This is a genomic window from Chryseobacterium sp. CG10_8 (genome assembly GCF_058117085.1).
The window spans coordinates 1-41,468 of record NZ_JBYVEB010000017.1 but is presented as its reverse complement, the minus strand read 5'-3'; the positions used below and the strand labels follow the sequence as shown (position 1 = coordinate 41,468).

The 41,468-nt window shown below is 34.7% G+C and carries 40 protein-coding genes and 1 tRNA gene; 31 read left to right on the top strand and 10 right to left on the bottom strand.

From position 1 onward, the window contains the following. Positions 1-127: 127 nt before the first annotated feature. Entirely contained in the window at positions 128-814 is a 687-nt protein-coding gene (locus tag AC4AGG_RS05025) for an NUDIX hydrolase (RefSeq protein WP_489770894.1), read from the bottom strand. 169 nt (positions 815-983) lie between these two features. Between AC4AGG_RS05025 and AC4AGG_RS05020 the strand changes: the two genes are divergently transcribed. The 13 genes from AC4AGG_RS05020 to AC4AGG_RS04960 all read left to right on the top strand — a co-directional run bounded on the left by AC4AGG_RS05020 (position 984) and on the right by AC4AGG_RS04960 (position 9,521). Continuing rightward, entirely contained in the window at positions 984-1,601 is a 618-nt protein-coding gene (locus AC4AGG_RS05020) for a hypothetical protein (RefSeq protein WP_489770893.1), read from the top strand. A 29-nt stretch (positions 1,602-1,630) separates the two neighbouring features. Then, positions 1,631-2,173: a hypothetical protein gene (locus tag AC4AGG_RS05015; RefSeq protein WP_489770892.1), complete on the top strand. Its 543-nt coding sequence runs from the start codon at positions 1,631-1,633 to the stop codon at positions 2,171-2,173. 5 nt (positions 2,174-2,178) lie between these two features. Continuing rightward, entirely contained in the window at positions 2,179-2,460 is a 282-nt protein-coding gene (locus tag AC4AGG_RS05010; protein ID WP_489770891.1) for a hypothetical protein, read from the top strand. Positions 2,461-2,505: 45 nt separating this feature from the next. Further along, on the top strand, positions 2,506-2,796 hold the full coding sequence (locus tag AC4AGG_RS05005) for a winged helix-turn-helix domain-containing protein (protein ID WP_489770890.1): 291 nt from the start codon (positions 2,506-2,508) through the stop codon (positions 2,794-2,796). Between the two features lie 206 nt (positions 2,797-3,002). Next, entirely contained in the window at positions 3,003-3,290 is a 288-nt protein-coding gene (locus tag AC4AGG_RS05000; protein ID WP_489770889.1) for a hypothetical protein, read from the top strand. A gap of 16 nt (positions 3,291-3,306) precedes the next feature. Further along, complete coding sequence (locus AC4AGG_RS04995; RefSeq protein ID WP_489770888.1) at positions 3,307-4,149, top strand: metallophosphoesterase; 843 nt, start codon at positions 3,307-3,309, stop codon at positions 4,147-4,149. A gap of 3 nt (positions 4,150-4,152) precedes the next feature. Further along, entirely contained in the window at positions 4,153-4,806 is a 654-nt protein-coding gene (locus AC4AGG_RS04990) for a DUF1361 domain-containing protein (RefSeq protein WP_489770887.1), read from the top strand. A 19-nt stretch (positions 4,807-4,825) separates the two neighbouring features. Further along, entirely contained in the window at positions 4,826-5,119 is a 294-nt protein-coding gene (locus tag AC4AGG_RS04985; RefSeq protein WP_489770886.1) for a hypothetical protein, read from the top strand. Positions 5,120-5,122: 3 nt separating this feature from the next. Then, positions 5,123-5,491, top strand: a complete 369-nt coding sequence (locus tag AC4AGG_RS04980) for a hypothetical protein (RefSeq protein WP_489770885.1) — start codon at positions 5,123-5,125, stop codon at positions 5,489-5,491. 25 nt (positions 5,492-5,516) lie between these two features. Next, positions 5,517-6,923 (top strand): B12-binding domain-containing radical SAM protein, encoded by a 1,407-nt coding sequence (locus tag AC4AGG_RS04975; RefSeq protein ID WP_489770884.1) that lies wholly within the window; start codon positions 5,517-5,519, stop codon positions 6,921-6,923. Positions 6,924-7,008: 85 nt separating this feature from the next. Next, positions 7,009-7,506, top strand: coding sequence for a Coq4 family protein (locus AC4AGG_RS04970; protein ID WP_489770883.1), 498 nt, complete (start codon positions 7,009-7,011; stop codon positions 7,504-7,506). A 45-nt stretch (positions 7,507-7,551) separates the two neighbouring features. Beyond that, a complete protein-coding gene (locus AC4AGG_RS04965) occupies positions 7,552-8,922 on the top strand; it encodes a DUF4153 domain-containing protein (protein WP_489770882.1) in 1,371 nt (456 codons plus the stop codon). A gap of 92 nt (positions 8,923-9,014) precedes the next feature. Next, a complete protein-coding gene (locus AC4AGG_RS04960) occupies positions 9,015-9,521 on the top strand; it encodes a hypothetical protein (RefSeq protein WP_489770881.1) in 507 nt (168 codons plus the stop codon). 64 nt (positions 9,522-9,585) lie between these two features. Here the strand turns inward: AC4AGG_RS04960 and AC4AGG_RS04955 are convergent, their stop codons facing one another. The 4 genes from AC4AGG_RS04955 to AC4AGG_RS04940 form a co-directional block, all read right to left on the bottom strand. Next, positions 9,586-10,455 carry a hypothetical protein gene (locus AC4AGG_RS04955; protein ID WP_489770880.1) on the bottom strand — a complete coding sequence of 290 codons (870 nt, stop codon included), beginning with the start codon at positions 10,453-10,455 and terminating at the stop codon, positions 9,586-9,588. Positions 10,456-10,699: 244 nt separating this feature from the next. Then, positions 10,700-11,464: a BamJ family beta-barrel-assembly machinery protein gene (gene bamJ / locus AC4AGG_RS04950; RefSeq protein ID WP_489770879.1), complete on the bottom strand. Its 765-nt coding sequence runs from the start codon at positions 11,462-11,464 to the stop codon at positions 10,700-10,702. A gap of 114 nt (positions 11,465-11,578) precedes the next feature. Beyond that, complete coding sequence (gene dtd / locus AC4AGG_RS04945) at positions 11,579-12,028, bottom strand: D-aminoacyl-tRNA deacylase (RefSeq protein ID WP_489770878.1); 450 nt, start codon at positions 12,026-12,028, stop codon at positions 11,579-11,581. A gap of 6 nt (positions 12,029-12,034) precedes the next feature. Continuing rightward, entirely contained in the window at positions 12,035-12,484 is a 450-nt protein-coding gene (locus AC4AGG_RS04940) for a hypothetical protein (protein WP_489770877.1), read from the bottom strand. A 99-nt stretch (positions 12,485-12,583) separates the two neighbouring features. On the opposite strand from AC4AGG_RS04940, the gene greA reads away from it, so the two are divergent. The 7 genes from greA to AC4AGG_RS04905 all read left to right on the top strand — a co-directional run bounded on the left by greA (position 12,584) and on the right by AC4AGG_RS04905 (position 18,441). Then, a complete protein-coding gene (gene greA, locus AC4AGG_RS04935; protein WP_489770876.1) occupies positions 12,584-13,054 on the top strand; it encodes a transcription elongation factor GreA in 471 nt (156 codons plus the stop codon). Positions 13,055-13,089: 35 nt separating this feature from the next. Beyond that, on the top strand, positions 13,090-13,479 hold the full coding sequence (locus AC4AGG_RS04930; protein ID WP_489770875.1) for an HIT family protein: 390 nt from the start codon (positions 13,090-13,092) through the stop codon (positions 13,477-13,479). A gap of 57 nt (positions 13,480-13,536) precedes the next feature. Beyond that, complete coding sequence (gene clpX, locus AC4AGG_RS04925; protein ID WP_489770874.1) at positions 13,537-14,721, top strand: ATP-dependent Clp protease ATP-binding subunit ClpX; 1,185 nt, start codon at positions 13,537-13,539, stop codon at positions 14,719-14,721. 88 nt (positions 14,722-14,809) lie between these two features. Further along, positions 14,810-16,720 (top strand): T9SS type A sorting domain-containing protein, encoded by a 1,911-nt coding sequence (locus AC4AGG_RS04920; protein ID WP_489770873.1) that lies wholly within the window; start codon positions 14,810-14,812, stop codon positions 16,718-16,720. A gap of 16 nt (positions 16,721-16,736) precedes the next feature. Beyond that, positions 16,737-16,967 carry a signal peptidase gene (locus tag AC4AGG_RS04915; protein ID WP_489770872.1) on the top strand — a complete coding sequence of 77 codons (231 nt, stop codon included), beginning with the start codon at positions 16,737-16,739 and terminating at the stop codon, positions 16,965-16,967. A gap of 62 nt (positions 16,968-17,029) precedes the next feature. Further along, positions 17,030-18,319 carry a TlpA family protein disulfide reductase gene (locus tag AC4AGG_RS04910; RefSeq protein WP_489770871.1) on the top strand — a complete coding sequence of 430 codons (1,290 nt, stop codon included), beginning with the start codon at positions 17,030-17,032 and terminating at the stop codon, positions 18,317-18,319. Between the two features lie 48 nt (positions 18,320-18,367). Beyond that, positions 18,368-18,441: transfer RNA gene (locus AC4AGG_RS04905), tRNA-Met, on the top strand. Between the two features lie 205 nt (positions 18,442-18,646). Here AC4AGG_RS04905 and AC4AGG_RS04900 read toward each other — a convergent pair. From AC4AGG_RS04900 to AC4AGG_RS04880, 5 genes are all read right to left on the bottom strand, one after another. Continuing rightward, positions 18,647-19,699, bottom strand: coding sequence for a DUF3810 domain-containing protein (locus AC4AGG_RS04900; protein WP_489770870.1), 1,053 nt, complete (start codon positions 19,697-19,699; stop codon positions 18,647-18,649). After that, positions 19,693-20,646, bottom strand: coding sequence for an ROK family protein (locus AC4AGG_RS04895; RefSeq protein ID WP_489770869.1), 954 nt, complete (start codon positions 20,644-20,646; stop codon positions 19,693-19,695). Before AC4AGG_RS04895 ends, AC4AGG_RS04900 begins: the two co-directional genes overlap by 7 nt. 4 nt (positions 20,647-20,650) lie before the next feature. Further along, on the bottom strand, positions 20,651-21,919 hold the full coding sequence (locus tag AC4AGG_RS04890; RefSeq protein WP_489770868.1) for an MFS transporter: 1,269 nt from the start codon (positions 21,917-21,919) through the stop codon (positions 20,651-20,653). Between the two features lie 200 nt (positions 21,920-22,119). Next, positions 22,120-22,845, bottom strand: coding sequence for a lysophospholipid acyltransferase family protein (locus AC4AGG_RS04885; RefSeq protein WP_489770867.1), 726 nt, complete (start codon positions 22,843-22,845; stop codon positions 22,120-22,122). A 75-nt stretch (positions 22,846-22,920) separates the two neighbouring features. Then, positions 22,921-23,379, bottom strand: a complete 459-nt coding sequence (locus AC4AGG_RS04880) for a GtrA family protein (protein ID WP_489770866.1) — start codon at positions 23,377-23,379, stop codon at positions 22,921-22,923. 245 nt (positions 23,380-23,624) lie between these two features. Between AC4AGG_RS04880 and AC4AGG_RS04875 the strand changes: the two genes are divergently transcribed. The 11 genes from AC4AGG_RS04875 (at position 23,625) to rlmD (ending at position 41,426) form a co-directional block, all read left to right on the top strand. Further along, positions 23,625-23,870: a hypothetical protein gene (locus tag AC4AGG_RS04875; protein ID WP_489770865.1), complete on the top strand. Its 246-nt coding sequence runs from the start codon at positions 23,625-23,627 to the stop codon at positions 23,868-23,870. 111 nt (positions 23,871-23,981) lie between these two features. Then, positions 23,982-24,836, top strand: coding sequence for a BadF/BadG/BcrA/BcrD ATPase family protein (locus AC4AGG_RS04870; protein ID WP_489770864.1), 855 nt, complete (start codon positions 23,982-23,984; stop codon positions 24,834-24,836). A 100-nt stretch (positions 24,837-24,936) separates the two neighbouring features. Then, positions 24,937-27,225, top strand: coding sequence for an NADP-dependent malic enzyme (locus tag AC4AGG_RS04865; protein WP_489770863.1), 2,289 nt, complete (start codon positions 24,937-24,939; stop codon positions 27,223-27,225). A gap of 216 nt (positions 27,226-27,441) precedes the next feature. Beyond that, on the top strand, positions 27,442-27,780 hold the full coding sequence (locus tag AC4AGG_RS04860; protein WP_489770862.1) for a helix-turn-helix domain-containing protein: 339 nt from the start codon (positions 27,442-27,444) through the stop codon (positions 27,778-27,780). A 331-nt stretch (positions 27,781-28,111) separates the two neighbouring features. Beyond that, a complete protein-coding gene (locus AC4AGG_RS04855) occupies positions 28,112-28,618 on the top strand; it encodes a hypothetical protein (protein ID WP_489770861.1) in 507 nt (168 codons plus the stop codon). Positions 28,619-28,679: 61 nt separating this feature from the next. Continuing rightward, entirely contained in the window at positions 28,680-29,459 is a 780-nt protein-coding gene (locus tag AC4AGG_RS04850) for a GLPGLI family protein (protein ID WP_489770860.1), read from the top strand. Between the two features lie 309 nt (positions 29,460-29,768). Further along, the gene (locus AC4AGG_RS04845) at positions 29,769-30,248 is read left to right on the top strand and encodes a hypothetical protein (RefSeq protein WP_489770859.1); all 480 of its coding nucleotides are present in this window, start codon (positions 29,769-29,771) and stop codon (positions 30,246-30,248) included. A 344-nt stretch (positions 30,249-30,592) separates the two neighbouring features. Continuing rightward, entirely contained in the window at positions 30,593-31,177 is a 585-nt protein-coding gene (ruvA, locus tag AC4AGG_RS04840) for a Holliday junction branch migration protein RuvA (protein WP_489770858.1), read from the top strand. A gap of 71 nt (positions 31,178-31,248) precedes the next feature. Continuing rightward, the gene (gene sov / locus AC4AGG_RS04835) at positions 31,249-38,220 is read left to right on the top strand and encodes a T9SS outer membrane translocon Sov/SprA (protein ID WP_489770857.1); all 6,972 of its coding nucleotides are present in this window, start codon (positions 31,249-31,251) and stop codon (positions 38,218-38,220) included. A gap of 104 nt (positions 38,221-38,324) precedes the next feature. Then, entirely contained in the window at positions 38,325-39,866 is a 1,542-nt protein-coding gene (locus AC4AGG_RS04830) for a TlpA family protein disulfide reductase (protein ID WP_489770856.1), read from the top strand. Between the two features lie 147 nt (positions 39,867-40,013). Then, entirely contained in the window at positions 40,014-41,426 is a 1,413-nt protein-coding gene (gene rlmD / locus AC4AGG_RS04825) for a 23S rRNA (uracil(1939)-C(5))-methyltransferase RlmD (RefSeq protein WP_489770855.1), read from the top strand. The last annotated feature ends 42 nt before the right edge of the window (positions 41,427-41,468 follow it).

Sequence of the window (41,468 nt, the reverse complement as noted above, 5' to 3'; positions counted from 1 at the left end):
CAGACATCTTATGAAAGAAGGAATTTTTGAAAACCCCATCCAAAGAATGGTTATATCAAAACCAATCTCTTACAAACAAATTATTGCTTAAATGCCTAATTCAATAATTTAAAGTAATAATGCGATTTTAGCCTAATTTAATTTCAAAATAGAAGCCTTCTTTTTCGAGTTCTTGATATTTTTTAGGATTGATTTTGAAAAGTTTCCCTGGTCTTCCGCTACCTTCTTGATGGACTTTGTCGGTTTCCTCTAAAAATCCGAAACTCATAATTTTTTTTCTAAAATTTCTTCGGTCGATTTCTTGTCCGATAATGGTTTTGTATAAATCTTCTAAGTCAGAAAACGGAAATTCTTTCTTCAGTAAATTGAATCCAATGGGTTGATATTGGATTTTGGTTCTTAAACGTTCTATAGCTTTATCCAAAATTTCTTGGTGGTCGAAAGAGAGTTTGGGAAGATTATTGATATTAAACCATTTCGCATCATCTGCATCAGTAGAAGCTTGGAGACGATGATAAGTCGGATTAACCAAACCAAAGTATGCTACAGAAACGACGCGATTTCGAGGGTCACGCTCTGGATTTCCGAAAGAATAAAGTTGCTCCAAAAAGTCAGGCTTGATTCCTGCCTCTTCCATCAGTTCTCGTTTTACGGCATCATCCAGACTTTCATTATTCAAAACCAATCCACCCGGTAACGCCCAATCGCCTTTAAAAGGTTCAATATTTCGTTGAATCAACAAAACGTTGAGTTCTTTCTTCGCAAAATAACCGAAAACAACAGCATCTACAGCAACTCTAATATCTTGTAACATATTTAAGCGTTTATTTTACACAAAAATACAAATTGTTAAATAAGTTTTTGTCATTTTATGAAAGTAAATGCGCTTTAAAAATTAAAGCAACTTTTTATTGATAGAAATTTTAAAAAAAGATTTTGCAGTTTTAAAATAAATTTTAACTTTGCAATTCAAAGTGCTTTATATGGAGTCAAAAAATTTTCACGAAGACCTATCTCATATCCGTCAAATGATGGAGAGAAGCTCTCGATTCATCTCTCTTTCTGGACTTTCAGGAGTTTTCGCCGGAATCACAGCTTTAGCCGGAGCCATCTATGTTTATTTTCTTTTTGAAAAAAATGGGATTAGCTATTTTGACGGAGAGCGTAATGTTTTCGGTAAAGATTTAGTAACGCATTTATTTTTGGCGGGCTTAGTCATTTTAACAGTTGCAATTTCAGTGGGATATTTTTTCACAGCAAGAAAAAGCAAGAAGAAAGGCGTTAAGATTTGGGATGCAACAACCAAACGTTTGGTTTTTAATTTTGCAATTCCTTTGGTTACGGGTGGTGTTTTTTGTTTAGCACTTTTATACCATCATTTATTTGTATTTATCGCTCCGGCAACACTTATTTTTTATGGATTAGCTTTAGTTAACGCCTCAAAATATACTTTAACGGATGTTCAATATTTAGGATATTTTGAAATTATTTTAGGATTAATATCTCTTTTCTTTTTAGGATGGGGATTGGTATTTTGGACGATTGGATTTGGATTGCTCCATGTCATTTATGGATTGGTGATGTATAAAAAGTATGAATAATTTATTGTCAAGGATGTAATCAAGCTAAGATGTTAAAATTTTTAAAAAGATTCTTCTTTATAATATTAGTAATCACGATTGTCGCGATAGTATTTAGGGGTTTTCTTTTTAGAGTAGCTGTAAAATATAAAGGCGTTGACGAAAGGGAGATAGTAAATTTTGATAGTGTTGTTAACATCGAAAATTATGAAAGTGAAAATGTTGAAGATTTGATTGATTTTACTTTAGATAAAACTTCTCAACAGCTGATTTTTTGTTTTAATAAATGCTCATCAAACCCAAATGAATTATTGATTAATGGAGAGGCAAATTGCATAGGTTACGCTAATTTTTTCGCTTCATTACTTAATAAACAAGTGAAATTTAATGGATTGGACAATGAATGGCAAGTAAAGCATAGAGTTGGGAAAATTGAAATTTTTGGAGTAGATGTCCATCAGTATTTCAAAAATCCATTTTTTAAAGACCACGATTTTGTGACTATTGAAAATATAAAAAATGGACAAATCATCGCAATAGACCCTACAGTCTATGATTATTTGAAAATTAGAAATGTAAGTTTAACAAAATAAGAAACATGAAAACTAAGACACTAAATATCGTCACATTAATTTCGTTGATTTTTGCAATAATGGCGATAGTAGTAACAATTACTGCGACTTACTTTAATGGAGTGTTTCCTGGATTTTTTATTTCAATTGTAGTTCTTTTGATAACGATAGCTTCTCGGAAATACAGACATATTGTGAGTTACAAAATGAAGACTTTTCTAATTATTTTGAATTGTATCATTATTTTGTTGGCACCTTGGGCAATGTTTGTCATATTAGTTGATGGCGTTTTTGGTCATATTTTGTGATCAGAAACAGTTAAATTTGAATTTTGAAAAACTTGAAAAGATATAATGCTTAATATTAATCATCTCAACAAAAACTTTGAAAGTCGTGTTCGACTCGGGATTATGTCCGTGTTGATGGTTAATGATTGGGTGGATTTTAACGAAATGAAAAATTTGCTGGACGTAACCGATGGTAATTTGGCAAGCCACAGTACTGCTTTAGAGAAAGTAGAATATATTGAAATTAAAAAAGAATTTGTCGGAAAAAAACCGAAAACATCCTATAGAGTAACCCAAAGCGGAAGAAAAGCCTTCAATGAACACTTGACTGCTTTGGAAAAACTTTTAGGGAAATAGAGACGCGTTTCGAGTTACGAGAAACGAGTTGGAAAGTGAAAATTAAGAATTAAAATATAAGACTCGTTACCCGAAACCCGAGACATAAATATGATTATTGTTAAAAAGGTGTAAGCCTTTAATTTTTTAGAATTTCACTTTGCAGTTCAAAGTACTTTAAATAAATTAATTTAAAATCAAAAATTTAACATTTATAATTAAATAAGATGACACAGAAACAACAAAGCACAGTTATCTATTCCATCGCAGGAATATTGTTATCACTACCGTTTTTCGCAATGCAATTTACCAAAGAAGTCAATTGGTCAATTTTTGATTTCTTAATCGGTGGAGTTTTACTTTTCAGTTTAGCTTTCGGGATTGATTTCACACTTCGAAAAGTAAAGTCAATTCGAAACCGAATTCTAATTGCTATAGGAATTTTTATCGTCTTTGCTCTCATTTGGGCTGAATTGGCGGTAGGGATTTTCGGAAGTCCATTGGCGAGAAGTTAAAATTCGATTCAAAAAAATGACGAGAAAGATATTCTTAAAGCGCATGTTTCAACTGGCTGTTGTCGGTGCTTTTCCTGCATTGTATTCTTGGCAAGTCGAACCATATTGGTTGGAATTTGTCGAAATAAAAATGCCCATCAAAAATCTTCCAGAGCATTTGGTTGGGAAGAAACTGATGCAGATTTCAGATTTGCATGTGAGTAATCGGTTCGATTGGCAATTTCTAATTGACTCTTTTGAAAAAGCAAAGAAATTCAATCCTGATTTCGTGGTTTATACAGGTGATTTTGTACAGCATGGAAATGTAGAAGAAAACGAAGCATTACACAAAGTGATGAAACATGCAGTTCTTGGAAATATCGGAACAGTTGGAGTTCTTGGTAATCACGATTACGGGAAAAGTTGGAAAGATTTGGACTCCGCAGGAAATATTTGCAACATTTTAAGAGGTTACGGAATTCCGATTCTTAATAATGAACAAATGGAGATTTCGGGACTTAATATTATTGGATTTGAAGATTTGTGGTCTCCCAATTTCAATCCGATGAAAGTCATGGAGTTCTATGATAATACCAAAGCCAATCTGATTCTTTGTCATAATCCTGATGCTTGTGATCTTGATGTTTGGAATGGTTATGATGGTTGGATTCTCAGTGGACATACTCACGGTGGACAATGCAAAGTTCCGATTGCCGATTACGCACCAATTGTTCCCATAAAAAATAAAAAGTATGTCAAAGGAAAAATTGATTTGGAGGCCGGAAGAACACTTTATGTTAATCGTGCTTTAGGAAATTCTTACCCGATTCGCTTCGGAGTCCGTCCAGGAATTACAGTATTTACACTTCAAAAAGCATAAAATATGAATACACAAAATTTGAAACTCATACGTAAAGAAGAAATTGTTTTACTCGGTTTTCTAAGCATTTTTAGTCTTGGATTGTTTGTCCTGAGATATATTGTTAGTGATACTAAAATTTATCTATTTCTCAATTGGAATTTATTTTTGGCGCTTGTTCCGTTGCTGATAAGTTCATTCATCGTTCATACGCAAATTAAGAATAAGTTGGTGTTAGGACTTCTGTTTATCGTCTGGATTTTATTTTTCCCCAATGCACCCTATATTCTAACGGACTTATTTCACCTTAAAGAACGCAACTCAATTCCGGTTTGGTTCGATTTGTTGGTTATTCTTTCATATGCGTGGACTGGGCTGATTTTCGGATTTGTAAGCCTGTTGCAAATTGAAAAATATGTTGAACAATTCTGCAGTAAAAAGTGGGTAAATCTGATGTTGATTCTGTTTCTGTTCATCAGTAGTTTTGGAGTTTATCTCGGAAGATTTCAAAGATGGAACAGTTGGGATGTCGTCAGTAATCCACTGAATTTATTACAAGATATTTTATACAGATTTATTTATCCATTTGAGAATCCAGGAACTTGGGGAGTTACCATTCTTATGGGAATCTTACTCAATCTGATGTATTTTTCCCTCAAAACGGCTCGTAGAATTTAATCCACAAAAAAACACAGTTATGAAAAATTTAAAAATCATCAACATCGGAAAGTTCTTCTTTTGGATTTCCTTTATTCTCAGTAACATCTTTATGTTCGGATATATTTTTACTCATGATATTGACTTTGCATACTATGGATTTGGTTCACTTCTTTATGTTGGTTTAGCCAATTTGCTTGTAATTTCTGGGCTTTTATTGTACAGTTTTTATTTTCAAACTCAATACAAGGATTGTGTGAAAGCGTGTTTAATCATGTTTATTAATGTTCCAATTGCACTTTTATATGCTTGGATCGGACTTTCAATTCTTTAGCCAATGAATAAGAATTTAGATAAAATAAAAGATTGGTGGTGGAAGCGAAGATTGAAATACAATATTGGTCTTATCCTTTCAGGAGCTGTATCATTTATTCTTTACAGTGCCATCGGTATTTGGTTGATTTATCCAATTGATGAGGATTTTGAGATTACACTATTTACGATACTATTTCAAGGAATTGGATTTTTATTCGCATTGCTTTTTGCTAATGCCTGTTACACTTTGGGAAGTATATATGATATGTATTACAACGAGAAGGGCTCTGATATATTTAGACAAAACCTTTTCAACTTAGGGTATTATTTTTCTATTTCACTTCCTCCGATAATTCCGGTTTCACTTTTTATTCAATATCTATTTTCTTAATTTTTAAATCCAAAACCACAAAACAATGAAAGTAAAAATGATTCTACCATCCCTTACGGAAGCTGAGAATCCGTATTGGAGACCAATAAAATATTCACTTTTTCCACCTTTGGGATTGGCTACTTTAGCAAGTTATCTTTCTGACGATGACGAAGTAGAATTAATAGACCAACATGTTGAAAAATTAAAACTGGACGATGAGCCAGACTTGGTTATTATTCAAGTATATATCACCAATGCTTATCGTTCCTACGAAATTGCAGATTATTACCGGGCAAAAGGTTGTTATGTTTGTCTCGGCGGTTTGCACGTAACGTCACTTCCGGAGGAAGCTGAACTTCATGCGGATTCCATATTTCTTGGTCCAGGTGAAGAAACCTTTCCTGAATTTTTAAAAGATTTCAGAAATAGAAAACCAAAGAAACGTTATTTTTCTTCTGTAAGAACTTTAGAGACACTTCCACCTGTGAGAAGAGATTTGATTAAAAGGGAAAAATATCTTGTCCCAAATTCTATTGTGGTTACCAAAGGATGCCCTCATCACTGCGATTTTTGTTATAAAGATGCTTTTTTCATCGGAGGTAAATCATTCTACACCCAATTGGTAGATGATGCTTTGGCAGAAATCGACCGACTTCCGGGAAAACATTTGTACTTTTTGGATGACCATCTTCTGGGAAATCAAAAATTTGCTGCAGAACTATTTGAAGGGATGCGAGGAATGAATCGTGTTTTTCAGGGTGCTTCAACTGTAGATGCAATTCTTAGAGGAAATATTATCGAGAAAGCAGCAGAAGCGGGATTGAGAAGTTTATTTGTGGGTTTTGAAACATTTTCTGAAGAGAATTTGAAACAAAGTAATAAGAAACAAAATCTAAAAAAAGACTATGAAGAAGCCGTAAAAAGACTGCATTCGTTGGGAATTATGATTAACGGAAGTTTTGTTTTTGGATTGGATGAAGATAAAAATGATGTATTCCAAAGAACAGTAGATTGGGGAGTAAAAAACGCAATTACCACCTCTACTTATCATGTTTTGACTCCTTATCCTGGGACCAAACTGTTTCAGGATTTTGAAAAGGAAGGGCGAATTCTTACTAAAAACTGGGATTTGTATGACACCAGAAATGTAGTTTACCAAACGAAAAATATTTCTGCAGAAGATTTAAAGGCAGGTTACGATTGGGCTTATAAAGAATTTTACAGTTGGAATAATATTCTGAAATCTTCCCTTAATCACGATTCCGTGAAACACATTCTGAAACATTTTTTCTATACTGGTGGATGGAAGAAGTTCGAACCACTTTGGAATTTCATTATCAAAACTGAAGGTCTCAACAAAATGCTTCCACTTCTGGAAACTTTGCTATCAAAAGTCAATCGCAAAGAACCTCAATTAGAATACAGAAAACCTGTAGTCATCAATACTTAGATAATAATTCAACCTTAATCAATCTTTTTTAGGAATGCAAAAATTTGTAGGCCTAAGGACTTAACAACCCTAAAACAACCAAATTATGAAAAACTTACGCTTAAATTTTCTGCTCTTTGTAATTGCATTTGCACAAAAAAATTATCGAAGATTCTTTAAAAGAAAAAAAAGACAGTGGACTTTCACTGAAGAACAATTGCTTTACTTTCAGGCGGATTCTCTTGGTCGAAAACTTGGCGAATTTTATAAAACTCATGGTTTCCGAATGATTCCAAAGTATGAAAATCACGATGTACATCATCTCTTAACTTCATATGGAACCAAAATGCCTGATGAAATCGCCATGCAATATTTGCTTTTAGGGAATGGGAAAAGAAGTGCATATCTTTTAGGAGCCATCACTTTTGGAACTTTTGTTTATCCTGAACATTTGAAAATGTATTTGAAAGCATTCAGAAAAGGAAGAAAAATGAGGCCTTTTTATCATTGGAATTTTGAGGACTTGTTAGACAAAAACATTCATTCCCTGAAAGAATTTATTTTCAACCAATCCAACCCGAATCCACAATTTTCTAAAATCTAATATCTCATATCTCGTGTCTAAAGTCTAACACCTAACTTCACTAAAATGAAAAAATATCAAATTCTTTTTCTCGCAGCAGCTCTATTTGTCATATTGTTTTACAACGAAAATTTAGGGCTTAATCTCGGTGTTCTCGGGCTGGTTTATGCTGGATTTACTTTTTATCAAACGCCAAAACGCAGTCGTGATAATTCCTTTTTTGCTGTGTTTGTCGCCTTAATTTTGTCTTCATTTGCGTTTGCATGGTTTGCGGATTTTGTATCTTTTTTGGCGGTTCTTTTTTTCACTTTTTTATTAGCTTTCAAATCTCAAAACAAAGAACTGAAACCACTCTTGCTGATTCCAACCTTTGCAATCAACTTTTTTACTTTCATCGTAAGAGTTTTTAGAATCGAAGAATGGTACCCAAAACATAACACGACCGGCTTAGCTCAAAAGATAATTTCAGTTGTAGTTATTCCGCTTATTCTGGTGACGATATTCTTTGGAATCTATTCTGTAGGGAGTGACCATTTTGCTAATTTATTTAGCAATTTGGAATGGGATTTTAATCCAGGACAAGTTATTGGGCTTTTTATTTTAGGCTTTTTTATTGCATTCAATCTTTGGAATTATGCCGTTCCAAAATTCATCTACGGACAAAATCATCACCTGAAAAATGATTTTCTTCAGGAAGATAAAATAGCTCGTCCAACATGGAGCTTCATGGACTTGGATGCAGAAAGAACAAGTGGCGTAGTTTCACTTTTGGCGCTTAATATTCTTTTGGTGTCCTTTATTTTCACTTTTAATTACGAGCAGTTTTATGAGTTTCAAAAATCGCCTAATCAACTTTCAACCGAGACGCATGAGCGAGTTAATGCCGTGATTATGTCTATTATTATGGCGATTGTGGTGATTTTGTTTTATTTCAAATCCAATTTTAACTTTGATAAAAAAGCTGGTTTCTTGAAAATTTTAGCAAAAATATGGATGACGCTCAATGCTGTCTTGGTTTTTTCCGCTTTTGTAAAAAATATGGAGTACATCCAAAACTACGGATTGACTTATAAAAGATTGGGTGTTATTGCTTTCCTAAGTCTTAGCTTGATTGGGTTGATTTATACATTTATTAAAATTCAGAAACAAAAGACCAATGCGTTCTTATTTAATAGAATGGTTTGGTATGTGTACGGTGTTGTCCTTATTTGTAGTTATATCAACTGGGGTGGAATTATTACTGCACATAACAGCAAGCGAAGCGATTTTGCAGTTAACTTTCATTTGAGTTCAATCAACTTTAGCGAAAAGCAAATGCTAAAATATGCCGAACGCACAAAGGATGATGATTTAAAGAGAGAAATTAGGAATAAAGTTGAACAGAAAAAGGAAGCTACTTTTTTGTCAAAAATTTTATTTTATGAAACGATAAAATAAGGATGGGTTTACATAATTTTATTTTTAAATGTTCGTTTAAATAAAATTGAGTTTTTCTTGAATTTGCTAAATTTGTCACGTAAATTTTTGATATGAAAAAAGTACTATTTGGAGTAATCGCCATGGCGGTGATGGCGAGTTGTTCGACTGTTTCGTCGATTATGCAGAATACATTTCCTTTTAATTCTAATATTACTGTAACATCAGGTTCGCCTGCAAACACGACGTTGTCTGTGATAGGAGCAGGGACCGGAATTAATCAGTTGGTAGGGACTTCTACTAATGTTAAAGATATTAGACTTTCTAATTCGACTTTGACGATAACTAGTGGAGACCACGGAATGGGAATTTTTAAAAGTGTAAAAGTCTATTTGACTACTGGGAGTAATGAAGTTTTGTTAGCATCAAGAGATAATATAGCTGATAATCTTGGTACTTCGCTTTCTTTAGATGTTGATTATAGCAAACTATTAGATAACACGATGAAGTCTGGAAGTGTTGTTCAGCAGAAGATTGTTTATGTTTTAAAATCTGCACCAACTTCTGATTTGGCAATTAGAAGTACTTTGAACTTTACAAGCTCTCCAAAAACGGAGTAAAGAAAGTTCTAATTTATGAGATATAAGGAGTAATCAATTAGTGGTTACTCCTTTTTTTGTGAGTTTAGTTTAATTTGTAAATCGAGAGTTCTGCTGACGCATCACCCAAGACTGAAAGGTCGAGTCCTCCAGTTATTACTCCAAAATTGAGCGAATCACCTTGGTTTAGATGATAAATATGAGATATTTGTCCTTGTGTAAGAGAAACATTGGCAACGCCTAAGCTGACATTTCCAATTAAAGGTAAGGAAACCGAATTAAGGTCCAAGAGTTGGACTCCTCCGAAAATTCTATAATCCAAAAGAGTTGTGTTTCCTGATGTATTTTTCGAAATGGCAAGGCCTGGTCTTTGAGCAGACAAAAGTTCTGCTGAAATACCTTGTCCGAATCGGAGACTATAATTAATGGCGTATAAACCTGATTTTTGGACTTGATATTGATTATTGGATATGTAGGAATCTCCCATGCTATATTGTAAAGTAGGTGAGGAGAAGTCAATCGTTCTGAATTCTGAACCTAAAAGATTGATGCCAAGTGAAAGTAAGCTAAGTCCGGTTGCGCCTTTTGCTGCAAATGCGTATTTATCGGTATTATTTATTGGAAGCCAAGTTCCTAGGCTATTGTCAGGATTTAAATAATTAGCATCATAAAAATAATATCCTACGCTCGTAATTTTTTTGGTTTTGTGAGATGCTAGATTTTCATTTACAGGAGCGTTGGCATAGATTAGCGTTCCATTTTGGTCGGCTCCATATAATGAGTCTTTAGTTTGTAGAGAGTCGGCTGAGATTCTCGGAGGAATCATTCCTACCGGAGTTGTTGTGTTAGGTGCAATTTGGATGTCAAAAGTTGCTTTGGGTGATCTGGTATTGATTCCCACTTGGCTAAAAATTAGACTACTAAAAAGTCCGAGAGATAATGTAAAGATTTTCATTTTTTTTCAAAGTTTGTTTAGTTATTAGCAAAAATAATAAATTATGATTACCACAAAAATTAGCATAAATGATTATTATTAATATGTATAGCGTAATAATATTTCTTTTTTCTCTATTATAGCTTTTGAAAAGAATGAAACTTGAATTCTCCTTTTAGGACGTAGGATTTTATATTGTTTTCGATGAATTTAAATTTATTTAATAAAAAAACGCTTCAACAAGTGAAGCGTTTCTTTGTTTTAATTATTTTGCTGGAGCAGGTGGTGGTGGCGGTGGTGTGTTATCTTTGATGTTCTCTAATTCGACATCAAAAATAAGTGTACTTCCCGGAGGAATGACGTTTCCTGCGCCTCGCTCTCCGTAAGCTAGATCAGAAGGGATGTAGAATCTGTAAGAAGATCCTTTGCTCATCAATTGGATTCCTTCGGTCCAACCTTTGATTACTCCATTAAGTGGGATGTCGATAGGTTGGCCTCCATTTTTTTCAGTAGAATCGAAAACAGTTCCGTCGATTAACTTTCCTGTATATTTTACGGTTACCATGTCAGTTTCTTTTGGCTTGGTCACTTTGTCGCCTTCCTTAAGAACTTCATATTGTAATCCCGACGCAGTTGTTTTTATGTTCTTGTTTTTCTTGTTTTGCTCAAGAAAAGCAATACCTTTTTGCTTGTTAGCTTCCCCTAAAGCTTTCTCTTCTGCCATCTTTTTCTCATTCATTTTTTGAGAATAAGCTTGTAGAAAACTATTCATTTCTGATTCTGGCAACAATTTTGGGCTTCCAGCCAATTCTTCCTTCATTGCTTTAGAGAGCATGTCAACATCAAGATTAAAACCTTGGCGTTTCATATTTCTTGCAATGTCAAGTCCAATATAATAAGACGCTTTTTGGTCTTCAGTTAGATTGGGAGCAACTGCTGAAGTTGTAGTAGCTACTGGTGTTGTTTTTTGTTGTGCAGAAACCATCCCAGCTAGCAAAAATGGTAATGCTAAGAAAATTCTTTTGTTCATTTTCAAATTTTGTTAATTATATTATTGTCTGATTTCAACAAAGATAGTGCGAAACTACAATTAATAAATGTTAAAATATATAAATAGTTATTTAATTCGTTGATTATTGGTGTTTTATATTTTGGACTTGCTGTCCATTACAATAGTGACAGGTCCGTCATTGAGGATTGAAACCTTCATGTCAGCGCCAAAAATTCCCGCTTCGGTTTTAAGTCCGCCTTTGGAGATTTCAGATTTGAAGTATTCAAAAAGGGGAATAGCCTGATTTGGTTTCGCGGCTTTGATAAAAGAAGGTCGATTTCCTTTTTTGTAATCTGCAATTAATGTGAATTGACTAATGCAAAGGATTTCACCAGATATATCAAGCACAGAAAGATTCATTTTTCCTTCCGGGTCAGAAAAAATTCTAAGATTTAATATTTTTTGAACCAGCCAATCAACATCTTGTTCTTGGTCGTCTTCATCGATTCCTATCAAAAGGACGAGTCCTTTGGTAATTGCACCTACGATTTTGTTATCTACTGTAACAGTGGATTCTTTAGATCTCTGTATTACGACTTTCATAAATTATTAATTGTAGATGCTCAGAGTTTGAGTAGAAGAATCGTAATTGTAGGCATAAGTTTTGGGAGCTAACGAAGCGACCGCAGTTGGTTGGCCAGTTAGCAAGATCCATTCGGCGCCATCTTTTTCGCAAACAATTTTGATATTATCAACAACTTTTAAAGTAGTATTGCTGTCAGGGCAAAGATGAGGTGCATTGCGGTCATAGATTTTGAAGCCTCCAGAAGTTCTTACGACAATTAGTCCTCTTGTTCCGGAGTTTTGTTCATTAACGTATATCCAACCTCCCACATTTTGCAGATTATAATAAGCGGGTAAATTCAGATTTAGCACGACGTTAACTGGTGAATTAGGAAAACAACTTACGGTTTCTTCTTCGTTTCTGCATGAGTTTAAACTTAAACTACTGAATACCAATATAATTGATAATATTTTAATAATGGATTTTATGCTCATATAAAAAATATTTATATCTTTGTAAAACGAATTTTGAAACCAAACATTGTCCGACAAATGTCGGATAATTTTTTTATTTCTAAAAAATAAGATAAAATTATGGCAGCATACGTTACAAAAGAAGGATTAGACAAGATGAAATCCGAATTGGAACAATTGGAAACAATAGAGAGACCAAAGATTACTCAGCAGATTGCTGAAGCTAGAGATAAAGGGGATTTGTCTGAAAATGCAGAATATGATGCTGCGAAAGAAGCACAAGGAATGCTGGAGATGAGGATTTCTAAATTGAAAGATGTAATTGCCAATTCCAAAATAATTGACGAGTCACAATTAGATAGCTCCAAAGTTTCTATTTTGATGACGGTTAGGTTACTAAATAATATTTCAAAACAGGAGCAAAAATTTACTTTAGTTCCTGATAATGAGAGTGATCTTAAAAGTGGTAAAATTTCCGTAAACACTCCGATTGCAAAAGGGCTTTTAGGAAAGTCTGTTGGTGATACGGCTGATATTGTGCTTCCAAATGGAAACAAGCTTTCCTTTGAGGTTTTAGAGATTACACTGTAAGTTTCTTTGATATTCATTAAAAAACTATTGAAGTCATGAGTACTATTTTTACGAAAATTGTTAAAGGAGAAATTCCTTCATATAAAATAGCTGAAGACGAAAAACATTTGGCTTTTTTAGATGTGATGCCTTTGGTGGAAGGTCATACATTAGTAATTCCTAAAAAAGAGGTAGATCTAATTTTTGATTTAGAAAACCAAGACTTCAGAGAATTGTGGAGTTTTGCACAACAAGTTGCAAAGAAATTAGAGAAGACGTATCCTGAGAAAAGAGTCACGATTGCTGTTGTCGGAATTGAAGTTCCTCATGCACATATTCATTTGGTTCCAATTTCTGGAATTTCCGAATTGAATTTTGGAAATGAACGTCTTGTTTTTAGTCCAGAAGAGTATTCGGAAATCCAACAAAAAATAGCAAACACATAATTTAATTGCCAATTATCCATACTTTGGCAAATTATTTTCATAAAGAATTATATAAAGATGAATTCTAATCAATGTTCGTTCTGCGGAAGGTCAAGAAAAGAGGTAGAAATATTAGTGTCGGGTCAGCACGGATTTATATGTGAAAATTGTATCGAGCAAGCTCATGCAATTGTAAAGGATAGTGTCAGCAAGAATGGTTTTGCTCCAGCAGAGACTATTTCGGAATTAAAGAAACCGAAGGAGATAAAAGCCTTCCTTGATCAATATGTGATTGGGCAAGATCAGGCAAAGAAACAATTGTCCATAGCAGTTTATAATCATTATAAACGTCTGTTACATGCTCAAGATGAGAATCGTGAGGTAGAGATTGATAAGTCGAACATCATTATGATTGGGGAGACGGGTACAGGTAAAACTTTACTTGCCAAGACGATTGCAAAAGAATTAAATGTTCCATTTTGTATTGTTGATGCTACCATTCTTACTGAAGCTGGATATGTAGGAGAAGATGTCGAAAGTATCTTGTCGCGATTATTAATGGTTGCTGATTATGATGTCGAAAAGGCAGAAAAAGGAATTGTTTTTATTGATGAAATTGACAAAATTGCCAGAAAATCTGATAATCCTAGTATAACAAGGGATGTTTCAGGAGAAGGTGTTCAGCAAGGATTGTTGAAATTACTAGAGGGTAGTATTGTTAATGTTCCGCCTCAAGGTGGTAGGAAGCACCCGGACCAAAAATATATTCAGGTTAATACACAGAATATCTTATTTATTGCAGGAGGAGCTTTTGATGGAATTAAGGAAATCATTGAGAGAAGACTCAATAAACAAGCTATCGGTTTCAGTTCTGAAAAAATAAATAAAACTGAAGACGATGAAGATATTTTAAAAAAGATAAATGCAGTAGATTTAAGAAAATTTGGACTAATACCAGAGTTGTTAGGTCGTTTTCCGGTAATTACTTATCTAGATAAGTTGACAAAAGATACTTTGGCACGAATTATGAAAGAACCTAAAAACTCAATTGTTAATCAATTCGCAGAACTTTTTAAGATGGATGGCATAGAATTGGAATTTACCAACAATGCCATTATGCAAATTGTAGAAGAGACCTTAGAAAAAGGTCTAGGAGCGAGAGGGTTGAGAGGGACAACGGAGAAAGTATTAGAGGATTATATGTTTTCAATCGGTGATTTAGAGGATAAAAAAGTCCTAATTGATAACATTCAAATGAATTGATCTGTAATAATTTTGATTTTAAAAAAAAATAAATATCTTTGCAAATGAGTTATTACGATTTTTGTATAACACACAAAAACAAAAGAAAATGAAAAAAAATTTATTAACGCTTGGACTTGTAGCTATGGCATTATCTGCAAATGCTCAGAATGATGTCCTAACTTATGTTGACACCGGTGGACTTTTCTATATCGGTGAAGATGCTTTGATGTATAACGGAGGAGGTGTTGAAACGAAGGGATCAGGCATATTGGATATACATGGAAATGTAATGGTGGTCGGAGGATCTAGCGATGCATTTAAAACAACTCAAGCAAATGGAACTCCAAGGATATGGGGTGACCGAATATTTCTTAGACTGAATACGGATGGTAGTTACGGTCAGCTTTTCATACACGGGATTCCTCAAGCAAATATTTTAGGTTGGGTAACAAAAGAGTTTAAGAAAACCAAGCAAGGTACATATCAGCAGATGGCGATGCCGTTTTATGGTAAAAAATTAAGTAGCTTGAATACTGAGTTTGGAAAAACTTTTAGTACTACTAGATGGTCTCAAAATGAGATTTTGGTATGGAACAATAGAACTGTTGTTTCTACGCATGCCACTAGTTTAAATACAACTACAGGCATTTCTTTTCCTTCAACAGGATACTATATGATTGGTAGCAAAAACTTGGATACTGGATCAAGAATCTTTAACATAAGTGGAGTTCCAATTGCTAACGGTATTACCGCAACACTTAAAGATGCAGGATTGGGCGTTAATTTTGGAGGAGGCTTAGCAAGAAATGTGTATGGAGAGAGATATGACTCTTACGTACAAGATGAGTTTGAGAAGGCAAATCCTTGGAGTGGTACTTATGGAAGAAATATTTATCAATTTGGTAACCCATATTTTACAAACCTAGATTTATCTAATGTTGGTGTAATTGAATCTGCAGCGACTGGAGATGGTATAGATATTTCCAATATTGTTGGGGTTAGATTTAGCCCAGCAACTGTAACATCACTGGCAAATGGAGCTACTACGTCAACGCCAAATGGCGCGTCATACTATGTGACATACACGAGTGGTCTGGTTCCTGTTGCAGATGTGGATAAGATGGTAATCGAGCCGATGGGGACATTTGTTATTAAATTAGCTAACAATACCGTTCAACCAACAGTTAATTTTGATAATCTAAGAAGATTTGGTTATACAGCAAGATCTAGTTCTACTGACTATAGCGTAACAGCTAGAGCGGCTAATACAAGTACAGTTAAGCAGTTGGCTGTGATTGCTTTGGATAATTCTGGAAATGAATTAGGACGTACGTACTATGTGGTTTATCCAGAGGGAACTAGCGGTCATACAACTAATCGTTCTACTCAGGTCGCAGCAGGAAGTAATAGTGTTATTGGTATTTTTGAAGAGAACGCTGCTAATGGCGGATATGATTCTAATTATACTTCTAAATATTGGTTATATGTTAATGAAGCTAATGAAGTGGATTTCCAAGGTAAGGCGGCCCCATTGGCATTATATAGTTCCAATATTAGTTCTTTGAAGTTTGAGGTAAGAGAGAACGCACAATTGATTGGTAAAAATCAGAGTGTATTGTCTAGTGGATTATCATTTTATTATAAGACGGCGGATGGAACAATTGGACAGATACAACAAGGACAAGTGATTCCAAGGACAGCTCTTGAATATAAACTTTATTATGGAGCGCCAGTGGCTAGTACTAAGATCAACACTGAAGATGTTGTTGCTGAAAAACCTTCAAGAACAATGGTAGTTTACAGTCCTTCTATTGATCAGTATGTAGTGGAGTTTGATCCAGCTTGGAAATCAGCTGATATTCAAGTTTATGATATGAGTGGAAAATTGGTTTTGTCTGAAAATACAACAACTGAGAATATACATGTTTTGAATCTCGACAAAACTGTTAAGACAACATATGTAGTTAAGATTGTTGCGGATAACGGACAGAAGGTAAACACAAAAATTAATAGATAAGTAAAATAGTATCATCATGAGGATTGTTAATAGAGTAGTTTTAAGTTTAGTAGTGTTTTTGTGTACCTTTACTTTGGTCATTGCACAGCCTCCGGCTCCTGAACCGCAAGCTCGTGGGGGTGTTGGTGGAGTAGGACCAGGTGGAGCTTCCCCAATAGATGATTACATCTATATTCTTGCTGTAGTAGCTGTTTTGTTTATAGTTTTCTACTCTCAGAAGTTGAAAAGACAAATAGCAAGAAGTTAAGTAATTTAGATTATTATATAAAAACTCACTATTATTGGTGAGTTTTTTTAATTTTGTATTCTATGGAAAAGATTGTTTTTTTATTCGCATTGTTTATATCAGTACTTGGTTTTGGTCAGTTTTCCGTGACTATCAAACCGTTGGATAGTTTTAGCGCAAATGGGGCTATATTATTTACACTGGATGGTTCTAAGAGTGTTGTTTTAGATAAAGTTACTAAGTCTGGCAGTGAGTGGAAAATTAAAGTTAAAGATCCATATTATGGGATGATGAAAGTGTATTTTCCAGAAGTTAATGAATCAGTAAGCTTTGTTTCTGAAAATAAGAATGTTGAAATCAATTTGAAGGTTTCCAATAATAAAGTAAAAGAAGTTCTTTATTTGGATGCTGCTAATTTAGCTATGGAGAGGATGCAAGATATTCAGCAGAAGAATGAATTAATCTTTCCTGCGTTAGTTCAGATAAAGGAATACTATAAAGATAATACTGATTTTGGATTAGCTCTGTCCAAAGAGATTTCAAGATTAGGTGAAGATTATAAAGTTAATAAAGACCAGTTTCCATTTGTAAGCTATTATCAAAATAATTATGATAAATTTTTGGTTGAAGATTCTGCTGGAGTTCCTGCTTCTAAGGAAGATATAGAGGGCTTTTTAGTTTTGTCAAATGGTTACTTGGAGACGTCCTCTTTGCTAAGGCCCATTTTGGTTAAGTATCTTAATTTAAGTGCTAAATCTGGGGTTGAAGCCAATATTGATGGCTTATTAAAGAAAGTTAATGTTGAAACTCCGAGAGGGCAAACGATATTATCCGAATTTATTGAGATTTTTGATGTCTACTCGATGCAAGATTTGAAGGACAAGTATCTTAAGGAGGCTAGTTCTCTAAAATGTACTATTACCGACCGTCTCGCTTCAACCATAACTGCTAATAAAAATACTGAGATTGGCGCTGTTTTTCCCAATCATACTTTTTCTAAGTTAGCTATTAATTCAAAAGTTAAAAGTGTTGCAGATATTAAGGCTGAGAGGAAGATTGTCGTCTTTTGGTCGTCTACCTGCTCTCATTGCGAGAAAGAGCTTCCCGAATTGCTAATGAAGTACCAAGAATTAAAATCAAAGAATATTGAAGTGGTAGGTTTTTCTTTGGATTCGGAGAAGGAAAAATTTGAGAAAGCCGCGAAAGTTTATTCTTGGGTTAATGATACCGAACTTAGAGGATGGAATAGTGAACTTGTAGAAAAGTACAATATTGTTGCAACTCCAACTTTTTTCATTTTAGACTCAGGAAATAAGATTATTGCAAAACCGAATCAAGTTTCTGACGTGTTTACGTTTTTAAATAAGAAATAATTTTTGCTATTATAAAAATTATTTTTACATTTGCACCACTCTAAAAACGGCGAGGTAGCTCAGATGGTTAGAGCGCAGGATTCATAACCCTGAGGTCACGGGTTCAATTCCCGTCTTCGCTACAAAAACTCAACAGAAATGTTGAGTTTTTTTATTTATCTTAATAATTGAAAAAAAGTATGAAAATAAGTAAGTAAGTAAAAAAAAAATTCATACCTTTACGCAGCTATTAAAAAGCATTCTGGCTTTTAATGGCATTAAATTTTTTTCATCATTTGTGTTTTTGGAGAATCGTATCAATGATACGATTCTCTTTTTGTTGAAATTTTACAGGTTTTCGTATCGCAGTAGTAAGTCAACAAAATAAGAATAAGTGACGCTTCCTTCTTGTTGATTTGATTTTAGAAATAGATCGTTACTAGCATGAAAGAAACTGCTTATAATTCCTTCGTTTTCCTTTTGAAATTTGACTTCGTATTCGTAGTCTCTTTTTAGTTCAGGGCTAAATTTCAAAAGAGTTTCATCAACAAATTTTTCATCCTTTTGGTTAATATTATATAAAAGACTTTTGAGGACAAACCATTCTGTGCAATACCTTAAATCAGGATTTTTTGAATCCTTGCCAATAAGGTAGCCTATGAAGTTGGCCTCTTGTTCTTTAGCATATCCCATTTGATGTGCACTTTCATGAGAAAGAGTAAAAGGTTGGAATGTATCAGGCAGTTGATTGTTATACTGAGCTTCGGCTGTAAAGGGGTTGTAATAGCCCAAAATACCCGTATAATTCATGAATGACCCAAATATACTTGGTTTATAATTTGGGGTTTGAAAAGAGGTTTTATTGTTGATTTCTTGTGGGAGATTCGTTTGTTGCAAACGAATCTCTTCCTCAATCGTACGAATGTCTTTGAGACTGAACACGCCATTTTTGTCTTGGTTGGTCAGTAGCCTTGATTTTTGGCATTTTTTCAAATAAATCTCAGCTAAATTTTTTACATCTTCCAAGTCATACTGTTTATCTGATATTTTATCTGAAATTGGCTTTTGAAAATATAACATACCCCAGAATATTTGATAGGTGAAGTATAGTATATTAAAAAGGATTAGTAGGTTAAGGATTGCTTTTTTTCTTGTTTTCTTTCTTATAATTTTAATTATAAGAATTAGCAAGATGAGTCCAAGAATGATGTAAAGAACATCTCCTATTGAGAAAGGTATCCAAGCAAATAATTTTTGATGGATTGCTTTCTGCAGATTAAACACCCATTCAAAAAAGGTTATTACGAATGGTATTTTTGAAAATATATAGAACAAAAGAAATTGGGCAAGTAGTGTACCTGCCCAAAATTTTATTGTCCTTGTATTTATTGATTTTACCATACTAAGGCACTAGCACCAAGGATTGCCGCATCGGCTTCATTCAATTCACTGAAAAGAATTTTGACCTTGTTTTTAAATACTTGTAATAAGTTATCTTCCATTGCTTGTCTGGTTGGCTCCATAATAAGGTCACCAGCTTTTGTCAAACCACCAAAAAGGATAATCGCTTCTGGTGCTGCAAAGTGAACAAAAGTTGCCAATGATTCTCCTAAAATTTTTCCTGTAAATTGAAAAATCTCATTCGCCAATTGGTCTCCTTGAGCTGCACATTTATATACAGTCTCACTTGTAAGTTCTCCAATAGGATAATTTCTTAAAAGACTAGGCGTATCTGGGTTTTCTTGAAGTAGTTCAATTGCTGTTTCTGTAACTCCAGTTGCTGAAGCGTATGCTTCTAAAGAACCTTTAAGTCCAGTCCCTTTATGAGGCCTTCCGTCATACCTTACAATAACGTGTCCCAATTCTCCAGCAAATCCATTGAATCCAAGAACGATTTTACCATCGATGATAATACCACTTCCAACACCAGTACCCAAAGTAATAGTTATGAAATCCTTCATGTGTTTTGCGGCACCATATTTGTGCTCTCCAACCGCAGCTGCATTAGCATCATTAGTTAATTTCGCAGGAAGATGAAATTTCTTTTCGAGCAACTCAGCCATTGGGATAATTCCTTTCCATTTGAGGTTGGCTGCATGTTCGATAGTACCTTTGTAGTAGTTGGCGTTAGGTGCACCCATTCCGATTCCCACAAAATTATCAACTCCTCCGAACTGGTCAATCATGGGTTGTAATTTTGAAGCAAGTTCGTCTATAAAACTTTCAACATTACCACCTTCGTTGGTCTTGATTCTATCTTGAACTAGGATTTCTCCATTTCTGTTTACGATTCCGAATTTGGTGTTGGTACCTCCAACATCAATTCCTATAGCATATGATTTATCCATATTATTAATCAACTTTAATATCTGTATTTACGTTTTTACAACCTACAAGAGCATAGAATAAAATAAATGCTAATCCGATAACAACCACCCAATAACTAGACGGGTAACTTCCTGTTGAGTCTACAACATACGCTTGGATATATGGCAAAACACCACCACCAACAACCATGGTCATGAAGTACCCAGAACCTTGAGCGGTATATTTTCCAAGTCCGTTAGTAGCCAAGTTGAAAATAGCTGGCCACATTACCGATAGGCAAAGACCACAAAGGATCAATAACAATATGCTAACAGGGACTGGAGTCATCACAAAAGATAGCGTTTGACTTGAAAACGCTGGTAAAGAAGCCATGGAATCTAATCCCATGGTGATCGAGCCTATTACAAATAAAATGGCAACAGCAGAAACTGTGGTAAGCATTTGCTTAGAACTAAAAGTTTTTCCCAAAGCCCCTCCAATTAGACGACCAACTAACATTAGAAGCCAGTAAGTACCAACAATTGAACCTGCAATTCCTTTATCGAAATTTAATGATTTTAGGTAGTTTAAGGTTGTGTTAGAAATAGAAACCTCTACACCAACATACAAAAAGATAGCCACCATTCCTAAAACAAAATGTCTGAAGGATAATGGACTGTGAGTATTTTTTTCAGTTGAAGCTTTTACGATGTGCGGTTCTGGAATGCTAACCGAAGATAAAACCACAAAAACCAAAGCGAAAATACCCATAGAAAGATAAAGCAAAGGATTGGCATCGGAAATCGTTGGACTTGCAATGTTTCCTACCACTAATCCACCTAATACTGGTGCCAAAGTTCCACCAAGTGAGTTAAGAGCACCACCGAAATTCAGCCTTTGGTTAGCTCCTACTGGTGAACCTAATACTGAAAGCATTGGATTAACAACGGCATTAAGAATACACATAGAGAATCCAGAGATAAAAGCTCCGAATAAATAAATAGGGAAAGATTCTGCTTTTCCAGCCAAGAATAAGATAAGTACTCCTACAAAACCTGTAATCAATGCAGTTAATGCGGATTTTTTGTAACCTATTTTTTCAAGCATTTTCCCCGCAGGAATACCCATGAAAAGGTATGCTAAAAATACAGCGCCATTCGCTAATTGAGATTGAGCATTGCTTAAGTTAAATTGCCCTTTTAAGATGTCAGCCATTGGGTTTTGTAAACCTGTAACAAACGAAATGATGAAAAAGAGTAAAAACATCATCAAAATCGGCAAAGCATAGCTTTGACTTGTCTTTTGTGTATCCATATATATCTAAATGTTTATTTTCGAATTTGTAAAAAAAGCTTTCAAGTGAATATAGTTTATTGTACCATCAAGAAATGTTGCTAACAAAAATAGCTAATTATTTTCTCATTTTGATAAATTATTTAAAACTTAATAAAAGTCATGTTTTCATTGGTTTTAAGAGGTGAGGCAATCAATTTTATCTTGATTCAAGGTCGCCATTATTGCTTAGGATAGTGGTCTTCTAGTATATTTTTGATTTTATTAAAAGCCAAATTTTTCATGTCTGGTTGTGGTTCCATAATATCAATAAAATAGACTTGTACTCGACCAGGAAAACCCTTGCTATTATCGAAAGGAAACATTTCTTTTAGTCCACAAAACGCAAAAACTGCTATAGGGGAATCATGAGTTTCTGAAAGTTTGAAAGCACCATCTTTGAACTGGTCAAGAATAATTGACGTATCATCTGGGACACCACCTTCTGGAAAAATAGCGATACTATCTCCTTCGTCCATTCGTTCACCACAACGTTTATATACTTCAGCGCGACTTCTGGGAGAAGTTCGGTTAACCATAACACAAACTCTTTTGTAGATGGTTCCGAAAATAGGGATTTTAACCAACTCTTTCTTTCCTACAAAACATAAAGGGTGATGAGGAAATAGGATAGGCATCAACATAATGTCCATTATCGAAGTGTGATTCGATATAATAACATATTGTTGGTCTTTGATTGTTTTTTTTGAAGTAAGATTCGTCAGCTGGTAACGGAATCCCATTCCATAGAAAATGGCATAACACCAAAGCCGGATAAAAAAATAGGCATACTTATAGTGTTCCTTGCGAAAGGATAAACTATAAACGGGAATAAAAAATATTAAAGTGAAAACGGTTCCCAGCAAAGCAAACCAAAAACGCCACAGGTAATTAAGAACTATCGTCATGCTATTTATAAGAACAGATGACCAAATGTAATAAATTTAGATTGTAAGTTCTAAAAACCTTTTATGAAATTAAGTTTATCCATTAAATACGACTCTTTTCTTCAAAGAGTAACTAAGGATAGATGTAATAATGATGGCGGCAATTTTACTAATCATTTCTGGACTGAAGGTGTAGAATCCAACACTGAAATTATCAGAAAAAACAAACCTGAAGAAGATTTGGAAAAAGCTCAAACTTAGAAGGGTACTGAAAAATGAAACGAGCATGAAATAAGCAAATTCTCTTTTTTTAGAGTGCTTTCCACGTTCGAAAACAAACCAAATACTTAAGTAGTAGTTACTGATAATCCCTAAGCTAGTGGATAAAATATTACTTAAAGGATAATGGACCCCAAAAAAATCAGTTTCCAATGTAAAAATCTTTGGGATAAAAACACTGAAAAACTTAAAACTTCCTACTTCAACAATAGCGCTCAATCCACCAGCGATGATGAAAAATATAACTTGTTTCTTACTTAGGATTAGTTGTTTCATGAAAGATGATTACAAGGTCGCAAATTTACACTTTTCTTAGAAATGCTTGCAGACTTTGTTTTCTTGGAGAGATTCCACGGAGGTTTATTAAAGTCTATTAAGATTTTCACAATTTTTTTTAAAAAATGTTTTTGTATTAAAAATATTTTTAACTTTAAAAGATGAAATCTTCAGAGAAAGGTTTCTAAAGAAACAAAAAAAAACAATAATGAAAACCAATTCACAGAACTCAAATCGACATTGTAATGAATTCAAAGAGAAATCCGTACCGAAAGTTCCAAACTAATTTGGACCAAATTCAAAACCTAGAAAAAAACAATCAGCGATTCCGTAGAGTATATTCCGAATATGAAACCATGTCGGAAGAGCTGTGGAATCTAGAGACTTCTGAAGACCAAAGTGTCCCGGACGATTTCATTAATTCTATAAAGCTTCAGACTTCCTATCTTGAGGAGGAGATAGAGGATTGGTTATCACAACAAGAAGAGTAATAGGTTGGATTCTGCTCTCTTCATATTTCCCATTTCAATGGTCGGAATTGAGTGTTCCTTTTGATTTCAAGATTAATTCCTATTTTAGCATCAACTTTAAAATGTTAAAACATGATTGCCATTGTAGACGGTGGTTCAACCAAATGCGACTGGATGATTTTGGATCAAGACCATAAGTTCCATCTCAAAACCGAGACGATAGGATTTAATCCTAATATTATAAAAGCCGAGCTTATAGCGCCAGAAATCGAAAGTAATACTCATCTTAATCCTATTAAGAATCAGGTTACTAAAGTTTTTTTCTATGGTTCTGGTTGCGGTGTTATAGAAAACCAGATGATAGTGAAAAACGAGATTCAGAAAGTTTTTTCCAAGGCTGAAATCAGCGTCAAAGAAGATATGACTGCAGCCGCATATGCAGCTTACAACGGAAAGCCTGCCATTGTGTGTATTCTCGGTACTGGTTCTAATTCTTGCTACTTCGATGGTAAAAATGTAAGAATAGAGCTCCCTTCGCTTGGATTTCTGATCGGTGATGAAGGAAGTGGAAGTGCTATGGGAAAACATTTGCTCCGAAGATATTTTATGAAAAAACTTCCTGCGGATTTGCATCAAGAATTTACCGAAAAATATCATCTTACGATTGAGGATGCCGTCAAAAATATGTATCACAATCCAAGAGCTAATGCCTACTTGGCTGATTTTAATAGGTTTGTTGTCGAAAGAAAACAGCATCCTTATTTTCAGAATATGATATTTGATGAAATGAAAAATTTCCTTGACTATCAAGTTCTTCCTTACGCTGAGGCCAAAGATGCCGAAATCAATTTTATTGGTTCAATTGCTTACTTCTATGAAGAGTTTCTTAGAGCAGCTGCAGCCGATCTTAATCTTACTGTAGGAAGAGTCGTACAGAAACCTATCGAAAGCCTTGTGGAATATCACAAGAATTATATTCTCGATTAATTTTTTTTAAACTATTGGGAGCAATCTTGTTCCTATTTTTAATACCCCGAATTGTGCGTTTTGGGAGTCAATAATTATCAACAAAAACAGAATAAAATATATGTCAAATAAAACCAATAGAGATATTAAAAATTTTAGAAAAGCCGCTTTGGATTATCATAAAGCTGAACCAAAAGGAAAGATTGAAGTTTTGCCTTCGAAACCGCATTCGTCTCAGCGTGATTTGTCTTTGGCATATTCTCCTGGTGTTGCGATTCCTTGTATGGAAATCTACGAAAAACCAGAAACCGTCTATGATTACACCGGAAAGGGAAATCTTGTCGCTGTTATTTCTAATGGTACTGCCGTACTTGGTTTGGGAGATATTGGAGCAGAAGCTTCGAAACCTGTGATGGAAGGAAAGGGATTGTTGTTCAAGATTTTTGCGGATATCAATGTTTTTGATATTGAAATTAATGAAAAAGACCCTGATAAATTTATAGAAATCGTCAAGGGAATTGCACCAACTTTTGGAGGAATTAATTTGGAAGATATCAAAGCACCAGAAGCATTTTATATCGAAAATAGGTTAAAGGAAGAACTTAATATTCCTTTGATGCATGATGACCAACACGGGACAGCTATTATTTCGGCGGCAGCATTGATTAATGCTTTGGAAATTTCTGGTAAAAAGATTGACGAAGTCAAAATGGTTGTCAATGGAGCGGGAGCTGCGGCAATTGCTTGTACCAAATTGTATATTGCTTTAGGCTTGAAGAAAGAAAACGTTCTCATGTGTGATAGCAAAGGTGTTATCAATGATCGAAGAGAGAATTTGACTTCAGAAAAAATTGAATTCATCGTTAAGACGGATAAAAATACTTTGGATGAAGCGCTGGAAGGTGCGGATGTTTTTGTTGGTCTTTCCAAAGGAAATGTCATGACTCCAGAAATGCTTAATAAAATGGCAGATAATCCGATTGTTTTCGCATTAGCGAATCCTGATCCTGAAATTGATTATCATTTGGCAACTCAGACTAGGAAGGACGTTATCATGGCAACCGGAAGAAGTGATTTTCCTAATCAGGTGAATAATGTTCTTGGTTTTCCGTATATTTTTCGAGGAGCGTTAGATGTTCAGGCGGCTGGAATTAATGAAGCGATGAAATTAGCCGCAGTACACGCCATTGCTGACTTAGCGAAAGAGCCAGTTCCAGAAAATGTGATGTTGGCTTATAATCTAAAAAATTTGAATTTCGGAACGGAATATTTTATCCCAAAGCCTTTTGATAACAGATTGATTACGAGGGTGTCGATTGCTGTTGCAAAAGCTGCAATGGAAAGCGGAATAGCGGGGAAGATTATTGAAGACTTCGATGATTACGAAAATCATTTGTTGGACAGAATGGGTCGTGATGAAAAACTCATCCGAATGATGCAAAACCGAGCTAGATCCAATCCAAAAAGAGTCACGCTTGGAAACGCTGAAGAATACAATGTTTTGAAAGCAGCTCAAATTCTTTATGAAGAAGGAATTGCTCATCCTATTTTGTTAGGGGAGAAGAAATATATCAAAGAACAAATGGAAAGATTCGGGATTGATTTGGACGTTCCTATTGTTGATCCAACGGATGAAGACCAAACCGAAAAAAGAAAAATCTATCGTGATACTTTGTGGAAGCTTCGCGAAAGAAAAGGAATGAACGAATATAAAGCGCGTCGTTTTGTTCGTCAAAGGGATTATTTTGGTCCTTTAATGTTGAGAAATGGGGATACCGATGCCTTAGTTGTAGGTTTTGCAAAAAGTTATTCTTCGGTAATGAAGCCCGTTCTGGAAGTCATTGATAAAGATAAAGGCGTTGATAAAATCGCTTCTATGATGATGATTTTGAGTGATAAAAAACCAATATTCTTCACCGATGCTTCCATTAACAAGAATCCTAGTTCTGAAGATTTGGTCAATATTGCAAAAATGGCAGAAATGACAGTGAAGTCTTTCGCTATCGAACCCCGAATTGCGATGCTATCTTATGAGAACTTCTCCAATAATTCTGAAACTTCGCAGAAAGTATCGAAAGCCGTGGAGATTCTTCATGAGAAATTTCCACAGATGGTTGTGGATGGGGAAATTCAGCCAGATTTTGCGATGAATGCAGATCATTTAGCAGATTATCCTTTTTCTAAATTAGGAACCAATCCAGCCAATGTCTTTGTATTCCCAAATCTTGAAAGTGCTAATCTTTCCTATAAAATTATTCGTGGAATGAAAGTAGCTCAGGTGGTAGGTCCAATCTTGATGGGATTGAAACAACCTGTCCATGTATTGCAAATGCGTTCTAGTGTGGATGAAATTGTTAACCTTGCGACCATTGCCGTTCTAGATGCGCAAAGGAGAGAAGAGAAAAAATAGAAAAGTTTCTTCTTTTACTACTCCAAAAATTTATAAAATACCGAACTGCTTTTCCTTAGGAATAGCAGTTTTTTATTTATTGCAAATGTAGAATCATCGTAAATTTTATTTTTCAACAGGTAATTCATAAAAATCTGTCGGTTTATTTTAAAAAACCGCATTTACAGGGTCTTTTGTTGCTTTGTTTTTATATTTTCGTTTGGAAAAAACAATTGAATGAAGAAACATAAGCTCGAAGTGATTCGAAAACAGAAGGGTTATACCCAAAAACAAATGGCAGATTTTCTTTGTATGGATGTCTCCAATTACAATCGAAGAGAAAAAGGAAAAACATCAATCTCAAAACAGGAATGGGAAAAAATATGTAAACTGCTTGATATAGAAATAGAAGAGATCATAGAAGCGTCTGTTTATATGAAATCAAAAAACGAAACCTCTTCAAGTCAATGGAAACAATTGACTGCAAAAGTTTTAAGATTAGAAAATGAAGTACAGCAACTCAAAAAAGCAATCCCCCCCCCCCTGAAAAATAGAACTTTGCTTCGGACAGTGTAATCTTCTGTGATTTGCACAAATCGCAATAAAATCGCAAAGGTTTTTTGATAGCTTTGTTAACGTCTGTTACTACTTTTGGTGTTGTGCAGTAATTTATAAGGAACGTTCTCCAAATATCGCTTTTGCAAAAAAAAACACATAAAGACACAAAAAGACACAAGGAAAACAGAGGAGAACGCTTCGAAATAATAGTAAAAGATCCTAATACTTTATTTGCTCAACGAGGGCAGACTTCCTGAACATCTTGCTCCTGCGCTTTTATAGTGTAAAGCAATATATATACTGTTATATATTTGCAAATAAAGTAGGGAGAAAAATAAATTATTTTGAAATGAAAAATTTTTTTGCGACACTTTTTTTATTGATATTTTGTAATGGAATGTTTTCAGCTATGAATATTTCTACAATTCATGATGACGTTAATCTAGAAGATGTTTTTGCTAACAAATTTTATGCTGTGAATTCTGAAGGTCAGAAAAAGATTTTGACTAAAGAGGATATTAAACTGTTTTGGGAACAGAAGTTGGCAGATCAAGGTTATAAGGTGAAAATCGATAATTTTAAAATTATTACTTCAGAAGATGACAACCATAATACCACTTATTTCCTGAAAGCATCAAGCATTGATAACACAATTGAAATCGGAACTTTTTTTAAAGTTACTTCTAGTGGAATGTCTCTTGCGCTTGAGAAAGAATGTACTTGTACAGGATGCGCAAATGGATGTAGTTTAGGTACTTTTGGAACTCAGTGTTCTTGTTCTCCTTGTAACGGACCAGATCAATCATGTACAAAAACTGAAAAAGTTGTTATTAAAGATGTCTCATTTGAGCCATAAAATATTAATCAATTGAGTCACTTTACAACTTGTAAAGTGCTCAATTTTTATATAAAATATTATGAAATTCTTTTTTTTGTTTATTTGTTGTTTGCTTAATGCACAAGGAGTTGATTATTTCTATAACTTCGAATATAGGCCTTATAAGAATGATAGTCTAATTTTAAGGGATGTTTTTGTCTTGCAAAATAATAAAGAAAAGAGTATTTTCTTAAGCAACAAATTTGTAGAAACGGATTCACTCAATAATCTGAGTAATGGTATAGTGAGATATGTAGCACCACAGTTCAATAATATATTGCAATTTGATAAAACAAAAAATGAGTTTGATTTTTTTGAAAAATTCACCTTAAACTATTATGAAGTTAAAAAGAATATCAAACTTAAATGGGTTTTGGAAAGTCAAACGAAAGTTGTTGATAATTTCGTTCTTCAAAAGGCAATAACGAAATATGGAGGTAGAATTTGGACCGCTTGGTTTTGTAAAGAAATTGGACAAGATTACGGACCATATGTGTTCCATGGTTTGCCAGGTTTAATTTTTGAAGTCTATGATGAAGAATTAATATATAAATATTTTTTTGTAAAGAGTAAAAAGAGAATTGGTAATATATGTGATGTTGGTCGTTTGACCGATGAAAAGATAATACCAGTGAGCACAAATGATATGAAGAAATTAAAAAAGAGATATTTTGATGATCCATTGTTTGAGTACAAAACGACAGGATTTGTTTTTCACAAGAGTGATGGGAATCCATACACACCAGAAGATTATAAACAAATGGAGCGCGAGTTAAAAAAAAGTGCAACAAGAAAACTGAATATTGAAATTGAGGAATAGTAAACAATAAATAGCTTAGCCTTATTTTCGACAAATAATACTACTGTTTTGGTAGAAAAGCATTGCGATATTTGCTCTTTTTTGTGAATTGAATACAATAAAAAAACCTAAAAATAAAGATTCATATTTGGTGATAAAATGATACTTTTGCTATTGGACTTATTGAAAAAAAACTACCACCTGCTTTTCCACCGGAAAAGCAGTTTTTTTTGTAGGTATAAAAATGGGTGTTTCTCCTCTTGTGTCTGTATATTTTTGATTTTTATTTTTGGTCATCATCTTATTATTAACCTTTTAAAAATCAAAATGATGAGTACCAACAATCAAATTAGTGTTGAGATTCCACAAGCAGTACTTGACGAGGTTTCTCAGAAATTGCAAGAATGCAAAACTGCTCTTGCTCCATACTTGCAAGCTTTAACAGCGGATCAAAGAATGTCTCTTTTCAAAATGGGGGACAAGACTTTGGCAACTGTACAAAAAATTAAAAATTATTTGGCTACCAATCCAGAGTTTGCTCCTGCTTATATGAGTCAGGAAGAATTTCTGAAAGATGTTGCCCTAACCGAAGCGCTCACTCCTTTGTCCAATCTAGCGCAACAATTATCCACAGATATCTCTGATACCGTGATGCTGGCAGGAAGCGAAGCTTTAACCGCAGGGATGCTATACTACGGAACGGTAAAAGAAGCTGCAACAAAAGGCGTTTCGACCGCTAATCCAGTTTATGATGATCTTCGTCAACGATTTAGTAAGCGGAGCGCCAAGCCTTCGGCTCCAACCTCCTAAGGAATTGCGTTTTGCTATTCAAGATAAGCTTTTAGGTTCTACTAAGCACCTAAAAGCTTATTTTTTTGAGCTAAAAGCCTATTATTTTAAGTTTTTTGCTTGGGCTAGGAGGCTTTTTGGTTTTGTAATGGTATTTTTTGCTTTGCAAAAGAAGCTTTAAGGATTGGGTAATAGCTTTATGGTAGTATGTATAGATTTGGACTTGGATTTCAGTTCTAAGGATTGGAGGTGGTGTCAATATCCAAATACTCTTTCAAGAGATATTTGTCAAAACTACTAGCTGCTTTTCCGTAGGAATAGCAGTTTTTTATATTATATTTTTTACATTTGCTTAAATTCAGTTTATGATTTATTCACTTCGTGGTATTGTACAGGAAGTTACGCCTGCTTATGTTGTTGTAGATGTCGCAGGGGTAGGATATTATGCAGGAATTAGTTTGCAGACTTCCCAACAGTTGGTATTAGGAAAAGAAGTTTTTCTTTATATCCAGCAGATTATCAGAGAGGACGCCCATTTGTTATTTGGATTTTCAACATTATTGGAAAAAGAAATGTTCAATTTGCTGATAAGTGTGAATGGAGTAGGAGCAGTGTCTGCCCTGATTTTATTATCTTCTCTAAGCCTTGATGAAATTGCTAACGGAATACAGAGCGGAAATAGCGGGCTTTTGCAGAGGGTTAAAGGGATTGGTGCTAAGACAGCGGAGAGAATCATAGTGGATTTGAGAGATAAAGTACTTAAATTTAACATCTCTAATGCCGAAGTTTCTCCTTTCACGAATAATAAAGTGAAGGAAGAAGCGTTATCAGCATTGGAGGTACTTGGTATCTCGAAGAAAATGAGTGAAAAAATTGCTGACAAAATTCTAAAACTGAATCCCGAAATTGCTGTGGAGGATTTGGTCAAGCAGATTTTAAAAAATATTTAAAAAATTTAGTGAGGAACACAACACTATATACCCATTTATTGATTCTTTTTTGTGTACTATTTTCTTATGAAATGAGTGCACAGACGCTTCCTTCGGATAGTATTTCTGTTAGGAAAGAGTTTCCTTTACCAGACCCAACAACATACGAAGGTTTTTATGATATCCAGACGGGGATGTACTACGTGTATCCTAAAGTTGGTAATTTGATAACAGGTTCACCAATGGTAATGACGCCAGAGGAATTTCGAGAATTTACCCAAATGAAGGCAACTTCTGCGTATTTCAAGGAAAAATCTGACGCTTATAGTTCCCTTTTTAGGAAGGATCAATCCGAAGCTAAAAAAAGAGGATTGCTGCAAAGTATCAATGTTAATAATAAAATTTTCGAAGCCATTTTTGGCGGTAACACTATTGAGATTATTCCTAGTGGATATGCCTCTTTTGACTTTGGGGGCTTGTATCAGAAGATTGATAATCCCCTTATTCTACCGCAGAACAGAACAAGTTTTTCATTTCTATTAGATCAGAGAATCCAGCTAGGACTTTTAGGAAAAGTAGGTGAAAATTTGCAATTAAAGGCTAATTACGATACCCAAAGTGGATTTTCTTTTGAAAACAGAATGAATCTTGCTTGGCAAGCCAAGGGAACATGGAAAGATTTGCAGACAAAAGGCTTAACCGATCCTAAAACTGGTGGAGAAGACCGTATTCTCAAACGGATAGAGTTGGGTAATGTTAATATGCCTCTTTCTACAAGTTTAATTAGAGGTTCTGAGTCCCTTTTTGGGATCAAAACCGAGTTTCAGTGGGGCAAGACTTTCGGAACGATGGTTCTTTCCCAACAACAAGGGGAGGCCAGAAATATCACTGTACAAGGAGGAGGAGTCGTTAATACCTTCAAGGTGAATGCAATTGATTACGAAGAAAATCAGCATTATTTTCTTGGTCATTATTTCCTCAATAACTATGACAACGCGCTTCTTAATTACCCTCAGATTAACTCTAGGGTTAACATTACAAGGTTAGAAGTTTGGGTTTTGGACCAAGGAAATGGAAATTTAGCTTCACAAAAAGGTATCGTAGGTATTAGAGATCTTGGGGATGGCGCATCTGGTTATCCTGATAATGATCAGAATAATCTCTATGCCTCTATTAATGCTTTAGGTACCGGCCTCCGTGATCTTAATACCGCTTATAACACCATCAATGGACAGTCGCTTCCTAATGCAGCTGGTACTCCAGAAACCTATACTGATGGAGAGCAATTTATTTTTAACAGAAAAGCAAGAAAACTTAGTTCTTCAGAGTTTCAATATAATGCGCAATTAGGGTATATTTCTCTTACCCAAAGGTTAAATGATAATCAATTACTAGCTGTTTCATACTCCTTTACAGTCAATGGTTCTAACACCGTTTATAAAGTTGGTGAATTTTCTGAGGAAAGTCCAGTTTTGGTAACCAAACTTTTGAAACCCAATACAACAGTTAAGACGACTTCTCCAATGTGGAGCTTGATGATGAAGAATATCTATTCTCTTGATGCTTATCAGGTTTCGCAGGATAATTTCATGTTAAATGTTTATTATCGTGATCCGCAAACTGGAGGTAAAGTCAATTATTTACCTAATACCAGTGTTCAAGATATTAACCTTTTGAAGTTATTGAACTGGGATAGACTTAACATTAATGGTGACTTACAAACCAATAGTGCTGGTGAAACTGGAGATGGTGTTTTTGACTACGTTAGTGAAATTACCATTCGTCCAGAACAAGGAAAAGTGATTTTTACCAAAGTTCAACCTTTTGGTAGTTATATGGCATCTGTTGTTGGGAATAACCCGCAATATGTTTTTTCTGATTTGTACACCGAGCAGAAAAATATCGCACAACAAAGTAATTTAGCACTTCGTTACACCATCGAAGGTCACTACAAAGGCTCACAAGGACAGGGGATTTCTCTTGGTGCTATTAATGTACCACAAGGATCTGTGACTGTTACGGCTAATGGAGTTCAATTAACAGAGGGCATAGATTATACCGTTGATTATTTAGTAGGTACGGTGACCATTATTAATGAAGCTATTAAGCAATCTGGACAGTCCATTAATGTTTCTTTAGAAAATCAGATGACCTTCAATACCCAAAGGAAAACCTTCATGGGACTTAATTTGGAACATCGTTTTAATGAAAATTTTATATTAGGAGGTACGGTTATCAAGTATTCTGAAGTTCCTTTGACACAGAAGGTTAATTATGGAGATGAGTCTGTTAATAACACGATGGCTGGACTTAATGTAATGTACAACAGTCCTGCTCCATTCCTTACAAGGGTTACTGATAAGATTCCTTTAGTTAAAACCGAAGCGCCATCCAATGTGAATTTCCGTATGGAAGGAGCGTATTTGTTTCCAGGACTTAATAAAGGAACTAACGGGCAATCTTATATCGATGATTTTGAACAAACAACTTCTAAAATATCTTTAAAAGAGCCATTTTCGTGGAGTCTCGCTTCAAAACCGGAAAAGAATCAAAGTGATCCTATTTTTTCTGGAGCTGGAAGCAGCAATGACCTTTCTAACGGTAATGGAAGAGGATTAATGACGTGGTATAATATTGATCCTCGCTTCTGGGGAGTTGGTGGAAGTCTTCCAACAGGAATCAACGCTGATGCCGTTTCTAACCACGCTTCTAGAAGGGTGAAAATGGAAGAATTATATAATTCCAAAGATCTTGTTGCGGGTGAACAGATTTTCACTAATACTTTTGATATTTCATATTTTCCAAGCGAGAGAGGACCATACAATGTTAATTTGAATGCCGAAACAACATCTCAAAGATGGGCAGGAATTATGAGACCAATTTCGGTGTCTAATTTTGTGAGTTCTAATATCGAGTATGTCGAATTTTGGATGATGGATCCTTATGCTGATGGAAATACTTTGGGAACTAATCCAAAACTTTTGCTTCAGCTAGGAAATGTTTCCGAAGACGTATTGAAGGATGGATATATGCAATATGAGAATGGTTTGCCAACACCTTCCAATGTTACATCAACTACAACATCTAATTGGGGGTCTCAACCTAATCAACCTGCTGTTTTATACGCTTTTTCTACTGAGGGAGACGAAAGAACTGCACAAGATTTGGGTTATGATGGTTTGAGTGGTGCTGATGAAGCAGCTAAGTTCGGAACCAGTTTTACAAATCCTTTTACGAATGAATCGGATCCAGCATCTGATAACTTTTTGTTCTATTTGTCTGATAAATTTACAGGAAGTACTGCTTCTTCTGTACCTGGTCGATACAAGTATTTTAAAAATCCGGAAGGCAATTCCAAAAGTAATTCTTTGGAAGTAGCAACACAGACACCTGATGTCGAGGATGCTAATAACGATTACAATTTAGATCAAAGCGAAAGTTATAATCAATATGAAGTAGAGTTATCCCCATCATCATTACTACTAGGACAAAATCATATCGTTGATGTCAAAACAGTTGATGTCACTTTTGAAAATGGTCAGACTGATAATGTCAAATGGTATTTGGTTCGTATTCCTGTTTCTGATTTTGTGACTACGGCAGGTGATGCTCAACTTTCTGTTCTTAACAATGTAAGATTTGCCAGATTGTTATTGATAGGATTTGATCAGCCATCTACTTTAAGATTTGGTACTTTTGATTTGGTGAGAAGTGATTGGAGAAGATATACCAAAAATATTTTCCCTGACCAATCAGCACCTGTTGGAATTAATGAAGGAACAGTAACGATAGATAACGAAAACTTCGAAGTGGGAAGCGTTAACCTTGAGGAAAACGGACTTAATTCGCCTCCATATGTACTTCCTCCGGGAATTGACAGACAAGTACTGAGTGGAAATGCTGGTGCACAAAGACAAAATGAATCTTCTCTTTACCTTAGAGGAACTGATATTGGTGAAGCTGATTCAGAGTCTAGAGGGGTTTATAAAAATACTCAATTGGATATGCGTCGTTACAAAAAACTGAAGTTGTTTGTACATGCGCAGGATTTAGATAATCCAGCTTCAACTTTATATGACCCAAAAGCTAAATTTTTTATACGTTTTGGAAGTGATGCGACCGATAACTATTATGAGTACGAAGCTTCTTTGAAATTTACTTCAGAAACGGCAACTTCGCCATTAGAAATTTGGCCTGCAGAGAATGAAGTTGATTTTGCTGTTCAAGATTTTGTAAACCTTAAAATTAATAGAGACAAAAATTCGGCAGCTAATATTATTGAAAGATATACCGAAAGTGCATCTACTGATGACAAAAGAATATTTGTAAAAGGGCGTCCATCTTTAGGAAATATTACTACAATAATGGTTGGTATGCGTTCAGCGGGAGGTCTTGGTCCAAGAGGACGTGATTTGGTGCTTTGGGTGAACGAGATTAGACTTGCGGAGATTGATAATGAAGGAGGATATGCGGGAAATGCAAGTTTGAACTTTAATATGGGAGACTTTGCAGTGGTTAATGCCAATGCGGCATATTCTACAGTGGATTTTGGAAATATTGATTCTCGACCAGCAGAAAGAGCTCAATCTACTCAATCGGCATTTAGCGTTAACGCAGCTGTTAATGTTGACAAATTTTTACCAGAAAAAACTGGGATCAAGATTCCAGTTAACTACTCCTATTCTCAGACAACGGATGATCCTAAGTACAATCCTTTGGACACCGATGTTGAGTTTAATAAAGCAGCCAATGCCGCTGAATTAAAACAAATTGCGAGAACTTATACGCAACAGAGAAGTATCGGTGTCGTTAATATGAGAAAGGAGAGGGTTAATCCTGAAAAAAAGACTCGTTTTTATGATATAGAAAACCTCTCTTTAACGATGGTCTATAATGACGATTATTATAGAGATATGTATACCAAGAAAAATTATCAGCAATACTTGAGAGGTAATTTGGATTATAACTTCAACTTCAAACCTTGGGTGATTAAGCCATTTAGCAAAATGGTAAGCGATACCGCAAAATCTGCTAAAAATTTGAAATGGTTCAAAGAGTTCAATCTTAATCCTATCCCAACGAGATTCTCGTTCCGGACAGAGTTAGATAGAAATTATAACGAGTTAGAATTTAGAAATATCGATGCTATTATGAATGGTAATTTCGGGAACGACTTTGATGTCATAAGAAACCGAAACTTCTATTTTGGATGGCAATATGGATTAGAATGGAAATTAGCCAAATCATTAAAACTTGAAGTTAATTCCGCAACTCGAACATTAAATGATAATGTGGATGTAGGTGGAATGGATAACAAATCAATTTTCCAAAGTCCATTCCGCGCAGGAAGACCAGTTTTGTATAATCATAGGATTCAGGCAAGTTACAAACTCCCATTCCAATATTTCCCTGTGATTGATTTTATCACTGCGGAAGTAGGATATGGTATGACTTATAATTGGAACTCTCGTTCGACTGTATTATTGAGCAGTCCTGAAGGTAACCTCGGAACCATTGCTCAGAACACCAATAATATTATGGGTACAGGTAATCTTGATTTTCCTAAATTGTTTAAGAAATCTGGATATTTCCAAAGGATAGACAGTATTATGATGGGTAGAAAGAGAGAAGTTGATTCTTTGAATACAGTCTATACCAAGGCTTGGGAGAAAAAGAAATATCGTTTCAAAAAATATAAATTCAAAAATCATCTTAATGTAGGTCAAAGTATAGCCTATGCTTTAACTTCATTAAGACAGCTAGATTTTAATTATCAAGAAAATAACGGAACGGTGTTACCAGGTCTCCTTTCTGCACCTAATTGGTATGGTTATGGACAAACTTTGGGAGGTCCGACTGCGGGATTCTTATTTGGTTCGCAAGCGGACATCAGAAGAAATGCAATTGAAAATGGTTGGATAAGTAATTCTACTTATATGACCGACTCTTATACACAAATGAAAAATAGAACAATTACGGCCAATTTGCAAGTGGTTCCGATTAATGACTTCCGAATAGATTTTAATATTTTACAGAACTATACGAGGAATTTTGTTCAGGCGGGTTATAATGTAGATGCAGACCCATCAACATCGGCTTTTGATTTTTCTTTTGGAAGTGATTTGGTTACCTACTCTAATACTTCATTTTTGCTGAAAACTTCATTTATGAGCGGGGATGATATCTACCAAAATATGGTTTCCAATGCGAAGCAGATTTCGCAGCGAATGGGTACTCCTAATGCAGATGGATTTGTTGATGGTTACAGCATAGCCAATGCTTATGTTTTGATTCCGGCCTTTAAAGCTGCGGTTGAAGGAAAATCTGTTGATGGATTGATGACAAACCCTCAGAAAGCAGGTTTCCCTCTTCCTAACTGGAGATTAGTGTATTCGGGATTAAGAAATGTACCTATAATTAATGGTCAATTTTCTAAATTTGATATTTTGCATTCTTATACCTCGACTTATACAGCAACAGGTATCCAGTCCAGTATTGACTATTTTAATGATAATTTTGCAACAGATGTTAATGGAGATTTTTATAATCCATTTACGTTCTCTCAGATTGGCTATATTGAGAATTTTTCACCACTTCTTGGTTTTGATTTTACGATGCGTAATAATTTCCAAATGTCCCTTAATTACAATCGAGATAGAACATTCTTATTAGGTCTCGTTAATCATACTTTGACCGAAGATATTGGTAAAGAATACGTGGTTGGATTCGGGTATATTATCAAAGATTTCCGACTCGGAGGAGCTGTAAGAAGAGGAAAGGATGGTAAGAAGATAACAAGCGATCTTAATATTAGAGGGGATTTCAGGTTGAGAGATAATATGACAAGGATTTCTAATATTTTACTGGATGATTCGCAGATAACAGGTGGACAGAGATTGTTTTCGCTTAAACTTTCTGCAGAGTATAATGTGAGCGAAAACCTTGCGCTTCGTTTGTTCTATGATCAGAATATGACCAAGTACAAAATTTCTGTAGCTTTTCCACTTTCAACCGTGAGAGCTGGAATCTCTTTAACCTTCACTTTTGATGAGAACGGTTTCTAAAATAGAGAGTTACCTAATTGATTTTTTAGCAATATTTTATGATAATGTAATTGAATTCTAAATTGATAAACATTATCTTTGCCCAACTTTTTTAAAAATTTAAAATGAAAAAATACGTTGTATTAGTGTTGATGGCCATTTTTATGGTTTCGTGTTCCAAGAAAGTAGAATTCACGGGAAAAGTAAAGGGAGGTTCTCCTTTGGAAAGAGTTGAATTTATTGACGCTTTTGGAGTGGCAACTTTGCCTTTGGTGAATGTTGGTATGGACAAGGATGGTAACTTTAAAGGTAGCTTTGATGCTCCTCATAATGGGATGTACGTTATTTCTTATGGTGGAAAAGAGAATTTGATTTACCTTAAAAAAGGTCAAACTTTGAATATCTCTGGTGATGCAGCAACTTTCCCACAAGAGTTCAAAATTGAAGGGGATGCAAAAAATAATAACGACTTTCTTGTCGCTGTTCAGAAAAATTTAATGACTTATACTCAGAAACTTAATTTGCAAGAAAAATTAGGAAAAGATGAGAAGACATTTATTGCTGAGATGAAGAAAATTCAGACGGATCTAGATAAAAGTATCGATGAGAGTGCGAAGAAATTTAATGCTGATAGCGACGTAGTAGAGTGGAAGAAAAATGACATCAAAACTGGAATTTTGGGGATTATTCCGCAGTACTCTATGTTCAAAAAACAAATGGGTGGTGATCCTAATTTCAAACCTTCCAAATTATTAACTGATTTCGAAAATTCTTTGTTAACGGATAAAGATAAATTAGCTAAAGAACATGCATCTTACAGACAATATCTATTGTCAAAAATGACTGAGGATTTTCAAAAGTATGCGGAGAGAGAAGCAAAAGGGAAAACAGATGTATCTACAAGCGCTTTGTTCAGTGGATATTTGAAGCAAAGAAAAGATCTTTCTCAGACAGAAAAAGATTATTTGTTAGCATTTGTAATTTCTCAAGAGATTAATCCTAATGCTACAGACGAGAATGTTAAAAAGATGGATGAACTTATCAATTCTGAAATCAAAGATTCTAGTGTAAAAAGTGGATTGGTACAAGTTCAGAAAGCGATTTTTGGACTTAAAAAAGGAGAGGTTGTTCCTGCTGGAAAATTAGTAACAGCTGATGGAAAAGACTTTCAATTGTCTTCGCTTAAGGGGAAACCTACAACTGTGATGTTTTATGCATCTTGGACTCCTTATATCAAAGAATCTACTCTTCCAATTGCTAAACAAGTAATGGATTTTTATGGTAAGAATATGAATTTTGCTTTCATTAATTTTGATGATACCAAAGAGCAGTTTGCTAAAACAAGTACTGCACTTTTCAAAGGAAGCATTGCAAAGCAATTATATGCTGATGGAGGAATGTCTGGTGAATTTGCAAAGAATTATGGGGTATATGGTTTCAAGTTAAGACCTTCATTCATCGTACTAGATAAAGATGGAAAAATGGCTGGTAAGCTATACTTTAATTTAGGTGATCCAGAAATGGTGCAATTAATGGACAAGTTAACTGGGTTAACTTCTCCAAAACCTGAAGCAACGTTACAAAATGATTTGTTGATGCCTCAAGATCCACAAGCTGCACCTGCGCCACAACCAACAGAAGCGCCACAACCAGCAGAAGCAAAATAATTGATAATTTCAATTTTATATACAAACCTTGTCTTTTTGGACAAGGTTTTTTGTTTTTTGTGTGGACAATTTAGGTAGGCATTTTCTGTTATTTTCTTTAGGATTGTAGATACGTATTTTTTCGTCAGTAAAACTTACCTTTGCAAAATGTCAAGAAAAAAAAATAAAAATATTATTCTCGAGAATATCAAGCTGATTTCTGCTGGAGCTAAGGGAGTTGCCATTGGTAGAACAGAAGAAAGTAAGACGGTAATGGTTACTGGTGCAGTCCCTGGTGATGTGGTTAATGCAAGAGTGAGAAAGGCTAAATCCAAATATATTGAAGCTGAGGTTTTAGATATCATCGAGGAGTCACCTTTTCGAGTAGAGCCGAGATGTCAACATTTTGGTGTTTGTGGCGGTTGCAAGTGGCAAAGTCTTTTTTACACGAAGCAATTAGAATTCAAGCAAGATGAAGTAGTCAATAACCTCAGAAGAATAGGAGGTTTGGATGGCTTTGAAACATTACCAATACTTGGTTCAGAGGATCAATATTATTACCGTAATAAGATGGAGTTTTCTTTTTCTGATTCGCGATGGTTGACTCAGTCAGAGATTGATTCTTCTGGTAATATTGGTGACCGTAATGCATTAGGTTTTCATATTCCTGGAATGTGGAGCAAGATTTTGGATCTTATAGAATGTTTTTTGCAGGAGGATCCTTCCAACGAAATTCGATTGGCTGTAAAGAATTATGCAGTTGAAAATAATTTAGCTTTTTTTGATGTTAGAAATCAGGACGGGTTTTTGAGGACCCTTATGATGAGACAAAATTCAAAAGGGGAGTGGATGGTTCTTTTTCAACTATTCAGAGAGGAACAGGAGAATCGAGAAAAATTATTTCAATACTTATTGCAGAGGTTCCCTATGATAAAGACGTTGGTTTTTGCAATTAATCCTAAGAATAATGATTCTATCTACGATTTGGATATTATTAATTACTATGGGGAAGGATTTTTGATGGAAGAAATGGATGGTTTACGATTCAAAATTGGACCAAAATCTTTCTTTCAGACCAATTATAAACAAGCATTAGAATTGTATCGCAAAACGTTAGAATTTGCAGATCTGAAGGGGAATGAAGTAGTCTACGATCTTTATACCGGGACAGGCACGATTGCTCAATATGTAGCTAGAAATGCAAAGCAAGTTATAGGAATCGAGGCAGTCCAAGAAGCAATTGATGCAGCCCAAGAACATGCGGAGCTTAACGGATTAGATAACTGTACTTTCTATTGTGGTGATATGAAGGATATTTTTACTGAAGATTTTTTACAAAATCACCCCAAAGCAGATGTCTTAATCACTGATCCACCGAGAGATGGGATGCATAAGAAGGTTGTTGATCAGATACTTAATTTATTACCAGAAAGAATTGTCTATGTGAGTTGTAACTCTGCGACGCAAGCAAGAGATTTGGATTTGTTAAAGGAAAAGTACAAATTGGTTAAGATATTACCTGTGGACATGTTTCCACAGACACACCACGTAGAAAATATTGCGTTATTATGTAGAATATAATTAGAATTCTAACGTAAGTTAGTTGTTATTATTTTAAAAATT

Bases quoted from the DNA above. Each gene is read 5' to 3' on its own strand.
- AC4AGG_RS04855 (WP_489770861.1), top strand. From the start codon at position 28,112: ATGAAAAATTTTTTTGCGACACTTTTTTTATTGATATTTTGTAATGGA.
- AC4AGG_RS04845 (WP_489770859.1), top strand. From the start codon at position 29,769: ATGAGTACCAACAATCAAATTAGTGTTGAGATTCCACAAGCAGTACTT.
- ruvA (WP_489770858.1), top strand. From the start codon at position 30,593: ATGATTTATTCACTTCGTGGTATTGTACAGGAAGTTACGCCTGCTTAT.
- AC4AGG_RS04985 (WP_489770886.1), top strand. From the start codon at position 4,826: ATGAAAAATTTAAAAATCATCAACATCGGAAAGTTCTTCTTTTGGATT.
- AC4AGG_RS04955 (WP_489770880.1), bottom strand. From the start codon at position 10,455: ATGAAAATCTTTACATTATCTCTCGGACTTTTTAGTAGTCTAATTTTT.
- AC4AGG_RS04975 (WP_489770884.1), top strand. From the start codon at position 5,517: ATGAAAGTAAAAATGATTCTACCATCCCTTACGGAAGCTGAGAATCCG.
- clpX (WP_489770874.1), top strand. From the start codon at position 13,537: ATGAATTCTAATCAATGTTCGTTCTGCGGAAGGTCAAGAAAAGAGGTA.
- bamJ (WP_489770879.1), bottom strand. From the start codon at position 11,464: ATGAACAAAAGAATTTTCTTAGCATTACCATTTTTGCTAGCTGGGATG.
- AC4AGG_RS04830 (WP_489770856.1), top strand. From the start codon at position 38,325: ATGAAAAAATACGTTGTATTAGTGTTGATGGCCATTTTTATGGTTTCG.
- AC4AGG_RS04895 (WP_489770869.1), bottom strand. From the start codon at position 20,646: ATGGATAAATCATATGCTATAGGAATTGATGTTGGAGGTACCAACACC.
- AC4AGG_RS04980 (WP_489770885.1), top strand. From the start codon at position 5,123: ATGAATAAGAATTTAGATAAAATAAAAGATTGGTGGTGGAAGCGAAGA.
- AC4AGG_RS04860 (WP_489770862.1), top strand. From the start codon at position 27,442: ATGAAGAAACATAAGCTCGAAGTGATTCGAAAACAGAAGGGTTATACC.
- AC4AGG_RS04885 (WP_489770867.1), bottom strand. From the start codon at position 22,845: ATGACGATAGTTCTTAATTACCTGTGGCGTTTTTGGTTTGCTTTGCTG.
- AC4AGG_RS05005 (WP_489770890.1), top strand. From the start codon at position 2,506: ATGCTTAATATTAATCATCTCAACAAAAACTTTGAAAGTCGTGTTCGA.
- AC4AGG_RS04965 (WP_489770882.1), top strand. From the start codon at position 7,552: ATGAAAAAATATCAAATTCTTTTTCTCGCAGCAGCTCTATTTGTCATA.
- AC4AGG_RS04900 (WP_489770870.1), bottom strand. From the start codon at position 19,699: ATGGTAAAATCAATAAATACAAGGACAATAAAATTTTGGGCAGGTACA.
- AC4AGG_RS05010 (WP_489770891.1), top strand. From the start codon at position 2,179: ATGAAAACTAAGACACTAAATATCGTCACATTAATTTCGTTGATTTTT.
- AC4AGG_RS04920 (WP_489770873.1), top strand. From the start codon at position 14,810: ATGAAAAAAAATTTATTAACGCTTGGACTTGTAGCTATGGCATTATCT.
- AC4AGG_RS04880 (WP_489770866.1), bottom strand. From the start codon at position 23,379: ATGAAACAACTAATCCTAAGTAAGAAACAAGTTATATTTTTCATCATC.
- AC4AGG_RS04960 (WP_489770881.1), top strand. From the start codon at position 9,015: ATGAAAAAAGTACTATTTGGAGTAATCGCCATGGCGGTGATGGCGAGT.
- AC4AGG_RS05025 (WP_489770894.1), bottom strand. From the start codon at position 814: ATGTTACAAGATATTAGAGTTGCTGTAGATGCTGTTGTTTTCGGTTAT.
- AC4AGG_RS04995 (WP_489770888.1), top strand. From the start codon at position 3,307: ATGACGAGAAAGATATTCTTAAAGCGCATGTTTCAACTGGCTGTTGTC.
- AC4AGG_RS04910 (WP_489770871.1), top strand. From the start codon at position 17,030: ATGGAAAAGATTGTTTTTTTATTCGCATTGTTTATATCAGTACTTGGT.
- AC4AGG_RS04930 (WP_489770875.1), top strand. From the start codon at position 13,090: ATGAGTACTATTTTTACGAAAATTGTTAAAGGAGAAATTCCTTCATAT.
- AC4AGG_RS04940 (WP_489770877.1), bottom strand. From the start codon at position 12,484: ATGAGCATAAAATCCATTATTAAAATATTATCAATTATATTGGTATTC.
- AC4AGG_RS05000 (WP_489770889.1), top strand. From the start codon at position 3,003: ATGACACAGAAACAACAAAGCACAGTTATCTATTCCATCGCAGGAATA.
- greA (WP_489770876.1), top strand. From the start codon at position 12,584: ATGGCAGCATACGTTACAAAAGAAGGATTAGACAAGATGAAATCCGAA.
- rlmD (WP_489770855.1), top strand. From the start codon at position 40,014: ATGTCAAGAAAAAAAAATAAAAATATTATTCTCGAGAATATCAAGCTG.
- sov (WP_489770857.1), top strand. From the start codon at position 31,249: ATGAGTGCACAGACGCTTCCTTCGGATAGTATTTCTGTTAGGAAAGAG.
- AC4AGG_RS05015 (WP_489770892.1), top strand. From the start codon at position 1,631: ATGTTAAAATTTTTAAAAAGATTCTTCTTTATAATATTAGTAATCACG.
- AC4AGG_RS04865 (WP_489770863.1), top strand. From the start codon at position 24,937: ATGTCAAATAAAACCAATAGAGATATTAAAAATTTTAGAAAAGCCGCT.
- AC4AGG_RS04870 (WP_489770864.1), top strand. From the start codon at position 23,982: ATGATTGCCATTGTAGACGGTGGTTCAACCAAATGCGACTGGATGATT.
- AC4AGG_RS04970 (WP_489770883.1), top strand. From the start codon at position 7,009: ATGAAAAACTTACGCTTAAATTTTCTGCTCTTTGTAATTGCATTTGCA.
- AC4AGG_RS04850 (WP_489770860.1), top strand. From the start codon at position 28,680: ATGAAATTCTTTTTTTTGTTTATTTGTTGTTTGCTTAATGCACAAGGA.
- AC4AGG_RS04915 (WP_489770872.1), top strand. From the start codon at position 16,737: ATGAGGATTGTTAATAGAGTAGTTTTAAGTTTAGTAGTGTTTTTGTGT.
- AC4AGG_RS04890 (WP_489770868.1), bottom strand. From the start codon at position 21,919: ATGGATACACAAAAGACAAGTCAAAGCTATGCTTTGCCGATTTTGATG.
- dtd (WP_489770878.1), bottom strand. From the start codon at position 12,028: ATGAAAGTCGTAATACAGAGATCTAAAGAATCCACTGTTACAGTAGAT.
- AC4AGG_RS05020 (WP_489770893.1), top strand. From the start codon at position 984: ATGGAGTCAAAAAATTTTCACGAAGACCTATCTCATATCCGTCAAATG.
- AC4AGG_RS04875 (WP_489770865.1), top strand. From the start codon at position 23,625: ATGAATTCAAAGAGAAATCCGTACCGAAAGTTCCAAACTAATTTGGAC.
- AC4AGG_RS04990 (WP_489770887.1), top strand. From the start codon at position 4,153: ATGAATACACAAAATTTGAAACTCATACGTAAAGAAGAAATTGTTTTA.